The following is a 56,489-nucleotide window of genomic DNA, read 5'->3' as shown; positions in this document are numbered from 1 at the left end:
TGCGGCGTTCATGCGGGCAAAATCGGCGAAGTTTTTCAGGAACACCGACGTTTTTACAATGTCGGCCAAGCCCAGGCCCTGCGCCGAAAGCACCGTGGCCAGGTTGGCCAGCACCTGCCGGGTCTGGTCCTCGATGGTGAGGGCCTCGATGCGCATGGTGGCGGGCACGAGCGGCGTTTGGCCGGAACAAAACACGAAGCCGCCGGCCACGATGGCCTGCGCGTAGGGCCCCACGGCGGCGGGCGCGTTGGGGTGGTGAAGGGCTTGCATGGGGCAAAGGTAACGGCGGGTGGCGCGGCCCGCGCCTTCGAAGCACCACCGCTTGGTGGCCGGCGGGCGGTAGGGGCCCCGCACCGTTCGTGCTTACTTTTGGGTACCCGCCACTCTTCCCGCTTCCTATGCAATTCCCCGCCCCCGCCCTGCCCGCCACTGCTAGCCGCGCCGAGCAGCTCATGGCCCTCGAAGACCGCTACGGGGCCCACAACTACCACCCGCTGCCCGTGGTGCTGGCCCGCGGCGAAGGCGTGCACCTTTGGGACGTGGATGGCCGGCGCTACTACGATTTCCTATCGGCCTACTCAGCCGTGAACCAGGGGCACTGCCACCCACGCATCATTGGGGCCCTGGCGGCGCAGGCGCAGCAGCTGACGCTGACCTCGCGGGCGTTTTTCAACGACCAGCTCGGGCCGGCCGAGCAGCAGCTATGCGAGCTGTTTAAGTACGACAAGGCGCTGCTGATGAACTCCGGAGCGGAGGCCGTGGAAACGGCTCTCAAGCTGGCCCGCAAGTGGGGCTACCAGGAAAAGGGCATCGCGCCCAACCAGGCGCGCATCGTGGTGGCCGAGCACAACTTCCACGGGCGCACCACGGGCATCATCTCCTTCAGCACCGACGGCGAGAGCACGGGCGGCTTTGGGCCCTTCGCGCCGGGCTACCAAGTGGTGCCTTACAACGACATCGAAGCCCTGGCCGCGGCCCTGCAAGACCCGCACGTGTGCGGCTTTCTGATTGAGCCCATCCAGGGCGAGGCGGGCGTGGTGCTGCCCGCCGTGGGCTACCTGGCGCAGGCCGCCGCGCTCTGCCAGCAGCACAACGTGCTGTTGATTACCGACGAAATCCAGACCGGCCTGGGGCGCACGGGCAAGCTGCTGGCTTCCGACCACGAGGCGGTGCGCGGCGACATCCTCATCCTCGGCAAGGCCCTGAGCGGCGGCGTATTGCCGGTGTCGGCGGTACTGGCTGATGATGAAATCATGCTTACGATTCAGCCCGGGCAGCACGGCTCCACGTTTGGCGGCAACCCGCTGGCCTGCGCCGTGATGCGGGCGGCGCTGGACGTACTCATCGACGAAAGGCTGGCCGAGAATGCCGCCCGGCTGGGCGAGGTTTTCCGGCAGCGCATGCGCCAGGTACAGGCCGAATGCCCCGGCACGGTGGAGGTGGTGCGCGGCCGTGGCCTGCTCAACGCGGTGGTCATCCGGCCTGCCGCTGACGGCCGCACGGCCTGGGACGTGTGCGTGAGCCTGATGGAGCGCGGTGTGCTGGCCAAACCCACGCACGGCGACATCATCCGCTTCGCGCCGCCGCTCGTCATCACCGAAGCACAACTACACGAAGCCTGCGACGTAATTGCGGACGTAATCCGGGAATTTTAGCCCGGGGCCTCCTCCCTATGATTTCTTTACGCTCGCGCCCGGTTTACTTGTTATTCACGCTGAGCCTGTTGGTCAGTTGCCGGAGCGAGCAGGTCGCCTTTCAGTTTACTACGCCGGTTGGCCAGGGCCCCGGGGACCTGGCGCGTACCCCGCGCCCGGCCCCGCCCGTGGCCACCGAAACACCCGCCGCCGTCCCAGCAGCAGCGGTAACCGCTACCCCAGCGGCCGTAGCTGCTGTGGGGGCCCCGGCCCGCAAAAGCTTTGGCCGGTCGGTACGAAGCCAAGCGCAGCACCTGCTGGCGCTGAGCCCTTTGGCCCATCCGGTGGCCGCGCCGGAAGCCCCGGCGCAGCTGCGGCCCCACCGCCGGGCCGCCGGGGCCCTGGCCCGCACCCAGCACACGGCCGAAGCTGGCTTGGGCCGCACGGTGCTCTTCATCTTGGGCGTGGTGCTGGCCGTGCTGGCGGGCTTGGCAGCGCTGGTGAACCTGATTTTTGGGGTCGGTTTTTTCACCGCGCTGGGCTACACGGCGGCTGGCCTGGTGGTGCTATACTTGCTTTACACGCTGTTCAGCCCGAAGAAGCCGGCGAAGAAAAAGGCTTAACTCTGCGGCGCCCGCAACGCTTTGGGCCCCCGGCGGCGCAACCTCCAGGGCCCCGGCGCGGTTGTACTCCTTTGCCATTTTCCGAAGTTCTATGCCGATTCTTCCCGTTGACCGTCCCCGCCGCAACCGTAAATCGCAGGTAATCCGCGACATGGTGCAGGAAACCCGCCTTACGGCCCACGATTTTATTTTCCCGCTTTTTCTCATCGAAGGCCACAGCCAACGGCTGGAAGTGAAGTCCATGCCCGGCATCTACCGCTACTCGGCTGATACGGTGATTGACGAGGTGGGGCGCTGCGTGGAGTTGGGCATCAAGTCGTTCGCGCCGTTTCCGAGCATCAGCGACAGCCTGAAGGACCGGCTGGCGCGCGAGTCGGCCAACCTCGACGGGCTGTACTTGAAGACGGTAGCCGACATCAAGCGGCAGTTTCCGGACGTGGTGATCATGACCGACGTGGCCATGGACCCCTACAGCAGCGACGGCCACGACGGCGTAGTGGACGTGGACACCGGCGAAATCCTCAACGACGCCTCGCTGGAGGTGCTGGGCCAGATGGCCCTGGCCCAGGCCCGCGCCGGCGCCGACATCATCGGGCCCTCCGACATGATGGACGGCCGCGTGGCCTGGATCCGGGACGTGCTGGACAGCAACGCGTTCCAGCACGTGAGCATCATGAGCTACACAGCCAAGTACGCGTCAGCTTTCTACGGCCCCTTCCGCGACGCGCTGGACTCGGCCCCCAAAAAAGGCGACAAGAAAAGCTACCAGATGAACCCCGCCAACCGCCGCGAGGCCCTGCGCGAGCTGGCCCTCGACGAGGCGGAAGGCGCCGACATGGTGATGATTAAGCCCGCTCTGAGCTACCTCGACATCATCCGCGAGGTGAAGGACCGCACCAACCTGCCCGTGACGGCTTACAACGTGTCGGGTGAGTACGCCATGATCAAGGCCGCCGCCCTGAACGGCTGGATGGACGGCGAGCGTACGATGATGGAAGTGCTGCTGAGCATCAAGCGCGCCGGAGCCGACGCCATCCTCACTTATTTCGCCAAGGAAGCGGCCGAGGCGCTGCGCAAGGGCTAGCATGACCACCGACTTGACTATTCGCCGCGCCACGATGGCCGATTTGCCGGCCGTTGTGGCGCTAGTGCGCGCCGTAGTGCCGCTGATGAACGCCGCCGGCAACATGCAGTGGACCAGCGAGTACCCAAACGAAGCCGTGTTCCGGCGCGACATTGAGCGCCAGCACCTGTGGGTAGCCGAACGCCTGGGGGCCCTGGACGGCGTTGCTGCCCTCACCCAAGACCAGGACCCCGAATACGCCGACGCTGACTGGGACGCCGCCGAGCCCGCCCTCGTCACGCACCGCCTCGCCGTGGCCCCCGACGCCCAGGGCCGCGGCGTGGCCGGGACCCTGCTGGCACAAGCCGAGCACGAAGCCCGGACCCTGGGCCTGCGCACGTTGCGCGTGGACACGAACTCGGAAAACGCGGCCACGCAGCGGCTGTTCCCCAAGCTGGGCTACCGGTTTGCGGGCGAAATCCAGCTGGCGTTTCGGCCGGGGCTGCGCTTTTTTTGCTACGAGAAGTGGATGGGCTGAACGGCTACCGGCGGTTTTGTGTAGATTGAGTTATGAAAACGTTCGTACTGGATGTCCTCACGCCGGAAGACGAGGAAATGGTCGTCACCATTCTGGAAGGCTTGCGTAAGGGCCACGCCATTTCGTTTCATCCGGTGGCCCCCGAATTGCCTTTGCCCGAGCTACACGACCAGATTCAAGCCGCGCTTGATTCTCCGCGCCTTACCTGGGAGCAAGGCTTGAAGGAGCTGGGCTTGTGATTGTTGCGGGTCGTGAATTGGTTATGCAGCAAGGCTTTATCCAAGCTTTGCTGGAATTGGAACAATGGTCGGGGCCCCAGAACGTCCGCAAAGGCCGGGCCTTGGTGAAGCGCCTCGTCGATTTTGCTTACGACATCATCGCCCCGTTTCCGCTGGCTTTCCCGGCTTACGCCCTCCCGACTGCGCCCGACCGCCCGCTACGCCGGGCCGTGCTGGACCGCCGGTACGCCGTGCCCTACGAAGTGCGCAACACGGAACTGGTTTTCGTGTACGCCTACTCACCTTACCAGCAGCCAGAATCGCTGGAGCTACCGGGCCCCGAGCCAGCGCGTTGAATAACCTTTGCGTGGACACGAACTCGGAAAACGCGGCCACGCAGCGGCTGCTCCCCAAGCTGGGTTAATCTGGTATAGCGAAGGCTGACAATTCTAGTAACTCGTTCTCGATTTGTTTTTTCCAGGCTTTCTGTTTGTCAAGAAACAAGCCGTATTTGGTTTCGTCGGCGTACTGAATTTGCCGCTGGTTAGCAGATTCATAGGTAGCCCTGAACAAGTCGTTGACATCTGGTTTTCCCATGAGGATGATGCGTTTGGCATTGGCCCGCAACTGTTGCCGAAGCCGCCGAGCCGCCACTTCGTTGATGTCCCACAGCATTTGCATGTAGCGAATCTGACACGCTGTGCCCAGACGGTCTGTCGAGTCGAGGTAAGAGCCAGTGCGTTGAAACAGGTTTTGTACCGTGCGGTTGGCGCTTTTGCCAAACAGGTCCGCAATGCCCCTGTTGATTTCAATCCCTAGGTTGCCCACACCTTGGTTTAAATTATTCTGCGGGCGTACCCTTAACTGGAAGTCGCTGGCCTGCAAGCGCCGGGTGGCGCTCCATTGCAAATAACCGGGCGGCAGGGGCTTTTGCGATTGGGCAGAACCGCGAATCCCTAGGAACATAAATAGGAAAAGCAATGAATAGCGAACCATCGTATAAATAGTTAATTATCAGACCTGGCAACGTTAATCATTTATTTTCATACGGCCACTTGCCCTGTTGCTTGCTCCACAGCAGGAAGGCCCCCGTGCCCAAGGCCATCATGCCCACGGCGGCCAACTGGAAGTAGAGCTTGAACGCCACGCCGCCCAGGCTAACCTTAACCGGGGCGATGCCGGCGAATACGGCCAGCCACACGATGACGGCCAGGACGACAGGCAGCGGGTAAAGCGGCATTTTGAACGGCAGGGCCCCGGTGCCGCGCCGGCGGCGCAGCAGCACCAGCCCCACGGCCTGCCCCACAAATTGCACCAGAATACGCATGGCCAGGATGGCCGAAATGACCTCGCCCAGCCGAAACAGCAGGCTGAACACGAAGCCCACGCCGCCCAGCAGCAGCAGCGACACGTAGGGGAAGTGCTTGGTGGGGTGCAGCTTGGCGAAGACGGGCAGGAACTCGCCGTCGGCCGCCGCCGCGTAGGGGATGCGCGAGTAGCCCAGCAGCACCGCAAACAGCGAGGCAAACGCCACCAGCAGCACCATGCCCGTGGCCACGGTGGCGGCCGCGGGCCCGTACAGCCGCTCCATGAACACGCTGATGATGAACTGCGACTTGTCGCTGGTGCCCGCCTGCCAGCCCTGCACTTCCTCCCAGCCGATGACCGTGCCCACGCTCCAGTTCAGCAAGAGGTACAGGGCCGCGATGCCCAGGATGCTCAGGAAAATGCTGCGCGGAATGACCTTCTCGGGGCCCTTGATTTCGGCGCCGAGGTGGCACACGTTGTAGTAGCCCAGGTAGGAATAGATGGTTTTGACGGCCGCCTGGCCCATGGCCGCCGAAATGAGCAGGCCCGGCAGGGCCCCCACGCCGCCCGCGGGCAGGATGGCCACCGGGTGGTTGGCGTGCGTGAGGCCCCCGAAAATCAGCCAGCCCATCAGGCTCAGCACGCCCACCCACAGGGCCACGCCCAGCTTGCCGATGTCCTCGATGCGGCGGTAGAGCAGCGCGATGAGCAGCAGCACCACCGTGCCGGCCACCAGCTTAGGCTGCCACCATTCGGTCATCGGCACGAGGTAGCCGAAGTATTGGGCAAAGCCGATGGCCCCCGAGGCCAGCACCAGCGGCGACTGAATGAGTGTTTGCCACACGTAGAGGAACGACATGTAGCGGCCCCACTTCTGCTCGCCGTAGGCCAGCTTGAGGAAGCGGTAGCTGCCGCCCGCCGCGGGGTAGGCCGCGCCCAGCTCGCTCCAAATCAGGCCATCGACCGAGGCCAGGGCCGCGCCCACCAGCCAGGCCAGCAAGAAGTTGGGCCCCATGAAGCCCATCACCAGCGGCAGCGTCACGAAGGGCCCGATGCCCACCATGTCAATCATGTTGAGGGCAGTGGCTTGCACAAGGCCCAGGCGGCGCTGCAGAGTTGGTTGCGACATATGCCGCGAAAGTAGCGCCTCGGCCCTTGGCGGGGCGGTTGGCGGGCGGGGGCGGAACGCGCGGCCCGCCCCGGGCGCAAAAGATTTTTGGGCCCCGGGCCGGCAGCATTGAGGCCCCGCAACCCGCCAAGCTTGGTGCGCAGCCCAGCTCAGCACCCTCCCTTTCTGAACAATAATTACTTGGTAATTAATACACTATCTTTAGGGGACCCGCGCCGCTTTGGCTGCCTGTGGGCCGGCTTTCCTGGTTAAGGAAGCGGGCTTCCACTCTTTCCCATACCCTGGTTTTATGGATTGCGCCCCGTTGCGCCGGCCCCGTGGGCCGGGCGGTGGAGACGCACTGCCTGGCCCACGGGGGTGCAGTTCGTTCCATTCCGTTCGCACCGACGCCATGCCTACTGCTGCGGCCGCCCCGGCCACTCCCCCCGCCCTGTTTCCCGCCGAGGCGCTGCCGGCCCTGCTGGCCGTCTCGCTCACCGGCATCGTCGTATTCCGGCCCGTGGGGGGCCCCAGCGACCCGGCCGCCCTCGCCGACCTGGCCTACGTGTACCTCAACCCGGCCGCCCAGCGGCTGCTGCAACTGCCCGAGTGCCCTGCCGAGTCGTTCCTTACCCTGTACCCGCACACCCGCGAAACCGGCATCCTGGCCTTCTACCTCGACACGTTCCGGGCGGGCACTCCCGGCCGCTACGACGTGAACTACCAGCACGACGGCCTCGACAACTTCTTCCACCTGGCCGCCCAGCGCAGCGGCGAGCTGCTGGTGGTGAGCTTCGCCGACAACGCCGACCACCGGCCCGATGCCGTGGCCGCAACTTTGCGGGCCAGCCAAGCCCGCGAACAGGCCGCCCGCGCCGAGGCCGAAACCCGGCGGGCCCACCTGCACGAGGTACTGCTGCAGCTGCCCACCCAGGTGACCATTCACCGCGGGCCGGCCCACGTGTTCGAGTTAGTAAGCCCGCGCTACCAGCAGCTGTTTCCCGACCGGCGCATCCAGGGGCGACCCCTGCGGGAGGCCCTGCCCGAGCTGGCCGGGCAGCAGTACTTCGAGCTGTTCGATGAGGTGTAACAGACCGGCCGCCCGTTTTACGCCGCCGGGATGGAGGCCCGGCTCGATGTTGACGGCACGGGCGCGCTGGAGCTGCGTTACTTCGACGTGTTTTATCAGGCCCTGCGCGACGGGCAGGGCCGCATCGACGGGGTGCTAAACTTCGCCTACGACGTGACCCCGCAGGTGACGGCCCGGCAACTGGCTGAGCGCGACCACGCCCAGGTGCTGCGGCTCAACGAAGAGCTGCGCCGACTGAACGAGGAACTGGAAAGCCGCGTGGCCGACCGCACCAGCGCCCTGGCCGTGCACGTACAGGATGCCCGCCGGGCCCGGGCGGCGGCCGAGCAGCAGCAGCGCCTGTACGAGCTGTTCGAGCAGGCCCCCGTTTCCATTGCCATCTTGCGGGGGCCGCGCTACGTGTTCGAGCTGGCCAACCCGCTAACCGGCCTGCTGCTGGGCCGCCCCGTGGGGGAGTTGCTGGGCAAGGGCCTGTTCGAGGCCGCGCCCGAAACGGCGGGCCTGGGCTTCGAGCCGCTGCTCGCTGAGGTGATGCGAACCGGCGTTCCCTATGTGGCCTACGAAAGCCCTTCCCAGATTCAGCGCGAAGGCCGGTTGGAAACCATGTACTGGAGTTTCGTGTACCAGCCGCTGCGCGACCCCGACGGCCGGATTACGGGCCTCATGGCGGTGGCCACCGATGCCACGGCCCAGGTGCTGGCCCGCCAGCGGGCCGAGGTGCTGCAAGCCGAGCTCCTGGCCCTGCGCGAGAAACAGCTGCGGGCGCGGGAAGCCTCCTACCAGGTATTCGAGCACACCCCCCGTGATTGCCTTGCTGCGGGGGCCCCAGCACCGCATTGAATTCTACAACGCCGCCTTCCAGCGGCTGTTTCCCAGCCGGGAGCTGCACGGCCGCCCACTGGGGGAGGTGGCACCGGAGACGGCCAGCCAGGGCTTCGTGGGCCTGCTGGACGGCGTGTACCACACGGGCGTGACGTACTTCGGCACGGAGGCGCCGTTATTGATGGAGCAGCCCAGCGGCCAGCCGCCCAAAATTCATTACTTTAACTTTACCTACCAGCGCTTCGAGGAGGACGGCCAACCCGCTGGCGTCTCCGTGTTTGCCTACGACGTGGCCGAGCAAGTGCTGGCCCGCCGGGAGCGCGAAACCCAGCGGCAGCGGCAGCAGGAGTTGTTTGAGCAGGCCCCCGTGGCGATGGGCGTGTTCACTGGTCCCGATTACGTGGTGGAGGTGTGCAATCCGGGCCTGCAAGCCATCTGGGGGCGCCCGGCGGCCCAGGTGTTGGGCCGGCCTTTGTTCGAGGCACTGTCCGAAGTCCGCGACCAGGGCTTTCGGGAGTTGCTGGACGCAGTGCGGGCCACCGGCAAACCCTACATCGCCCACGAGATGCCCGGCCGGGTGCTGCGCCACGGCGAGCTTGCCACGGTGTACCTCAATTTTGTGTACCACCCGCTGCGCGATGCCCACGGCACCATTACGGCCGTAGCCGCCGTGGCCACCGACGTGAGCGAGCAGGTGGCCGCCCGCCAGTCGCTGGCCGAGGCCAACACCGGCCTCACTGCCGCCAATGTCCAGCTCATCCGCACCAACGTGGACCTCGACACGTTCATTTACACCGCTTCGCACGACCTCAAGCAGCCCATCGCCAACATCGAAGGCCTATTGAACGTGCTCCGCGAGGAGCTACCCAACCTGGGCCCCGGCCTGGTGCCCACCCTGCTCGACATGATGCAGCGGTCCGTGGAGCGCTTCCAGCTTACCATCGGCCAACTCACCCCGGCCGTTGGCGCTACTGTACATGCCCCCGCTTAATGACCATGAAAAAGCTCTCTTCCGTGCTCCTGGTTGACGACAACGACACGACGAATTTCCTCAACGAGCCCCTGCTCACCAAGCTCGGCGTGGCCGAGGCCGTGCTGGTAGCCCGCAACGGCGAGGAGGCCCTGCGCATGCTGGCCACGGCCTGCGATACGCCCGCCACCTGCCCCGAGCTGGTGCTGCTCGACCTTAACATGCCCATGATGTCGGGCATCGATTTTTTAGAAGCGTTTCAGCCGCCGCCGCCCGCCCCGCCGATTTGTGTGATTGTGCTCACCACTACCACGCACAGCCGCGACCTAGCCCGCCTCGCCAGCCTACCCCACGCCGGCCTGCTGCACAAGCCCCTGACCCGCACCAAGGTTGATGCCCTGCTGCGGGAGCATTTCAAGCGGCACCTGCCCGAGCCGGGGGCATGGGGCTGGGAGCATGAGGCCGGGCCGGCCGTACCTTAGGGCCCTATGTCGGCTTCTAATTCTTCCAAACTAGCCCTCTACGGGGGCATTGCCACCAACGTGGCCATCGCGCTGAGCAAGTTCGTGGCGGCGTATTTCACCGGCTCGTCGGCCATGCTTTCCGAGGGCATCCACTCGCTGGTGGACACCGGCAACGGCGGGCTGCTGCTGTATGGCACGGCCCAGAGCCAGTTGCCGCCCAGCCCCGAGTACCCGTTTGGCCGCAGCAAGGAGCTGTACTTCTGGTCGTTGATTGTGGCCATGCTGGTGTTTTCCATCGGCGGTGGCATGTCGTTCTACGAAGGCATCAAGCACATCCTCCACCCCGAGCCGATGGAGGACGCCAAGTGGAACTACATCGTGCTGGGCTTTTCGGTGGTGTTCGAGGGCCTCGCGGCGTACTTGTCCATCAAGGCGTTCATGGAAACCCACACCGACGGCCTGTTCAAGGCCCTGCGCACGAGCAAAGACCCTTCGGCGTTTGCCCAGGTGCTCGAAAACTCGGCCGCGCTGGTGGGCCTGGTGTTTGCCGGGCTGGGCGTGTTTTTCGGGCATTTGCTGAACAACCCCTACCTCGACGGGGCCGCCTCCATCGCCATCGGGCTGCTGCTGATGGGCGTGGCCGTGTTCCTGGTGTACCGCACCAAAGGCCTGCTGGTGGGCCAGGGCGTGGACGCCGACACGCTGGCCAGCCTCGAAGCCATTGCCCGCCGCCAGCCCCACGTCGAAACCATCCGCTCGCCCCTGACCATGTACCTGGGCCCCACCGACGTGGTGCTGGCCTTCGACGTGGACTTTGCGGACGCCCTGACGGCCGACGAGGTGGAGCAGTCAATTGACAATTTGCAGAACGACATCCGGGCCGAGCACCCCGAAATGAAGCGCATTTTCGTGGAAGCCACTTCCCTCAAAGCCCGCGCGTAGCGTGGGGCCCGGGGCCAGCAACCCGGCTTCCTTCTCACTCGTCTGGGTGACTCAGAGGCTATCCGAGTAGGGACTGTTGTGCTGACGCAGGAAGCACCCTGTCAAGGTAGAACAGGTCGTTCAGCGGTGATAAGATGCTTCGCAAGCTCAGCATGACAGGTCCTATTTGGATAGCCTTTTAGGGCTTATTTGGTAAGACTTCAGCTGGGGCCCCGGAGCCCGGTTTTGAACCCCGGCGGCGGTTTCGAGGTACAAGGAGGCCACCCCTGCCCCGTTCTCGGCGGCCGGGGGCGGCCGTTTTATTGCACCTATCCCCTTTCGCGATGGATTTTACTACGCTTGGCGCCAGCCCTTTTCAGTCTTTTTGGTGGGGCGGCTTCGAATGCACCGACCAGCTAAACGCCTTCGGCAACCGCGTCGATTTCCTGCCCCTCACCGGCCACCTGCCCCTGCTTGACGAAGATTACGCCGCTCTGGCGCCGTTCAACATCGGCACCGTGCGCGAGGGCATCCGCTGGGCCCACATCGAAAAAACACCCTACCAGTACGATTTTAGCACGGTGCAAACCATGCTCGACGCCGGGCAGCGCCACGGCATCCAGCAGGTGTGGGACCTGTGCCACTTTGGCTACCCCGACGACCTGACCCCACTGCACCCCATGTTTGCGCGCCGGTTTGCGGCCTTGTGCCGGGCATTTGTGGATTTTTACCGCCGCCAGCGGCCCACGGGCACGCTCATCGTCACGCCCATCAACGAGGTGAGCTTCATTTCGTGGCTCGGCGGCGACGCCCGCGGCACTTCGCCCTACTGCCACGGCAACGGCTGGCAGGTGAAGTACGAGCTGATGCGCGCCTACATTGAGGGGGCCAACGCCCTGCGCGAGGCCGACCCCGGCATCCGCATCCTCACCACCGAGCCGCTCATTGCCATTGCGCCGCGGTTTGGGGCCTCGGCCCGCGAAATCCGGGAGGCCCGCGAGGCACACAACAACCAGTTCCAGGCCACCGACATCCTCTGCGGGCGCCTGTGCCCCGAGCTGGGCGGCCACCCCGCGCTGCTCGACATTGTGGGCTTCAACTACTACTACGACAACCAGTGGCAGCTGAACCCGCACTGGATAATGGGCTGGAACGACGCCGCGCCCGACCCGCGCCTGCGCCCCCTGCGCCAGTTGCTGCGCGAGGCCTACCGCCGCTACGAGCGTCCCTTTGCCATCACCGAAACCAGCCACCCGGGCATCGACCGCCCCGTGTGGCTCCGCATGATTGGCCAGGAGTGCGCCGCCGTGCTTGCCGAGGGCCTGCCGCTGTGGGGTACCTGCCTCTACCCCGTGGTAGACCGCCCCGACTGGGACCACCTCGACCAGTGGCACCGCTCGGGCCTGTGGGACGCCGACCTCGGCCGCCCCGGCCCGGCCCGCGTGCTGCACCAGCCCAGCGCCGAGGCCCTGCTCGACGCCCAGGCCGTGGTGGCTGCCGCGCGGCCCCGCCGGGCCCCGGCGCTGGTTTTGTAGCTCCGCCGGGGCCCCGGGCAATGCGCTCCGTAGAATTTCGTTTCTTGCGGTAAATCTGCCCGTTGCCCATGCCGACCGCGCCCGCCACCGCCCACCTCTACTCGCCCATCGGCCTGCTGGCCCTCACCGGCTCCGATGCGGGCCTGCACGCCGTGCGCTTCCTGGAGGGCCCCGATGCGGCCGTGCCCACCGCCCCGGCCGACGTGGCCGAGTGCCTGCGCCCAGCCCACGCGCAGCTCGCCGCCTACTTCGCGGGCGAGTTGCGCGATTTTGATCTGACCTGCGCGCCCCTCATCGGCACTGATTTCCAGCGGCAGGTGTGGGGGGCCCTGGCCGGCATCGGCCACGGCCGCACCGCCTCGTACCTCGACGTGGCCAAGCTGCTGGGCAACCCCGGGGCCGTGCGCGCCGTGGGCGCGGCCAACGGCCAAAACCCGATTTCCATCATCTGCCCCTGCCACCGCGTCATCGGGGCCAACGGCAGCCTCACCGGCTACGCGGGCGGCCTGGTGCGCAAGCGCTGGCTCTTGGCCTTCGAGCGCCCCGCGCAGGGCGGGCTGTTTGGGTGATTGTAGTGTTGGGTGGCCGAGCTTATAACGTTTATTAAACGTTGGTTTAAGAAACGTGACAAGCTCAACTGCAACAAGAGCGGAGAGAGGCAATTACCCATCTAGCGTACATTCATCCATGAGCCAACGACTAAAGGCGCTGCTGTTGTTTATGCTCCTGCCCACCTGGGCATTTGCTCATGGGGAAGAGGTATTGACGACTGTTTTCCTCTTCGCGGGGTCCCTGCTGCTCTTCCTCGTAGTGGTGCTGGTCATTCCGTTGCCCTATGCCGAAAAAGCGGTGTTGACTGCTGTCTACCTAACAACTATTGGTTTAGCAACTTATCTAACTAGCGGATGGCCTTATTTCATGAACATGACTTTGATAAACATGCTGATAGGGCTAGCACCAATACTTACCACGGTATCTGCTTACCTCTTGATGTGGGTCAGACGAAAGCAGCGGGAGGGTAAACAAACAGGATTTTAGGGGTAATGAGGAAAAGCTTCTTTCCTCTCTTGTTCCTTGGAAAAGCCACTTAACATAACGCATCTTGTAGGACACTTCCCGGAATCAGTGCGGGTTTGGAGCAGGCTTCGTGAATCGGCTGGGATAGTATTTTTCCGATGGCCTCATTCCGATGCAACCAATGGACAGTCGCTTAGGCTCTTCCCGAGTGCGTGCGTAGCACCGGGGTTACGCTTATCCGTTCGGCCATGAAGCACCTGCTTTTGTTTTTACTCCCTGCCGCGTTACTGACCGCCCCGGCGCTCGCCCAGCACACCGAATTCTCGGGCCGGGCGGCCCTGGGCTTGTCTTGCTTCGCAGGAGCTGGGACCACGGCCGACGCCACGGTGCAGGGCGCTTTTCTCGATGCGGGGACCACGGGCTACACCACCAGCCCGTATGGTCGGCTGCTGGGCGCGGGTTTTGGGGCCGGCTTGCGGGCCCAGCACGTGGGCCGACGCGGGCGGCTGGCCGCCCTGGAAATCGGCTATGACCAATCGTACAGCCGCGCCCAGGTGCGCCTCTATGACTTTACCCCGGCGAATTATGTGGGTCCTTTTCCGCTGACTGAAGCCGCCACCGGCACCTCGCGGCTGCGCATGCAGGCCGTGCCGGTATTTGCTGGGCTGGGCCAACGCTTCGGAGGGGAAGGGGCCCTACAGTTCGACGCGATGGTTGGGCCGGAATGGGCCTTTCTGCTGGCGGCGCACGAAGCGGGCCAGGGCACCCACGGCGGTGGCATTAATCCCGTAGGTACCGCATGGCAAAGCGCTGCGTCGCATCCGCTGGCGGAGCGGCACGATTGGCGGCTGCGCGCCGACCTTACGGCCTGGTATCACCGCCTGGGGCTGACGGCCAACTATGCCCTCGGGCTGACCAACCTGCGGGACGCGCTGGCCGACGTTCCTGCCTACTACATTGCCGGTCCCGTCCACTCGCGCACCTTACGTTTAGGGGCGGTTTACCGACTTCCATAGCGCCGACTAAAAGGGCTTAGTCAGGGGTTATCTCACCGTCATTTAGGAACACGCGCTTGGCAATCATCCATGATGCAAGCCTTTCGGCACCTTAGAGTGTTTTAATGTAGTAAATTCATTTTCTTTCTGTATATTAGGTGTTTACAACCGGTAATTGTTGGCAAGACGCTTCGTGGATTGGTGGGCGCTAGCCCTGATTTTACTCTTTTATCATCCTCATTTTATGAAAGCACATCAAGTCCTCACACTTGCTGGCATTAGTATGCTGGCCATGAGCAGCAGTTGCGAAAAAGAAGGGGATGCTTCTCCTGCCGCCGATGGAACTACCGGAATCCTATTGGGAGCGGAAACCACGGTGGATAATCAGTTTCAAAACCCACGTGCTCGTTGGACCGTCAACATTGCCCCGTTGTCGTTTCCTGGATGGGGCGGGCAGTCGTATCAACAGGCTAAGGTGTTCAACCTGCCCGATACCACGACTTATAAAGCCGGTTGTACCATTACGTTTCACTACCGCCTTGTGCCACAAACACAAGAAACGCCTTGGCGAACGCGCGGTGCTTGGATGAGTTTGGCTGCTGCGCGCACGGGGACCGATGCACTACCTGAGATCATTCTATCTGATATCAAGATTATTCAGTCTCGATGACCGAACCGTTTCCATGTTTCCTTCTCTCCACATTCATTTCCTAGTACCATGCGCAACATCTACCATGTGTTTGCTCATTCCCAGCACCTTATTTGGAGCACCGGATTGTTGGCAGGGCTTCTAATATACGCGCCAGCTGCTCAGGCGCAAGGGCCGTATACCAATCACCGGCTGCCCATCGCCAATCCCAATAATAAGCCGCCTTCGTTTGGTCAGCAGCCCTCGGCCCTACCAGCGATAAAGCAGGCCCCAGCCTCGGGAACAGTCACTACCAATTCTTTGACTACGGGGCAAGGTGACGATGTCCAACTGTTTCCGTCGGGCAATCCACAAGCCGAAGTGCATATTTCTATTGACAAAAGCAGCCCCTGCAATCTCATCGCTAGCGCTAATAATAATCCATATATGCAAGGGTATTATTATAGTCACGATGGCGGCCAAACTTGGCAAGGCAACGACAACTTGCCCAATAGTGGCCAAAGCGCTGGCGACCCTTCGACGGCTTACGACGCCGCAGGCAACGCTTACTTGGCCACCATGACGCGTGTCCAAGACGGATTTTTTGTACAGTCCTCCACCGATAAGGGAAACACGTGGACTAACCAAGTACGTGGCAGCAGTTCACCCGCAAGCTATTTCGATAAGGAAATGATTGCAGCGGATAACACCCCGAGCAGTCCCTATGCCAACAGCCTCTACACGGCTTGGAATGAGGATTATTCAGGAACGATTCAATTCAATCGGTCAACCAACCGGGGCCAGTCGTTTTCAACGCCCTTAGTGCTGGCAACTACGAATGGTAACGCATTGGGAGCCAACGTACAAACTGGCCCCAACGGTGAAGTATATGTGTGTTGGGCTAATTATCCTCCTACAACTCCCGGCAATCCCGTCCCAGCCAATAGTATTGGGTTTGTTCGCTCTACCAACGGCGGGGCCAGCTTCACGCCCTCTGCGATAGCGTTTAACATTGCTGGAATGGCGGTACATGAAAATCAACCGGACCCGGTTTTTGGCGGCAGTCGGGTCAATGACCTGCCTGCAATGGCCGTGGACAAAGGTTCGACCCACCGAGGCCGCATTTATATTGTGCATAACGCGAAGGAAAATGGCACAGGTAAATCCGTGGTCTTGGTTCGCTACTCTGATAACCAAGGCGCTTCATGGTCTACTCCAGTGACGGCTAGCATTCCGACCGGACGGCAAAACTGGATGCCGTGGATTGCCGTGGATGATAGCAATGGGGACGTTAGCGTAGTCTACTACAGCTTTGATACTTCTTCAGGCTACGCCACGAATACTTATGTAGCCTACTCACGGGACGGAGGTGCCTCATTTAATAATTTGAAAGTAAGTGATGTGTCGCATACGACGGCTCCCATTGAAAGTAGCCCTAGTAAATTTGCCGCTGGCTATGCAGGCGACTACATCGGCATCACAGCCTACGGCAGCAAAGTCTATCCAACGTGGATGGACAATCGTTCCGGCACTTGGCAATTATACACATCGCCGGTTAGCTACGATTTTATCACGGGCCCCGACCAGTTGTGTTCTTCGTCCTCAAACGTGCCATTCCGGGCCCCAACGGCTAGTGCCAATTGGAACTGGCAAGCCACACCCGCCAACCTCTTTACCACAAGCACAGCCTCGGGCAGCCAAATTGTAACTTCCGCTGCGGCTGGAGCTCAAGGCACGGGCACCATAACGGCCACACTACCAGGTGCCTGCGCACCTATCTTGACTAAAACTGTCCAAGTGGGCGCTTATCCTATCACAGGCACGTATTACGAGAACGGGTATAATACCCTAAGCTCGTTTAACTACGTCACGACGGGCACGGTAACGATGTACGTGCAGGCGGGAACGGGTAACACTTATTCCTTCGCTACTCAATTCCCTACGACGACGGTATACCAGAATACGCCTGGTAGCAACACGGCGTATTTCTACGTTGGCCCAGGCAACGGCAACAATAACCGAGTGCAAATCAACGTAACCGCTTCCGGTTCCGGTGTCTGCGGGACTAGCACGACTTCTTCTTTTCAATTCTACGTGCCACAAACGCAGGCGATTGCTGCCTCGCCCAACCCGGCGACTTCTGAGCTGGCAATACAGACGGTGCAGCCGACGGACGCCCCCCAGTTCAGCACCCCCATTCCTCCACCTCCGGGCCAGAGTAAACCTCTACCAGTTGATGCCAATTTTACAGTTCAACTCTATAACAGCTACGGCCAATTAGTCAAAACGGGCAAAAGTCAACAGGGTAAGTTAAAGCTTAATGTCCTAGACTTGCCCAACGGCTTGTACACTCTTAGAAGTGGCGAAGGCAAAGAAGTTATCTCGGAGCACATCCAGATTGCTCATTGATTAGTAATTGAATGCAATACCTAGAAAATCTTAGTCTAACCTTTAGATTAGGATTTTCTAGGTATTTGCTATTTAAGATACCCGTATACCCGTCAGCAATACTTTCTAACTGATTTTGATTCACTTAGGCACGTAGCGACCGTTCCCAATACATAAAATGTGGCTACCGCTTTGTTTCAGTAGGGGGTGCCGGCACATATGCCGGGAAAAAGTATTGGGTCGTCTTCCGCGCTTCCTTGTTGGTACCCATCTCTTTACGGAACTTCTGAATCTGCCCTTGGTAGTAGTCCCGCTCGGCTCCCACGGCCTGCGCAACGCCTAAAAGATGGTCGTATTTCGCCTGTGGCACCTGCGAAAACAAGCCCATCAGCGCCTGCGTCAGCAACACGAGCACCAAGGGCACCACGGCTACTAAGCCGGCGGCTTTCCAATTGGTAAAGCCGACTACCTCCCCCTCAATGGACACCTGGCGCGGAAAGCCGGTCTGAATCGCTTGTAGCTGCTGCACCTGGGTGGCGGTTTCCTTCGCCCCCTGGGCCAACGTGGCCTGCATGGTGGCCGTGGCCTCGCTCATAATGCGCGCCGTTTCCGTGTTAGTGGGCATATATGGCACAATCAGCTTGGCCGCTGCCTCCCCGTTGAGGGTAATGCGGTAGCCCTTTTGGGCCTGGCTCAGCAGCTGCTCGCCCTGGGCTTTGACTTGCTCCAGTAGCTGGTGTAGCTCGGCGGCGGTGGCCGGTTTGCCGCGCTTGAGGAGGGTATCAATCCCGTCGCGCATTTGGGCTACGGTCACGAATAGGTCGGCAGGGTCAATCGGCTGCATCACAAAAGGGAAAAAATAGAAACTACAGGGATAGGCCCCCGCTCTGCTCGCGGTCGGGGGTTTGCTGCCTGGTGGGGGCTTGCGTCGTCTGACGGGCCGTTTCCTGGGCTTTTTGGGCCGCTTCCTGGGCCTGCTGGGCAAAGAGCTGGCGCAGGGCCTCGGCGGAATAACTCTGCACGGCCTGGCCCACTACCTGGGCTACCTCGGGCAGCTGCGCCTGGTGCTGGTCGAACGTCTTTTGCAGGTTGCCGGCGCTGAACGCCTTGCCCACCTCGCTGCCCTTCATCTGGTACCCGTCCTTCTCGGGGTTGCGTTAGTAGTTGGACAAAGAATTACGCTAAGCAGATAAATTATTGATTAACAGTGCTTTTTAAATAGCATTCAACTGCCTGATTCTGCTGTTTGCCTTGGTCAAGTGGATTGCCCGCCGTTTACATCGCCTCTCGTTGAAGGTCAAGCAGGGAGCCCGAAAAGCAGGGATTTCCGGTACCAACTACTCCCCGCCTCTGTTGAGCGGTGGTCTCGGTAAAACCTGGTACCGAAACCCATAGCGGCAATCCAAGTACCCGCTAGGCCCTTTTTTATAGATTTCTGGTACTCTCAACCACGTTCACTAACCAGTTGAGTAACGGGTAAAGCGACCAGCCATTCAAGGCTACTCTTGGCAGATTGCTTCACGCAAGCTGGGCTTTCCGAGGCTCAAGTCGAAGTCCGTTTTCCTGGTGTGTCGCCTTCCCGTAATTCTTTGTCCAACTACTAACGCAACCCCAACTATGGGTATGCCAAATTGGTAGGTGGGCAATTCGGACTCGCTCCTGCGGAGGCAGCTTTGCCAGCTACTCAGCTTGGGCTATTCAAACTCTCGTGGTATTTGTTTGACCAAGAACCCTTTCGGTCGTTTGTTGGCGTGTCTCAGGTTATTGCCGGCTTGTTACTGCTCTGGAATCGAACGGCTCTGCTAGGGGCATTGCTGTTGTTGCCTATTGCGGCGAATGTGCTTGTCATTGATATTACTTACATCAAAATGACAGGTTTTTATTGGCGGCTATCCTACTATATCGGGCTTATTTTCTTGATTCTCTGGCATTATCGAGACCGGATGCGAACCGTCTGGCGAGCGTTGACACAAGGCGTGACTACCCGGTTCGCCTATCCTTGGTGGGCCTACTTACTCTTACCGTTAGCTGCCATCGGGGCGGAATTGCTGGGAGCTATGCCTTCCGTACTGGTGCAGTTTCTCTCTCATCCTGTACAAACATGGCAGGGCCTCACCCATTTAGTAGCTGAAGTGTATCAACACTTTTCGCACTAGATACGAATGTTATATTATTGATTTTAAATTATTTACATACTGCAAACGACCGTTTACAGAACGTAAAGAAACAAGCCAAGCACCTTCAGCAGAAGTAACTGATAACTGCGGCCTAAAGCTGGGAATACTCAATTCGCCACCGGGGCCCTACGCGCCCACCAGTTTCAGCAGCTCCTGGTAGATGATGTTGTGCTGCCAGTAGAGCTGCAACACCATGGGGATGTGGTGCTTGCCGGGCAACACGGTGTAGCGCGGTGGGGCCCCCACGGCCGTTAGCTGGGCGCGGAAGCGGGCCGAGCTGCTGCTGATGCTGGGGTAGGTTTTGCCGCCGATGAAGAACAGGAACGGCGGCAGGCCCGGCCGGATTTTGTAGATGGCCGACGTTTCGCGCCACACCGCCGGGTCTTTCGTGAAGGGGATGAGGTATTGCTCGTCGCCGGGGTACTGCATCTTTTTCAGGTAGTCGTACATGTCCAGCCCAGCGGGGTCGTCGAGGATAGCGCCGCGCACGGGGTTGGTGGGCAGGCCGTTGCGGGCCAGCAAGGCGTCGTCGGTGGCGAGCAGGGCGGCCAGGCCGCCGCCGGCCGAGTGGCCCATCACGAACACCCGGGCGGGGTCGCCGCCGTAGCTTTTGATGTTATTCACCGTCCAGGCCAGGGCCCGGGCGCAGTCGGCGGCCTGCTCGGGCACGTGTACTTTCGGCGCGAGGCGGTAGCTAACGATGACGCCCACCACGCCCTGCTTGGCCAGCCGCCGCCCGACGAAGGAGTAAAAGTTCTTGTCGCCGCTGGTCCAGCTGCCGCCGTGGATGAACAGCACCACCGGGTAGCCGGCGGCGGGGCCCGCGGCTTTGGGCGCGTACACGTCGAGCAGGTTGTACTTGGCGTCGAAGCCGGGCGTGGTGGCGGGCACGTAGGGCACGTCGGCGGTGCGGCGGCTGGGGCGGGCCATGGCGTATTCGGTGGCGCCCAGCACGGCGGCCAGCACCAGCAGGGCCCCCACGGGCACCAGTAATAAACGGGTAATTCTCATGTTGAAGGGGAAGTGAGCGGCGGCGGGCCCGGAGCCCTTCCGGCCGCGCCTACCTACGCCGTGCGGGGGTGCACAGTTTGCCCCGGGCGGCGGCTACCTTTGCGCTTTCGGGCCCCGGCCGCGTTTTTTATTGGATTGGTTATGACGACAACTCGTGTGTTTATGACGGCTGGCCTCGCGCTGGCCCTGCTGGTGGGCGGCCCCCGCCTGGCCCGCGCCCAGAAGGTGCGCCAACCCACCGACGGCGGCCAGCCCGCTGCGGGCACGGCCCCGCGCCCGGCCCGCTTGCAGCCCCTGTTTGGGGGCCTGAGCCCGGCCCAGGCCACGGCCGCCTACGGGGCCCCCAAGCTGGAAGCCGTGGCCAAAAGCTTCGCCTCGAAAGAAGAAGCCAGCGCATTTTTCGCCACCAAAGGCTTCGAGTATCTATCGGAGAACCAGCCCGATACGGCCACGTCCCGCTTCAACCTGGCCTGGCTGCTGAATCCCCGCAACGCTGACCCCTACCGGGGCCTAGGCGTGGTGGCCAGTAGCCAACCCACCCCCGACGCATCCATTGCCCTGCTCCAGCAAGCCCTGGCCATCGCGCCCACCAACACCCTGGTGCTGAGCGACCTGGGCACGAGCCACCTCATCCGCTACGGCACCGGCAAGAAGAAAAAGGACCTCACTGCCGGCATGGACCTGCTCCAGCGCGCCGTGGCCGCCGACGCCAACAACGCCAACGCCTGGCAGCAGCTGGCCCGCGGCTACTACTACCAGGAGAAATACCCCCAGGCCTGGGAGGCCGTGCACAAAGGCCAGTCCCTGAGCACCGCTAGCCTCGACTTTGGCCTCGTAAGCGACTTGCTCGCCAAGTTGCCCGACCCGCAAGGCACGTTCAAGTAGCGCAAAAAACCGCGCCGGGGCCCAGCCCGGGGTGGTCCGGCGAATTGCCCGAAGGGCTTCGTCGGGCCACTCTTACTATAGCCCGGAGCCGCTGTTCAATCGTAAGAGTGGCCCGACGACAGAAAAAGTCGCCGGACCACCCCGGGCCAGACCACCACTAAAAAAATTGCGCCGTGGCCCCACCGCCCGGCCGTTGCTGCCGTACGTACCGGCCCGTGGCGGCCTTTTCATTTATTTCTTACTTAATTCATGGCCTTTTCGTTGCGCAACTGCTTGGCCGGTGGCCTGTTTGGTTTGGTTTTGCTGGCCGGTGCCCCGGCGGCCCACGCCCAGAGCGTGGCCCGGCGCCGCCACCACGACCACAACGGCCGCGCCTACTACCTGGGGCCCCTGCGGGTGAGCGCCGGCGTGGGCACGGCCTTCTACAACGGCGACCTGGGCAACAGCCTGAGCAACGATTTCCTGGGCCCCGCCCTGAACCTGGGCGTACTCTACGGCCTGGGGCCCCACTGGCGCGTCGGCGGCGAGCTGGGCTACTTCGGCATGGGGGCCCGCGACTACCTGCCGAGCCGCGGCTTGGCGTTTTATAGCCACAACGGGCTGGGCACGGCCTTCGTGCGCTACGATTTGCTGGGCGACCCCTCAGTGTATGCCACGCCAGGTGCAACGCGGCGAGTACAGCCCTTCGTGCAGGCCGGGCTGGGGCTGCTGCTCTACAGCCCGCAGGCTTACCTCGGCACGGTGCGGCCCACCGCCAACACGGCCTACCTGCCCGCCGAGCGCAACGACTACCCCGCCCTGGCTGGCGTGCTGCCCGTGGGCGCGGGCGTGGTGGTGCCCCTCACCGACCAGTTCAACCTAACCCTGGAAGGCAACTACTACTTCACCACCACCGACAACCTCGACGACATCAGCCAGCGCGGCAACCCCAGCGTGAAGGACAGTTTCGGCACGCTGCTACTGAAGCTGGACTACGCCATCGGCCGCTGAGCCGCTCAAACTTGCTGTAAAAAGAGGGCCCCCAGCACTGCTGGGGGCCCTCTTTTTTGCTGCGAATGGCAGGTTAAAGACCTGTCAAATAGTAGTCGCCTTTAATTAAATGACACGCGGATAATTGAACGTCATGCAGCGCGCAGCATCTTTCTCATAGCAGTAATCACGATTGGTCACACAGGAAAGATGCTTCGCTGCGCGCTGCATGACGTTCTGCTTTCTTTCTAATTCAGGAACAATTCCAAGCAGCAGAGATGCTTCGCCGCGTCCCGTATAATGGCCTAAACAACTATCCGCAGAAACTAAAAAAGGGGCCCCCAGCAGTGCTGGGGGCCCCTTTTATTTATTACTCACCAACTACCTAGTGCTTCACGAAACGCTCGTGGAAGACCTTTTGGCCGTCGCTCACGGTGAGGGTGTAGAGGCCGTTGGCCAGGCCCGATACGTCGAGTACGCCCTCGGCGTAGGGCACGGCGCGCTGGGCCCCGCGCACGTCCGTCACGCGCACCGAGGTGGCGGTGGCGCGGCCGGGCAGCACCAGGCGCAGGGCGTCGGTGGCGGGGTTGGGGTAGAGCTGCAGGGCCTGGGCCACTTCGTTGCCGAGGGGCGTGCCGGTGAGGGTGGCCGGCTCGGCGGCGATAGCCGCACCGCCGCTGATGCTGAGCGTGTAGTCTTCGGTTTCGCCGTAGCTGTAGCTGCCGCAGCTGGTGGTGGCGCTGGCGTCGCTCATGATGACGCGCAGGCGGGTGCTGCCGGTGCGGGCCGTGGTGGGCACCGTGAAGGTGCTGGTGAGGGTGCCGGCGCTGCTGCTGCTGCCGCTCACAATGAGCTCACCGGTGTCGGCAAAGTCACCGTCCTGGTTGTAGTCGATGTAGATTTTCCAGTACTCGGTGTAGGCCGAGCTTTTGAAGCCCGCCGAGAAGCTAATGGTTTGGCTGGAACCGGCGGCTACGGTAGTGCTGAGGGCCGTGCCGTTGTAGTAGCCCGCGTCGGCGGCCGAAGTGCGGTTAATCGTGCCCAGCTTCACCAAGTCGATCCACTCGTAGGCCTGGCTGCCGCCCTTGATGGTGCAGTAGGTGCCGGTGGTGGGCGGCGGGGTAGTGGTGGTGCCCACGCCCACGGCCGTCCAGGCGTTGGTCACGGCCAGGGTTTGGGCGGCGGAGGCCCCGAACAAATCGGTGGCCGCCTGGATGGAGTAGGTGCGGGCCTGGGCGTAGGTGGAGGAAGCCGTCATATACACGCTCTCCATGCGGAAGGTGATTTTGGCCGCGTCCGTCAGGCCGATGCCGGCCACGCTGTAGGCCGTGCCGGCCTCATTGGTGCCCGACTTGCCCACGGCAATCAGGTAGTACCAGTAGTTGAGCACGCCCGAGTTGGTGTGCACCCCGCCCTGGTCGTTGGCGTTGGACGGCGATGTGGTGGTGGCGGCCCAGTACCTGCCCTTGTACAGCGCGGGCTGGCTATAGAGGTTGGGGTTGCTCATCGAACGCAGGGCCCCGCCGGCCTTCATAATGTCTTCGCCGATGTCCCAGGTCGATTTCGTGAGGCCGAGCTGGTCGCAGGTAAACTTCTCGATGCTCGCGCCCCAGATGTCAGATAAACCCTCGTTCATGGCCCCCGACTCGTTGGCGTAGGTGAGGTTAGCGGTTTTCTCGCACACGGCGTGGCCGATTTCGTGGCCGCACACGTCCAGCGCCGTCAGCGGCTTGAAGGTGGTGGCCCCGTCGCCATAGGTCATCACCGAGCCGTTCCAGTACGCGTTTTCGTAGCCCGCGCCGCCGGGCACGTCGTCGTAGTGCACGTAGCTCTTGATTTTCGCGCCCGCATTGTCGTAGCTGTTGCGGGCGTGCACGGCCTTCCAGTAGTCGTAGGTAGCCTGGGCACCAAAGTGGGCGTCGCCGGCCACGTTGTCGTAGTTGGCGTTGTTGTATTCGGCCGCCGTCCAGTTGTTGTCGGCGTCAGTAAAGTCGGTGGCGGCGGTGTAGCTGTTGCTTTTCTTGCAGTTATATGTTTCGATGCCCAGGCCGCGGGTGTACTCGCGCAGGTGGTAGCCGCCGGTGGCCGTTTCGTCGGCCAGGGTGCGGGTGCCGCTGTAGGCCGTGGCAAAGCTGGCCGTGCCCCCGGTGGCGTGCTTGATGATGTTGTCTTGCAGCACCACTTTGCCGCTGCGCGCGTCCACGTAAATGTAGGCGCGGCTCACCGGCTGCTGGGCGTACACGTTGAACTTATAAGCCAGCACGGGCTGGTCGGTGGCCGCGTCGCGCACAATCACCAGCTCGCCCTGGGGGCGGTAGGTGGCGGCGGGGTCGCGCAGCTCGGCCTTCAGGCCGGCCTCGGCGGCAGCGTCCTGCCACATGTACTTGGTGGCGCCCACGTGGCCCAGGGCCCGGTCCAGGGCCGCGGCCACGCCCAGCGTGGGCGCGGTGCTCAGGCCGACCAGCTTCTCGTAGTCGCCGCTGATGCTCTCCACCGCCCCGCCCCGGGCGTGCACGGTGTAGGCGGCGTGCTCCACCAGCACGCCCTTGTAGTACTGGGCAAATTTCTGGTGGGTGAAGCCCAGCGCGTCGGTTTCGGCGCGGGTGGGCCGCAGCTGGTCGTCGGGGCCCAGGGCCAGTTGCTGGCGCAGCAGCTGCTCGCCGTCGGCGGGGCTCCGGTAGGCGGCTTTGCCGGCGGTACCGAATTGAATTAATTCGGGCTGGCCGTGGGCGCCCAGCACTTTGTTTTGGACGCGCGGCGCGTCCTGCGCTTGCGCGGCGGTAGCGGCCAGCAAGGTGCCCATCAGCAACAGGGCCTTGGCAGAGTAATGTTTTCTCATGAGTTGAAGACTGGGTGGAAAAATCGGTAGAAACAAATGTTTCAGTGGCGTTTGATTACCCTGCAACTTAGTTTTTTTCCTAACCAAACCCTCGCCTAGCTGCCGAGAATCCTACAAAAGCCAAAATCTTGTTGGCCCTAGTTTCGCATCAATCCGACTAAGCGCTGCGCCGGGGCTCCACCGATTTGCACCAAAACCAATAATTGTACTTATCAAATAATTAATGATGTTTTTGAGCGAGGTAGTCGGCGGCCAGCGTGGCCAGGGTTTTTACGCCTAGCGCTAAGCCGCTCTCGTCAATTTTGAAGCCGGCGGTGTGGTGGTCGGCTACGGTACTGGGGTCGGTACCGGGCGTCATGCCGCCCACGAACAGGAACAGGCCGGGCACCTTTTCCTGGTAAAAAGAAAAGTCCTCGGCTCCGGTCACGGCCTTGATTTCTTGCACGTTGGAGGCCCCGGCCACGGCTTGCAGCGTGGGCAGCATCCGGGCCGTGAGGGCGGGGTCGTTGGTGGTCACGGGCACGTATGGCTCGATGGCCACGTCGGCCGTGGCCCCGGCGCTCTCGGCGATGTTGGTGGCGATGCGGCGCACGGACGCCCAAATTTGCTGCTGCACCGCTGGGCTCAGGGCCCGGATGGTGCCGCTCAGTTCCACGTCGGGCGGAATGACGTTGTAGCGCACGCCGCCGTTGACGGTGCCCACCGTCACCACGGCCGCGTCGTCAATCAGTTTCACCTGCCGGCTCACGATGGTTTGCAGGCCCATAATAATCTGGGCGGCCGTCACCACCGGGTCCACGCTGTTCCAGGGGTAGGCCCCGTGCGCGCCCTTGCCGTGCACCTTGATGGTGAACCGGTCGGAGCTGGCCATTTCACCGCCGGGCCGGTACTTGAGGACCCCCACCTCGGTACGAGCGTTGATGTGGACGCCAAATACGGCGTCCACTTTGGGGTTTTCCATTACGCCTTCCTTCACCATTAGCTTCGCTCCGCCTTCCACGCCGGGCACCGAGCCTTCCTCAGCGGGCTGAAAGATGAACTTGACGGTGCCGGGCAGGTCCTTTTTCACCTGGGCCAGCACCTCGGCCGCCCCCATGAGCATGGCCACGTGGGTATCGTGGCCGCAGGCGTGCATCACGCCCACAGGCTGGCCCAAATAGGTGGTTTTCACGGTCGAGGCAAAGGCCAGGCCGCTGGTTTCGGTGAGGGGCAGGGCGTCCATGTCGGCGCGCAGGGCCACCACGGGGCCCGGCTTGCCGCCGCGCAAAATGCCCACCACGCCGGTGCGGGCCACGCCAGTGGTCACCTCCAGGCCCAGGCTTTTGAGGTGGGCGGCCACCAGGGCGGCGGTGCGGTTTTCCTCATTGCCTAGCTCGGGGTGCTCGTGCAGGTCACGCCGCCAGGCAATAACCTTGGCGTCTTCGGCCGCCGCCAGCTTGGCGATGCGGGCGTCGAGGGCGGCGTTTTGGGCCGAGGCGGCCAGGGGCCCCAGCAGGGCCCCCAGGCCCAGCGCAGCACCGCGCAGCGCGGGCCGGGAAAGCAATGTAAAAGTCATGGCAAATCGTTACGCGTAGGTTACGGCCGGGCGGCCAATGTTGCGGCAATGTAGGGCCGGAGCACGTTTGCGCATTATTTTTGTTGTTGGTCCGGGCCGAGCTTATCGGTCTTATTAGCTGCTATGCGTGTTTCTTCCCCTGCAATAAACAATACCTCTTCCGCAGCGCCCGCCCACACCTGGCTAGGCGCGTGGGCCCGGCCCGGATTTCGGAATTTATTGGTGCTGCCACTAGTCCTCATTTTTGGGGCCCTGGTACCAGCAGCGGCGCCGTTCTACCACTTCATTCAGCAGCGCGCCGGCCACCACCTGGCCGACCTCGTGCTGGCCCACTTGCCGGCCCACGACGTGGCCAGCCCCATCTTCTTCCTGATGTACGGCAGCTGCATCGCCGCCGTGGCGTGGCTGCTGGGACGGCCGCAGCTGCTGGTGCGCGGCGTGTGGGCCTACCTGTTCTTGCAGCTGCTGCGCATGGCCACCATCTGGGTGCTGCCGCTGGAGCCGCCGCTGGGCATCCTGCCCTTTCCCGACCCGTTCACCGAGCACCTGTTCCACGCCAGCACGGCCGTACCCATCACCAAGGACCTGTTCTTTTCGGGCCACACGGCCACCGTGGTGCTGCTGGCACTAGCAGTGCGCGGGCGCTGGTGGCGCGGGGTGCTGGCCGCCGCGGCTGCCACCATCGGCGTGCTGGTGCTGGTGCAGCACGTGCACTACGTGTACGACGTGCTGGGGGCCCCGCTGTTTGCCTGGCTGGCTTACTGGCTGGCGGGCCGCATCTGGCCCACAGCACCGGCGTAGTTTCGGTTTTAATCAAAAGAGGGCCCCGGAAGCTAATTGCTTCCGGGGCCCCTTTTGTTGGCAGCTTGGTTTTACAGGGCAGGCAAAAACATGACCGCCCAAATGCTTTGCCTACCAGCTATTAAAGGTATTTCTCGTAGATGCCGGCGGCGATTTTTTCGGTTAGCTTTTTGGGAGCTACGGCGGTGAGGCCCACGGTTACTTTGTTAAGCACGCCGGGAATGACTTCGGCTCGGCCCGCAAACAAGGCATTGGTGGCCACGCGGGCCACGGCGGCGGGCGTCATCGAGACTTTGGCGGCCGTTTTTTGCAGCTCGGCGCCCATGCCGGCGCGGTCGGCAAAGGCCGTGTCGGTGGCGCCCGGGCTCAGGCACGTCACCGATACTGGCGTGCCTTTCAGCTCGTAGCGCAGGCCCCGGCTGAAGCTCACCACGAACGCCTTGCTGGCCGCGTACAGCGCCAGCGACGGCACGGCCTGGTAGGCGGCGGTGCTGGCCACGTTGAGGACGTAGGCCCGCGGCTGCTGGCGCAGGGCCGGCAGCAGGGCGTGGGTGAGGGCCACGGGCAGCAGCATGTTCAGTTGCAGCATGTTTTGCTGCTCGGCCAGGGGCAGTTGCTCGAAGCGGCCCCACAGGCCGTAGCCGGCGTTGTTCACCAGCACGGCCAGCTCTTTGGTGTGGGCCAGGGCCCAGGCGGCCACGGCCTCGGCGGCGCCGGGCGCGGCCAGGTCGAGGGCCAGCAGGTGGCTTTGGTGCTGGTACTTCGCGCTAATTTCCAGGGACAGGGCCCGGAGCTGGTCTTCGGAGCGGGCCAGCAGCAGCAGGTCGTAGCCGCGCCGGGCCAAGGCCAGCGCCAGGGCCCGGCCAATGCCGCGCGAAGCGCCGGTGACGAGGGCGTACACAGGAAATGTGAGGGGCAATGAATGAATAAAGGTTTGCCCCTGCCAATGCTATTTCACGAGGTGCAAAAACCGCAGGTAGAACGGCGTGGGGCTGTCCTCACTTTTGGGCTGGTACTTGCCCGCGATGATGGGCACGTACATCACGCGGCGGCGCGAGGCCTCGCCAATGAGCGGCGACTGCGCCACGCGGTGCCACATGCGGCCGTCGTGCACGGTGAGGTCGCCGGGCTCGGTTTCGATGGCAATTTCGTTCGGGTCGTAGTGCACGTCCTTGTAGTACTTCTTGCGGAAGAGCATCTTGCCCAGGCCCTGGCGGTGCGTGCCGGGGATGACGCGCAGGCCGCCGTTGGTGGCCTTGGTGCCGTCGAGGTGCAGGCCCACGTTCAGCATGGGTCCGATGCGCTTGCCGTAGAACACGTCGCGCAACGAGTCGGTGTGCCACCCCATCTGGCTGAACTCGGAACCCGGGATGTTCACGTAGTGGTTCACCACGAGGCCGTCCTTCTCGTTTTCGCCCACCCGGCCGCCCTCGGCTTCGAGCAGCGGAAACAGGGCCTTGAAGCGGTCGTCCTGCAACAGGTTATGTAGCAGCGGGTGGTGCTGCGAGGCAAAAGCGAAGCGTTGCACAATACGGGCCCCGTCCACGTCCTGGCCGTACTTGATGGGCACGCCGTTCACTTTTTCCACGCTTTCAGCCAGCCAGCGGCGCTGCACGTCCTGGGTGGCTTGGAGAATCTCCTGCACTTGAGCAGGCGAAGCAAACGGCCGAAAGTGCAAAAAACCGTACTTGGCAAAGAAAGCCCGCTGTTCACTGGTGAGCGTGGCACCAAGGGTAAAGCGAGGGTATTCGAAAGATGAGGACATAGTGAAGATAGCGCAATAGACTGGCAGCCCCAACCCAATAGCCTACAAAGGTAACACAGGCCCCCCGGTGCGCGGGCAGCCCTGGCGCCCCGTAGCCAGCACTGCTTCCAGAAAACCACTCAGCTTTCCAAACGCAGCAAGGGTAAACCAACAAACCGGGCTTTTTGCTTATTCCCTCGCCCCGCGCATTACCAACCCATTGCTGATCAACAGGATGGGTAAAACATAGCGAGTACGGGGCTTTTTGAAAATCGTTGCAGGGGCCCGGCGGCCGGGCCGTGTGCGACCCGGCCGCCGGGCCCCTGCCATAAGTTCGGTTTATGCGGCGTGCACAATAATCAATTGCCTGCGCTGCCCCCCAACCGGAAAATCTGTACCTTTTCGGCTCGCCGCCCCGCCCGCCATGCTGCTCCTGCCCACCTTCCACGCCCGCCTACTGCCGTGCTCCGAAAGCTGGGCCGCCATGACGCCCATGGCCCAAGGACGCCACTGCGCCCGCTGCCAGCGCGTGGTGCTGGACCTCACGCAATCCCAAAACCCCGCCGCCGACCTGGCCGCCGCCCGCGCCGCCGCGTCCGACGGGCGCGTGTGCGGCCGCTTCGCCGGGGCCCAGGTGCAGGGGCCCCCGCCCCTCACGCGGCGGCTGCGCTGGTTTCTGGTGGCGCTGGTGCTGGTGGTGGCCCAGGGGCTGAGCGCGCGGGAGGCGCTGGCCCAGGTGCGGCGGGGGGCCCCGCACCACAAGGCAAAAGTTATAAAGCCTGTAAAGCAAATACATGTATTAGAAGACATCCAAGAACAAACTGTATGTACTTCGGGCATCGTGATGTCCGACGATGAAGGTCCAGTTTCCAACGCACAAGGACCATATACCTACGTTGAGCAAATGCCCACTTACAAAGGCGGCGGCACTGCGGCAATTGTAGCCCATATTCAGCAAAATGTGCATTTTCGCAATGGTTTTGCTGAAGACTTTACCGGAAGACGAGTATTTGTTCAGTTCGTTATTGACACTACTGGACGAGCCATGAACCCAGTTATCGTCAAGGGCTTGGAAAAAGATATTGACGAAGAAGTGCTCCGGGTAGTGCGAGACATGGCGGGATTTACGCCCGGAAGGCAAAGCGGCTGGCCGGTTGACGTCGTCCTCACAGTACCGATTATTTTTCCCGAACCCAAGCCTTCCACCCCATAATCCTGCACCTTCGCTGGGGCCCTAATTGCAGTACAAGCGGGACAGTCCCTTTCTTAATTCCGATTCCCGATGGTTTTTACGCCCAGCCCCATGCTGCTGAAACTGCTGTACACGCGCGGCAGCCTGCACAATTTGCCCGATGGCCAGGGCGTCGCTTTCAGCATCAAGAACCGGCTGGATACGGTGAAAATCACCGGCTTGCGGCAGGTGCAGGTGGGCGACGCGGTGGTGCCGGCCGCGCAGGTAACCCTGGATTTGGGCAACGGCGAAACCCGCCCCGCCGCCGGCCTGGGGCCCGCCGACGGCCAGGCCCTGGAGCTGCCCGTGGGCCGCAGCCTCACGTTTGCGCTGGCCACGGCGGCCTTGCCCGAGGGCATTTACCCGGTGCAGGTCTGGTTTTCGACCGATGTGCTCGGCGACTTGCACGTGGAAGTGGAGGACGCCATTGTGGGCGCGGCCACCAGCCGCCCCCGCATCCCGCGCTCCGACGACGACGATTATTCGGAGGCCGCCATTCAGGCCCGCCAGCGGTTTGCCGAGGAATTTACCCAGCAGCATTTCAAGCAACTGAAGTCGTATTCGTTCGACGCGCACGACTTGCAGGGCAACTGCGAGCACTTCGTGGGCGTGGCGCAGGTGCCGGTGGGCCTGGCGGGGCCCCTGACCGTGAACGGCGAGCATGCGCAGGGCGACTTCCTCATCCCGATGGCCACCACCGAGGGCACGCTCGTGGCCAGCTACAACCGCGGCATGCAGGTGCTGAACCTGTGCGGCGGCGTGAAGTGCACCGTGATTGGCGACGCCATGCAACGGGCCCCGGTGTTCGTGTTCAGCGATGCGCGCGGGGCCCGCGACTTCGGTAAGTGGGTGGCCGACAACCTGGAGCGCATCCGGCCGGAGGCGGAAAGCACGTCGCGGGTGGCCAAGCTGCAGTACATCGACACATACCTGGCCAACAAGTTTGCCTACCTGCGCTTCAACTTCTCGACCGGCGACGCGGCAGGCCAGAACATGGTGGGCCGCGCCACCTTCGCCGCCTGCTCCTGGATTTTGGCCAACTACGGGGGCCCTAAAATCGAGCATTTCTACCTCGAATCGAACTTTGCGACCGACAAAAAAGCCTCGCAAATCAACGTGATGCGCACCCGCGGCAAGCGCGTGGTGGCGGAGGCCGTGATTAAGCGCGACATTTTGCAGCAGCGCATGCGCGTGACGCCCGAGCAGCTGGCCTACCACGGACAGGTGAGCAACGTGGGCGCCTTTCTATCAGGCGCTAACAACAACGGGGCCCACTCGGCCAACGGCATCACGGCGCTGTTCATTGCCACGGGGCAGGACGTGGCCAACGTCAGCGAATCGTCGGCGGGCGTGCTGTACTCGGAAGTGACGAAGGAGGGCGACTTGTACATCAACATCACCATCCCGAGCCTGATTGTGGCCACCCACGGCGGCGGCACCGGCCTGGCCACCCAAAACGAGTGCCTGCGGATGCTGGGCTGCGTGGGCCGCGGCACGGTGTACAAGTTTGCCGAAATTGTGGCCGGCGTGGTGCTGGCCGGCGAGTTGAGCCTGGGCGCCGCCATCAGCAGCTCCGACTGGGTGAGCAGCCACGAACAGTACGGCCGCAACCGCTAGGGCCCCGGGGCGGGGCGGCGGTATATTGGGCGCACTTTCCGCCTTACTTTGCTGCCATGCGCTCGTCCGTTTCGCTTTGCCTGGTGCTGGGGGCCCTGGGGCTGCTAAGCCGGCCGGCCCGGGCCCAATCGGGCTTGAATAGCAAGGACTTGGAGGACATCAGCCACGGCCGGCCCACCTCGACCCAGAACCTGAACCAGGCCAACACCGCCGATGAGCGGGCCCTGGCGGCCGAGGCGGCCCACGTGGCGCACTACTACGACCCCGACTGGGTGCCCGGCGCCCTACTGCCCATCAAGGGTGAGGCGCAGCCCGTGCCCGGCCTGCGCTACAACCTGGTGCACCACTGGGTGGAGGCGCAGGACCCTACCGTGCCCGGCGGCGTGCGCCTCTACCCGGTGGGCAGCCTGCGGGGCTTCGTGCTGAACAACGCGCCCGGCCGGCCCGGCCACCGCTTTGGGGCCTACCGCGTGGGCGGCGCGGGCCGCCTGCTGCTCGAAGAGCTGACCGAGGGCCCCGTGCGCCTGCTGCTGGGCTACGACCTGGAGCTGGTGGGGGCCGTGCGCAACGCCGCCATCGGCGTCGAAACCCAGGCTGCGCAGTTCCGGCGCACCTCTGAGCTATACGTGGCCACCCCGGCTCGCCCGCTGGCCCAACCCCTGGCGCTGGGCCAGCGGGCGGTGCTGCGCCTGTTCGGGGCGGCCGAGGGCGACATGGCCCTTTATGCCCGGCAGCACACCCTGCGCTACGATAACCTGACCGACGTGGTGCAGTTGGTAGACCACTTCAACGCCACTATGCCGCCGGGGCCCTAAACACGAAAGGCCACTCCGCCGGGAGTGGCCTTTCGGAAACCAGGCATTCATCTGGGGCCCTACGGCAGGCTGGCCGCCACGCTGAATTTGCTGTCGACGCGCACGACCACGTCTTGGGCCGGGCGCTGGCTGAGCAGCACTTCGCTGGTGAGGGCGTAGCTGCTGCTTTGCAAGTACGTGTCGAGCTTGGTGTCGGGCGCGGGGTTGAGTTGGATGGAAGTAGCGCCTTTGGGCACGTTGTTGAGCGAGGCCAGCAGCACTTTGTTGGTGCCGGCGGCGTCGGTGCTGATGTAGAGCTTGACGCTCTGCACGATGTCAAAGTTTTGGCCGGCGGGGCTGGTGGCGGTCAGCGTGAGCTGCTCCAGCTTCACCTCCTGCACGTACTGGGCCTTGGTATTATTGTTGGCGTAGGTGGTGGTGGAAGTGGAATTCACCGTCACGGCGGGCAAAGTGACCGGGGCCGTGCCGTACGGGTACGCAGCCGGCACCGTGAAGCTCTGGGTGTCGTTCACGTTGAAGCGTAACAGGCTCAGCACTTTGTTGCAGCCCCCAGCCATTAGCAGCACGCCCACCAGGGCGGGAAACAGCAATAATAATTTGGAGATTTTCAGCATAAAAAGAGCGGTAATAATTGATTGATTAAAACTTAACGCGTAAGTCTGCCGGGAAATCCAGCACACCCAAAAATACGGCATAATCACCGCCCACGCCCGGCCGGTGGGGCCCCAACGACGCCGGGGCCCTACTTATTTACTGGCCAGGGCCAACTGGGCACTGCCGTCGCCCAGGGCGTGCAGGGCCTGCTGCAGCTCGGCGTCGTGCGCGCCCAGCACGGTGTAGTAGGGCACCTCGCCGTAGGCACTTTGGGCGATGTAGGCCTTAATTTGGTTGCGGAGCAAGGCGGCGCAGCGGCGCAGCGCGGCCGGGTCGGCGGGCACACCGTCGCGGGCGGCGGCGGCGGCCAGGGCCCCCAGCTGCGCATCGCTCACGCGGAAGGTGGCGTTGAACTGGGCGAAGCGCAGGCCTTCCAGCTCGGCTTTGTGGGCCTGGTAGAAGGCCAGGGCCAGGGCGCGGGGCGTGTGGTGGGCCTGCAAGCGGGTGTAGTAGGCCGAGTACGCCAGCGTGTCGCGCGGCACAAATACATCGGGCATGATACCGCCGCCGCCGTACACCGGCCGGCCGCGGTCGGTGCGGAAGCGCAGGCCGCCCGCCACGTGGTTGCTGTCGGCCGAGGCCAGGTCGCCGTGGGCGGCGCGCTCGGCCAGCTCGCGGCGGTACTCGGCGCGGCTGCTGCCGTAGGGCTTTTGGATGGAGCGGCCGCTGGGCGTGTAGTAGCGGGCAATGGTGAGGCGCAGCTCGCCGCCGTCGCTGAGGGCAATGGGTTGCTGCACCAAGCCCTTGCCGAAGGTGCGGCGGCCCACCAGCAGGGCGCGGTCGTGGTCTTGCAGGGCCCCGGCCAGCACCTCGGCGGCCGAGGCGCTGCCCTCGTCAACGAGCACCGCCAGGGGCCCTTCCTCAAATTCGCCGGCTACCTTGGCGTACACCTGCGAGTCGTAGGTGTCGCCCTTGCCGTCGATGGCCACGATTTTGCGCGAGCCGCCCACCAGCTCGTCGGCCACGCGGGTGGCGCGGTCGAGGTAGCCGCCGGGGTTGCCGCGCAGGTCGAGCACGAGGCGGCTAAGGCCCTGACGGCGCAAGTCGGCCAGCGCGGCCCGGAAGTCGTCGTAAGTAGTGGCCGCAAACCGGCTGATTTTGATATAGCCCGTCTGCTCGTCAATGAGGTAAGCGGCGTCGATGGACGGGTTGGGCACCCGGCTCCGCACCAGGGCCAGGGCAAAGGTGCGGGCCGAAGCGGGCCGGTGCACCTCCAGGGTTATGGTGCTGCCGCGGGGGCCCCGCAGCAGCTGCGCGATGCGGGCGTTGGTGAGGCGGGCCCCCGACACGGCCTGCCCGCCCACGCGCAGCACCTGGTCGCCGGGCAGCAGGCCGGCCTGGGCGGCCGCACCGCCGCCGAGCGGGGCCACCACCGTCATGGTGTCGCGAAAGAGGTTGAAGTCGAGGCCCACGCCGTCGAAGTCGCCCTGCAAAAAGACGTCGTTCTGCTCGCGCTCCGGGGCCGGAATGTACACCGAGTGCGGGTCGAGGCGCTCCAGCATTTGGGCCGTGGCGTAGTCGGCCAAGCCCTCGGTGTTCACCGAGTCCACGTAGTCGCGGTCCACGTAGCTCAGCACTTCCTTGAAGCGCAGGTAGCCGCGGGCCGTGGCGTCGGGGTTGGTGCTGGAGGGCCGGAACGGGTTGTTGGAAATTAGCAGGCCGCTGCCGAACGCCAGCGCCACCAGCACCGCCCCGCGCAGCCCGGCGCGGCGGGCCCCGGCGGGGCGCGAAGAAGCACGGAAGAGCGGGGAGAAAGCCATTGCGGCAGAACGAAGTAAAGACCATTGCGCCGCTGACAACGCAGGACGAGTATTCAAAATTAATTAAATTTTTCCATGATACGCTTCCAAAAAAATGGGTTTTGATCGAACATAGTTAAATATGTGGAAAATGACGAAAAATACCTTTTTTCAGTCATTTTAAGCTTATTTAAATACTAATTTAACAGCCAAATAATTTCAATTGCACATTGCCGTGAATAAAATTAAATATAATTTTTACAATAAATTGTAGTCCGCAATATTACTCACGCGGGGCGCGCCGCGGGGCGGCCTGGGCCTGGCGGCGGCCGTATCTTTGCGCGGGCGCCAGGGTCGGCGCCAATTTTTGCTTTCGTTTTATTTTCTTTTGCCGTGGGCCGCATCCTCGCCATCGATTACGGCAACAAGCGCGTGGGGCTGGCCGTGACGGACCCCAGCCGCATCATCGCCTCGCCGCTCGACACCATCCACAGCCAAGATTTGCTGGCCTACGTGCTGGCCTACCACCGGCGCGAGCCGCTGGCGGCCATTGTGGTGGGCATGCCGCGCACGCTGCTCAACGAGCCCACCGACGTGACCAGCGCCGTGGTGGGCCTGCTGCGCCGCCTGCGCAAGGAGCTGCCCGACGTGCCCGTCCACGAAATCGACGAGCGATTCACCTCGCGCATGGCCCACGCGGCCATGCTGGCCGGGGGCCTGGGCCAAAAGGCCCGCCGCGACAAGGCCACCGTGGACCGGGTGAGCGCGGCCCTCATCCTCCAGTCGTTTCTGGAGTCGCCGGCGGGCCGGGCCGTGGCCTAGCCGGAACCCCCGGGGCCCCCGCCCCTGTTTGCTTTAATTCTTTATCAACGTTTTACTTAGATGATACACCCCATCGTTGCCATCGGCGACCCCGTGCTGAAGGCCCGCGCCAAAAACCTGCCCGCCGACTTACCCGCTGCCGAACTTCAGTCGCTCATCGCCGACATGTTCGAAACCATGTACTTTGCCCACGGCGTGGGCCTGGCCGCCCCGCAAATCGGCAAGAGCGTGCGGCTGTTTGTGATTGACTCGACCCCCATGGTGGAGCTAGACGAGGAAGACATTGCCGAGGGCGTGGAGGCCGAGCCCGCCATCAAACGCGCCTTCCTCAACCCCGTGATGGTGAGCGAAACGGGCGAGAAGTGGGGCTTCGAGGAAGGTTGCTTGAGCATTCCCGGGGTGCGCGAGCTGGTACAGCGCTGCCCCGACATCGTGCTGCACTACGAGGACGAAAACCGCCAGGTGCACGAGGAAGGCTTTACGGGCATGAACGCCCGCATTATCCAGCACGAGTACGACCACCTGGAAGGCGTGCTTTTCACCGACAAGCTCTCTTCCTTTAAGAAGCAGCTGCTCAAGGGCAAGCTGGCCCGCATCGGCAAAGGCGACGTGGCCCACGACTACCGCATGAAGTTCGCGGGCGCTGGGCGGCGGTAGGGCCCCGGGCAGGTATGGGAAAACATTTGCTATATGAGGCCATGTATGGGAAGTTTTTATTAAATTCGTCCCATACCTAGCCTTTTGCGTTCCGTGGCTTTTGACCCCAGCTGTCCCTTTGATTTGCCGCTGCTGCCCCCGCCGGTGGGCGAAAACGACCCGGCGCTGCTGCGGGTGCTGCTGCGGGCCCGCACGGAGCTGGCCGAGCTGAAGGGGTATTCGGCGGCCATTCCCAACCCAATGCTGTTGCTTTCGCCGGCCATCATCCGGGAATCGGTGGCCAGTTCGGGCATCGAAAACATCCACACCAGCGTAGAATCGGTGTTGCAGCAGGCGCTGTTTCCCGAGGCCGAGCGCCGCGACGCCGACAAGGAAGTGCTGCGCTACGGGGAAGCCATGCGCTGGGGCACCGCGCAGCTGGGGGCCCTGCCGCTGTCGTCGCGCCTCATCGTGGGGGTGCAGCAGCGCCTGATGCCGCAGCTGGAGGCTGGCTGCCGCGCCACGCCCAACCGCATCATTAATTCTGCCACGCGGCAGGCCATCTTCACGCCGCCCAATGCCGGGGACATTCCGCGGCTGCTGGGCAATTGGGAGAGTTTCATCAACGACGACGACAGCGCCTTTGATCCCTTATTGCGTTGTGCCATTGGGCACTACCAGTTCGAGGCCATCCACCCGTTTGGCGACGGCAACGGTCGCACGGGCCGCATTTTGATGGTGTTGCAGCTGGTGCAGCAAGGACTGCTGAACCAACCCACGCTGTTCATCAGCGGCTACATCAACGCCCACCGCCAAGAATACTACCGGCTGCTAGCGGGCGTCACCACCGGCGGCCACTGGCTGGAATTTCTGGTATTTATGCTCGAAGGCTTTTACCAGCAAGCCCGGGAGACGAAGGCCACCCTGCTGGCCGTAATGCAGCAGCTCCAGGCATTTAAGCAGCAGCTGCGCACCGGCGGCCACCGCAAGGTGCCGTTTGAGTTGGCGGAGCACGTGTTTGCGCACCCCGTGACCACGCCTGTACTGGCCGGGCGCGAACTGGGCGTGCACTACAAAACGGCGTCTCGGCACTTGGCCCAACTGGCGGCCAGCGGCTTGCTGGAAACCAAGCAGGTGGGCCGCTATCAATTCTACCTCAACCGGCCGCTGCTCACGGTGCTCAGCCGCCAGTAGCTGCTTTCCAGCCCTCCTATAATTATGTCCAAATACTACGCGCCATTGTCCTTGGTATTAGTGCTCGCGCTGGGGCCCCGGCCGGCGCGGGCCTGGGGCTTTTTTGGGCACCGGCTGCTGAACCGGCTGGCGGTGTACACGTTGCCGCCGAAGATGGTGGGCTTTTACAAGGCGCACATTGATTATATCACGGCCAACGCCACCCGGCCCGACGCGCGCCGCACGGTGGTGCCCGGCGAGGCGGCCAAGCACTTCATGGACGTGGACCGCTACGGCGACAGCTGCCTGAGCACCCACGGCCGGGGCCTGCCCCGCCGCTACGAAGACGCCGTGGCCCGCTACGGCGAGGACTCGCTGCTGCGCCACGGCATTGTGCCCTGGAACATCGCGGCCATGAAAAACCAGCTCACCGCTGCCTTCCAGCGCCAGGATGCCGACGCCATCCTGCGCCTCTCGGCCGACCTGGGGCACTACGTAGCCGATGCCTGCGTGCCGCTGCACGCCACCCAGAACTACAACGGCCAGCTGACGGGCCAACGCGGCATCCACGGCCTGTGGGAGAGCCGCTTGCCCGAGCTGCTGGCCGCCGACTACGACCTGTTCACGGGGCCCGCGCCGTACCTGGAGCACCCCGGCGACGCGGCCTGGGGGGCCCTGGCCCGCTCCCACGCCGCCGTCGATTCGGTGCTGCGGTTCGAGAAAGAGCTGACGGCCAAGTTCCCCGCCGACCGCAAGTACGGCTACGAGGCCCGCGGGGCCACCACGGTGCGCGTGTACTCGCGCGACTTCAGCCGGGCTTACCACGCCCGGCTCGGCGGGCAGGTGGAGCGGCAGCTGCGCTACGCCAGCCGGCTCATCGGCGCGTTTTGGTACACGTGTTGGGTCGACGCCGGGGCCCCTGACTTGGACAAGCTGCCCCGCACCACCTCGGCCGTGGAGGAGCTGCGCCTGGCCCGCGAAGCCGCCGACGCGGCCGCGGCCCCAGCGGCAGGCAGCGTGCCCGGGCACGAGGAATAGGGCCCCCAGCGGGCGAGCTACCGGCCTTCCGCCAGCTGCCCGGTAATCATAGGACGGCAAGCGCTAAAAGGTAATGCCGAGGCCCTGCTTTTCGGCAACGAACAATGGGCAGCAGGCAGCGGGCCGAAAAAGCCGGCCGCCCGCGCCTTCCCGCGCTACAGCTCCTCCGTGGCGTCCAGCGCGTCGAGGTCTACCACAGCGATGCCGGTTTCGTCCACGTCGTAGGCGCGGCGGAAGCGGCGGTACCAGGTTATTTCGCTGGGAACATAGGAGTTGCGGGCGTACACGTCCTGGGCGAAGGTGTCGTCGTAGCCTTTCAGCATGACGATGATTTCCACGTCGCGGGCTGCGTAGTCGGCGGGGCCCAAGCCGTGCAGGGGGCTGCCGGGCCCCAGGTCGTGCACCAGCGTCCAGGTCAGGGGCAGGAAGCTCACGGCGTCGCGCTCCAGGGCCGCGTTGGCGTAGGAAAAGTTCTGGGTTTCGGGGTCCGTGAACTTGACGATGACCCGCGCCGAGAGCTCAATCAGGATGTTGGCCCGGCGGTTGGCCACCCGGAACTGCAGGCACGGCGTGCCGTCGGGCCGCCGGCTGACGATGGCCGCCCGGCTGAACAAGATGCGCGCCGTGGGCCGCGAAAACCGCCCGTAGAGCAAGCCCGTAGCCAGCGCAAACGTGAGCACGCCCACCAGCGCCTCCAGGCTGGAGAGGGCCCCGGTGCCGTTGCTGCCCGGGTACACGTGCCCGTAGCCCACGCTGGTGAAGGTTTGGATGGAAAAAAACAACGCGCTCAGAAAGTCCTGCCCCCAGCCGTGGGGGGCCGCCACGCCGGGCAGGTCTTCGAGGCCCAAGGCCATGTAAGCCAGCGCGAACGCCGCGTTCAGCGCCCCAAACAACACGCCCACTTCCAGAAAAAACCGGCCCCACGGCATCAGAATCAGCCGCTGGTAGGGGTCGCGAATAGGCGGGCCGCCGCGCCGCCGCACGTTGAAGGAGCCGTCGTGGTTGATGGCCCGCTGGGTGGGCTGCGAAAACTTTTCGCCAATGCCGGGGTCGAGCGAGGCCATGCCGTACGGAAAGAGAAGTGAGCCGCGAAGAACGCCACCCCGGGCCGCACCTGCCCGCGCCGGGGCCCTAAACTTCGGCCGCCAAGCCCCGCTTTTCGTAGGAGAAAAGCCGCGGCTTTAGCACGCTTTTCTCTTCATTTTTCCTTTATTCTTATGCGCGGGGTTTACGCCATTGTGCTCCTCACCATCTCCAATTTGTTCATGACGTTTGCCTGGTACGGGCACCTGCACTTGTTCAAAAAGATGGCCTGGTTTGCTAAATTAGGGCTGTTCGGCGTCATCATGGTGAGCTGGGGGCTGGCCCTGTTCGAATACATTTTTCAGGTGCCGGCCAACCGCCTGGGGTTTGAGGAAAACGGCGGGCCGTTCGGGCTGTTCCAGCTCAAGGTGATTCAGGAAGTGGTGACGCTGGCGGTGTTCACGCTCTGCACAGTGTTCGTGTTCAAAACCGACAAGCTGGGCTGGAACCACCTGGCGGGCTTCGTGCTGCTGGTGGCAGCGGTGTACGTCATCTTTAAGAAGTGGTGAGCGAAGGCACCTTGGGGGCCTGAAGAAAAATTAATATCCGGCTCAGCCCGGCTTCAGGGCGCGATAGAAATTTTGTAGCGTCGAAAAGGTAACCGGAGCCGGGTCGACGCCCCCTTATTTCTTCCTTACCCCATCCTACTGCCATGCGCAACCTATTTGCTTCCACTGCCCTCCTAGCCGCCCTGATTTTCGCCGGCACCGCCCAAGCTCAACAAACGGTCGTGAAGACCAAAACTAAATCGGCCAAAAACGGTCCCCGCACCGCCGCTGCGGCCACCCCGCCCCCCGCCCCACTGGCCCCGCCCGTGGGCGGCCCGGCCGGCCCGCAGCGCCCCGGGGGCCCCCATGCCGGCCCGGAAGGCCCGGGCGGCCCAGGCCCTAAGGGCCCGCGCGGCCGCAAGGGTGGTCCCGGTCCCGGTCCCGGCGGCCCGCGCGGCGGCCAAGTGCAGGTGCTGACTGATGTGCGCGGCACCCTGACAACCTACCAGGCCCTGAACGACGAGCGGGTGTACGACGCCTTTGTGCTGCGCGCCGACGGCGGGGCCCCGGCCGACACCGTGCACTTTCCGCGCCACCTGGGCCAGCAGTTGCTAGCCGCCGCCAAGGCCGGTAGCGCCGTGACGGTGAGCGGCTTCCGCCAGGCTGGGCCCGACGGCCGCAACCACTTCCACTTCGTGAGCCTGACCAGCGGCAGCCAAACCGTGGCCGACGCCCGGCCCACGCCGCCCGCCACCCCGCCCACCGAAACCAGCGCCACCGTGCGCGGCACCGTGCGCGAGCTGCGCCGGGGCCCCAACGGCCGCGTGCGCAGCCTGGTGTTGAGCGACCAAACCGTGCTCCAGCTTTCGCCCGTCGCCGTGGAGCAGCTGGCCGATAAGCTCACCGTGGGGGCCAGCCTCGAAGCCACCGGCGCGGTGCGCACTGCCCGCGCCGGCGAGGCGTTGGCCACCACCAACCCCGCCCGCGTAGTACACGCCGAAACCCTGACGCTGGGCGGCACCAAGTACTTGGTGCGCTAGGAATTAATAGTTGAAAAGTCCTCAGACCGTCGTGCTCAGCTGGCGGCCTAAGGTGGACGACTCCCCATTTTCAATTCTTTTCAACGACGCGGGGCCCCAGCTCCGCGCCGTTTTTTGGGTTTGCATAACTCCCACTTTGCCTCGCCATTCGGCTGATTTTATGCGCATTCTCATCGTAGAAGACGAGGCCCGGCTGGCCGGGTTCATCCAGCAGGGCCTCACCCAGGCCGGGCACGTGGCCGACGTGGCCGCTACCGGCCCCGAGGGCCTGGAGCGCGCCGCCGCCACGCCTTACGACTGCATTTTGCTCGACCTGATGCTGCCCGGCCAGAGCGGCCTCGACGTGCTGCGCAACCTGCGCGAGTTCGGCCTGAGCGTGCCCGTCATCATCCTCAGCGCCCTCACCGACGCCCGCCACGTTGTGAGCGGCCTAGAGGCCGGGGCCGTTGACTACTTGCGCAAGCCCTTCGCCTTCGACGAGCTGCTGGCCCGCCTGCTCATCATCGGGCGCAAAACCGCGGGGCCCGCCGGGGCCGAAGCCCTGCACCTGGCCGACCTCGTGCTCGACCCGCTGGGCCGCACCGTGACGCGCGCCGGCCGCCCCTTAAGCCTTACCAACCGCGAGTTTGCGGTGCTCGACTTGCTGCTGCGCAACGCCGGCCGGGTGGTGACGAAAACCCGCCTCGCCGAGAAGGTGTGGGACGTGGAGTACGACATGGGCTCGAACGTGATTGAGGTGCACATCTCGCAGCTGCGCCGCAAGCTCGACCGCGACTTTGCCCCCGCCCCGCCCCTGCTCGAAACCGTGATTGGCCAGGGCTACCGCCTGCGCGAGCCGATGGAGTAAGTGGCAAGCAAGTTTTACGATCAGTAGTACTCAGGCCGTCACGAGCAATAAAGGCGGTCATGCCTCGGCTGCGCTCGGCATGACCGCCTTTATTGCTAATTCAGCCACAAGCCTCTCCTCTATAATGACCACTTCCCCTCCCCTTTCCCCCGCGCCGCCGCGCCGGTTCCGGCTGGGGCTGCGGGGGCAGCTGCTGCTCGTGTTTGGGCTGGTGTTTGGGTTGGCCACGCTGGCGGTCGGCGGCTACCAGTACCGCAGCCTGGCCCGCCTGCTGGCCCGCGCTAACGACGCCCAGTTGCGCACGCGTGCCACCCGCCTGCTCGACCGCGTGACGCTGGACCCGCTGCCTACCCTGCCCCTGCCCGACCAACTCGGCGAAGCCATGCGCGTGGCCTTTGAGGAACCCGGCCAACCGGCGCGTGAGCTGTTTCGGTCGGCACAGTTTCCGGCCGGGGCCCCCGCGCTGCCGCGCCCCGGTGCGCCCGGGGCCGCGCTGGGGCCCCGGCGCGTGGTGGCCGTGGGCCGCGCCGCCGCGCCACCTGGCCCGGGCGCCGACGAAGCCGCGCCTACCGGCCGGCTCACGCTGTGGCTGGCCCACCCCGCCGCCCCCTTGGACCGCGACCTGGCCCGCCTGCGCCGCATCTTGTGGCTGAGCCTATTGGGCAGCGCAGCGCTGGCGGCGCTGCTGGCCCCAGCGGTGGCAGCCGTGGCGCTGCGGCCCGTGCGGCGCATGGCGGCGCAGGCCCGGCGCATCCAGCAGGCCGAGGACATTGCGCCTCTGCCCGTGCCCAACACCGGCGACGAAGTGCAGGAACTCGCCGAAACCCTGAACCAGCTACTAGGCCGCTTGCAGGGACAGGCCACGGCCCAGGCCAACTTCCTGGCCGCGGCGGCGCACGAGCTGCGCACGCCGCTGGCCACCCTGCAAACCGGCCTCGACGTGAGCGGGCGCGACCTGGCCCTGCCCGCCGCCACCCGCGCTGCCCTGGCCGGCCACGACGCCGAGCTGGCCCGCCTGGGCCGGCTCGTGGACGACTTCCTGCTGGTGGGGCGCTTGGGGGCCGGGGCCCTGCCCGCCGTCCGCCGCCCCGTGGCCCTCGACGAGCTCCTGCTGGCCCTGGCCGACCGGGAGCTGCCGCGCTTCCGGGCCGCGGGGCGCACGCTCACTGTCGAGCTGCCCGAGCACGCCGCGGCAGCTACGCTGCTGGTCGACACCGACCCCGACCAGCTCACCACCGTGGTGCTGAACCTGCTCGACAACGCCCGCAAGCACGGCGCGCCGGGAGCCCCGGTGGTGCTGCGACTGGCGGGCCCGGCGGCCGGCGCGGGCCCCACCATCGGCGTGGCCAACGCCCTGGCCGTGCCGCTGGGGCCCCACCTGGCCCACCTCACCGCCGCCTGGTACCGGGCCGACCCGTTGGCCCCCGGCACCGGCCTGGGCCTATGGATTGCCGGGCGCCTGGCCCAGGGCCTGGGCGTGCGCTTGGGCTTCGAGGAAATTGGGCCGCAACTGTGCGCCACCGTGGCGTGGCCCGCGCCAGACCCGGCAGCGTAAACCGGCACCGCCGCGCCCCAATCCCCTCCTTAAGCCATTCTCACAACCGGTTTGGGCAGGGCCCCCAGACCCGGCGGGCCGGCCGCTTTAGTGGGCGCGGCGGCACCGGCCGCGGCAAAGGCCGCCGCCGCAGTTTTGTACTTCTGGCCAGCAGGGCTGAACGCGGGGCCTCGGGCCCCGTTTGGTTCTGGCGGGACGGCGGAGCCGGCGGGAAGCGGCCGCGGAGGCCTACGGGGCCCCTGGGCGCAATCGGGGCAGTGTCGTACTTTCGGCGCATACCGGGCAAACCGGCCGCAGTGCTATTGAATTATTTTATGATTAAAAAAATATTGTGGGCCTGCGCCGCAGCTGGCGCGCTGGGCCTAGCGGCGGGCCCGGCCCAGGCCCAGCGGGTGGGGCTGGTGCTGAGCGGCGGCGGCGCCAAGGGCCTGGCCCACGTGGGCGTGCTCAAAGAGCTGGAGAAGAACCACATCCCCATCGATTACATTGTGGGCACGAGCATGGGGGCCGTAGTAGGGGCCATGTACGCCTCGGGCTACTCGCCGGCCGACATCGAGCAGATCGTGCTGAGCAAGGAATTTCAGAACTGGACGTCGGGCAAAGCCCTGGAGAGCAAGACGTTCAACTTCGTTACGAGCGAGCCCTCGCCCTCGGCCCTGCGCCTGGGCGTGGCCCTGGACTCGACGCTGCACGCGCGGGTGAGCTCGAACCTGGTGAACGACCTGAACCTGAACCTGGCCCTGGCCAAACTACTGGCCCCGGCGGGGGCCGAGGCGAATTACGACTTCAACAAGCTGTTTGTGCCGTTTCGGTGCATGACGTCGGAAGTGTTTACGCGCCAGGAAGTGGTGCAGCGCAAGGGCTCTTTGAGCGACGCGGTGCGCAACTCGATGACGTTTCCGCTGGCGTTCCGGCCCATCCGCAACCTCGACGGAAAGTACTACTACGACGGGGCGGTGTTCGACAACTTTCCCACGGTGGCCATGAAAACGGAGTTTGCGCCCGACGTCATCATTGGGGTGAACGTGGGCGACGTGGCCTTCAAAAAGTACCCCTTTAAGACCGACGACGCCCTGCTGGCCAGCACGGTACTGTTTCTGGGCACGAGCGTAGCCGACACGTCGAGCGTGGGCAAAAACGGCATTTACATCCAGCCCAACCTGCAGGCTCTGGGCGTGGGCGACTTCGACCAAGTGAAGCAGTTTATTGGCAAGGGCGACACGGCCACGCTGCTGAAAATGGACCTCATCAAGCAGCGCATCGGCCGCCGCCAGGACTCAACGGCGCTAGTGGCGCGGCGGCGGGCGTTTCAGGAGGGGGCCCCCACGCCGCGCTTTTTGGAAGTGCAGGTGAACGGCCTGCGGCCGGACCAGAACGCGTACGCGGCCAAGTTTTTCCAGCGCAAGGGCCGCGAGTTTGGCCTCGACGAGATTGAGGAGGGCTACTACCGGCTGGCGTCGGACGATTACTTCAAGAACATTTATCCGCGCATTCGCTACGACGCGGCGCGCAAAGGCTACATTTTCAGCCTCGACGCGCAACGCAACAACAACGTGACGGCCGAGGTGGGCTTCGTGCTGAGCACCCGGCCCATCGACAACTTTTACCTGGGCCTGGAGTACCGGGTGCTGCGCCGGCTGCTCTACACCACGGCGGCCGACGTGAGCCTGGGGCGCTTCTACAACGGGGCCCACGGCTCGTTCCGCATCAGCGTGCCGGGCACGGTGCCGTTCTACGTGGAGCCGGGCATTACCTACAACCAGTGGGACTACCAGAGCACGGGCGGCCTGCTGGGGCGCAACGCGCTGGGCACCCAAATCCGGCAGCAGGACACGAAGGTGGGCTTCCAGGTGGGCGTAACGCCGACCTACCGCAGCCGGCTGCTGCTCGACGCGGGCCTGTTTACGACGCGCGACGATTATACAAACCGCACGGAAATTAACAGCAGCGACGTGCTCGACAAAACCATTTTCCACGGCTTCACGGGGGCCCTGCGCCTGGACCGCAACACCCTGAACGAAAAACAGTACGCCACCGGTGGCCACCGCTACTCGTACACGCTGCGCGGCGTCACGGGGTCGGCGGCCTACACGCCGGGCTCCACGTCGCTGGTGGCGGCCAACGAGCACCACCACCAGTGGCTGCAATTCCGGGCCACCGTGGAGCGCTACTTTGCCCTGCCCGGCAACCGCCGCGCCTGGGGCTACTTCGGCGAGGCCATGGCCACGGGCCAGGGCACGTTCAGCAACTTCCGGGCGTCGCAGGCCATCGCGCCGGTGTTCTCGCCGCTGCCCGACGCCCGCACGCTGTTCCTCGACAAGTACCGCAGCGGGCGCTACGCGGCCGTGGGCGTGCGCTACAGCCAAGCCGTGCTGGGCAGCCTGCAGTGGCGCACTGAGCTGTACATGCACCTCAACTTCCAGCCTTTGGAGCAAGCCGATGACCAGACGGCTCTGCGCACCAGCGGCTTCGACCGGCCGCGGCTGACGGCCAGCACGGGCTTCATTTTGATGACGCCCGTGGGGCCCCTGGCCCTGCACGCCCGCTACTACGACGACCCCAACGAGCACTTTGGCGTGTACGCCCACCTAGGCTACCTGCTCTTCCGCGGCCGGGCTCTGGAGTAGGGGAGGCGGGCTTCGACGACGCGGCGTGGCGAGCCGTGGACCTGCCCCACGACTGGAGCATCGAGGACCTGCCGGGTACCGCGTCGCCGTTTCAGGCCGATGCCATCAGCCAAGTCAGCAGCGGCTTCACCACCGGCGGCACCGGCTGGTACCGGAAAACCTTTGCGGTGCCCGCGGCGCTGAAGGGCCAGCGGGTGCAGGTGCAGTTCGACGGCGTGTACATGAACGCCGCGGTGTGGCTGAACGGCCAGTCTCTGGGCACGCACCCCTACGGCTACACCAGTTTTTGGTACGACGCGACGGACAAGGTGGCGTTTGGGGGCCCGAACGTGCTGGCGGTGCAAGCCAAGAACGAGGGCCAGAACAGCCGCTGGTACTCGGGCCCGGGCATTTACCGGCACGTGTGGCTGCGCACGCTGGCGCCGGCGCACGTAGTGCCGTGGGGCACTTACCTCACCACGCCCACCGCCACGGCCGCGGCGGCCCAGGTGCGCGCCCAGACCGCCGTGGTGAACGAGGGGCCCCAGGTCGCCGCGCTGACGCTGGTGACGCGCCTGCGCAACGCCCATGGCCAGGACGTGGCCCGCGCCGAGACCCAGCAAACCGTGGCCGCCGGCGCCACGGCCACCTTCGACCAAACCCTCACCCTGAAAGCGCCCGCGCGGTGGTCGGTGGACCAGCCCACCCTGTTCAACCAAGCCTCCCAGCGCAACGCCTGGCAAGGCCGCTGCCTAGTCATTGTTAAATCCAGCCCGCAAGCCGGCACCGTCACCCTCCGCGCCACCGCCGCAGCCCTGCCGCCCACCGAAACGGTAGTGGCCACACAGTAGCGCGGCAGCCGCCTGCGCAGCACCAACGCGTTAATTATCAGCCGCCAGGGCCCTAGCCACGCTGCGCGCTACCCTGCAATGGCCGCGGCCACGGCAGCCGGGGCCTCGTAGGGCAGCAGGTGGCCGGTGCCAGGCACCTCCGTAAGCGGGGTGCCTGCCGGCAGCAGCGGCAGGGTTTGCTGGCGCTGGGCGGCGGCGGGAATGGCGCGGTCGGCGGCGCCCACCAGCAGGTGGCAGGGCACGGTAATTTCGCCCATCAGCGCCGTCAGGTCCTCCAGCGAGCCGGCCAGCAGCCAGGCGTCCCAGGCGGCCTGGCGGCTGCGGAGGTTGTCGGCCACTATTTGCTGGTGCACGGCGGTGGGCAGGGCAGCCTCGGTGATGTTGTGGAAAGTCTTTTCGGCCTCGGCCGGCTTGCCGTAGGCGGCGAGCGAGGCGGCGCGGTCGTCGTCCGAAATCGGCTCGGGGCTGGGCGGCGAGGGCGAGAGCAGCACGAGCCGGCGCAGGCCAGCGGGCCGGGTGGCGGCCAGGGCCAGGGCCACCTTGCCGCCCAGGCTGTGGCCGACGAGCACGTAATCGGTCAGCTTGTTCTCCCGAATAAATTCCGCCACCCAATCGGCGTAGGCCCCCACCGAATAGTCGAAGCCCGCGGGGGGGGCCTGCGCGCCGAAGCCGGGCAGGTCGGGGGCAAATAGGGCCGTGCCCAGGGGCAGCAGCGGGCGCAAGGCATCGAATTCGTGGCCGGCCCCGGCCCAATAGTGCAGGGCCAGCACGGCAGCGGGAGTAGTGGTGAAATCAGGCATGGCCTCGCATACGGCAAACGCCCCCGCCGGGATAAGCTCAGCCCAGACGCACAAAGGCCCTTCTCTCAAGCGGAGGGAAGGGCCTTTGTGCAACTAGGGCCCCGGCCAGTGCGGCCGGCGGCAAAGCTTACTCCTTCACGAAGCGCGTGGCCAAGTTGACCACCGCCCCGTTGGTAGCGGTGCCGCTCACCCGCACCACGTAGCTGCCGCTGGCCAGCGAGGCCAGGTTGAGGGCGTGGGCCAGGCCAGCGGGCAGGCGCAGCCCCAGCACGGCGCGGCCGGTCAGGTCGAGCAGGCTCACCTGGTAGGTGCCGGCCGGCAGATGGCTCAGGTCGAGCTGAGTGGTAGCAGCGGCCGGGTTGGGGTGCAGGGCGATGGCCAGCGCGGCCGCTTTGCCGAAGGCGACCGTGCGCACGGGCGAGAAGGCGGCCGTGCCGTCGGCGTCGACTTGCCGGAGGCGGTAGTACACGGGGCGGGCGCCCATGGCCTTGGCACCTGCCCCGGCGTCGGTCAGGGCGTAGTCGGTGCTACTGGATTTGCTGCCCTGCCCAGCCACGGCGGCAATTTTCGCGAAGCCAGTGCCGTCGAAGCTGCGCTCTACGTCGAAGTGGTCGTTGTTTTTCTCCGAAGCCGTGGTCCAGGTCAGCTGCGCGTCGGCATTCACGGCCCACACCTCAAAGGCGGCCAACTCCACCGGCAGTGGCATGTTGTTCGACACCGTGATGTTGCCCGAGAACTCCGACGTGTTGCCCACGGCCAAGCCGCTCACCGTAACAGGCAGGGTAGCGGAGGCGGTGAGCTTATTGCTCACCAGACTATTGGCCATAGCCGTCGACACCGGAATTTTGAACCGAAACGCCTGTGCGCCGGTTTCTGCGCCCTGGTCTAGGCCCGTGTTGCCCACTACACCGCTATAATTCGAGCTCCCGCCGTCGGTGTCAGTCGCTGAGCCTTCGGTGGCGGAGGCGACGTAGGTGGCCCCCTCGCCGTAGCCGCTGAAATCGCCGCTGGCTACGAAGAATTCAATGAGGGCCCCGGCGGGGGCATAGCCCGTCACCAGCAGGTTGCCGTTGAAGATGGTGGCCTGGGTAAAGACGGGGAAGTTGAGCATACTATTGCCGCCGCTGGCCGCAGTTTTGCCGTCCGCGTTCTTGGTCACCCCGTCGCCGGTGGCCACGTTGTCGGCCGAAAGGTCAATGCCCAGGTCACCACCGGCTCCAGCGCCGCCGTTGCCACTGATATTATTCTGCGTCAGGCGGTTGCCCGAAGTACCCTTCTCCGCTACAATCCCGTCGCCGGAGTTGGCAGTGATGGTATTACCAGTAATCAGGTTGTTGGTACCTAACCGAATGCTCAGGCCCGCGTCGTTGTTTGTGGTTCCTGCGCCATTGTTGCTGATGATGTTGTTGCTGAGGGTATTCAGGGTGTTGGCAGCTACAAACAGCACGATGCCAAAACCCGAGTTATTGTACACGGTATTGCTGGTAACCGTGTTGGTCGAAGTGCCGCCCAGGACGAGGCCGGCACCGTTGGTGAGCGTCACGCCCGCACTAGCGAGCGTGGCAAGCCCATCACGCAGCACGTTGCCAGTTATTGATACGCCCGTAGCATTGTTCGTGAGGTACACGCCGGCTGTCGCGTTACCGCGCGTTGTCACGTCCTGGATGACGGTGCCCGTGGCCGCGGCCCCTCGCACGTAAACGGCGGCCCCATCGGTAAGCACGGGGCCCACCGAGCTGACGCTGGTGCCTTTGGCGTTGTCGAGTTCCAGCGATTTAATCTGCGTGGCGGCACCCGTCACCAACAAGCCCGCAAACGAATTGAACTTGACGGTCACTTCCGCGCCGGTCGTTACCGAGGCTCCTACAGTGGTAACGGCGGCTACCTTATCACCCGTCAGCGCCGCCTGCAAGCTACCGTCGAGGGTCGTATTGGCGTCGCTGATGGCTGGCAAAGCAGCCGCCAGCGTGATGGTGAAGCCCGTGGTGGCGCTGTAGCCGGCGGGGGCCGTCATGCCAGCGCGCAGGCCCGCCAGGGCCGTCGCGCGGCCATCGTTCAGCATGAACACGGCGTATTCTTTGCCCGCCGTCAAGGTGATGCCCGCCAGGGAGCTGGCCTGGGCCAGCTTCGTATTCAGCAGCGCATTGCTGTTGGCAATGAACTGGCGCAGCGAGCCTTGCCCAGCATCGTTGGTGTTCACCACGGCATCGAAGCTGAAGCCGAAATCAACACCGGCCACTGGTGTTGCGGTGGAGGGCCCCCCGGCCACCGTCACGCTGGCGATGGACTGGGCCGTAGTTGTGGGCGTGGTCAGGTCGGCCAGCGCCTGGTTGGTGCCGTGCGCCGCGGCGTCGGCCAGGGTCGGTACTTCGCCGCCCACACGGTTGGCATCGTTGTACACGTAGGTCTGCACCCCGACGAGGCCGGCCACGTTGCCGGTGTTGCGGGCCGAAGTCACCGTGGCATCCACCGTCCGCACGGTGTACGTGGCCGCCACAACCCCAGCAAAGCTGTAGGAGCCGTCGGCGGCGCTGGTCGTGGTGGCCAGGAAATCGCCGGTGCTGGTGTAGAGCTCTACGGTAGCGCCGCCGCGCCCGATGGCGTTGTTGGCCAGGCCGGCGTTGACGGCGGAAGTATTAGCTGCCGCCAGGGTCCGGCCCGCGCCCCCGCCGTAGTTAACGTCGTCGAAGACGGTGCCGCCAACCGTCGTGGTTGTTCCCACCTGGATAACGTAGGTGGCGTCCGGCGCGGAGGTTTGCCCGCCCGTGGCGGCCGACTCGGTTACGTGGTACCTGAAGACGGCATCCCCGGCGAAGGTGGCGGCCGGGTCGAATTGCAGGGAGTTGATGTTGGCCAGCGGCACAAGGGCCCCGGCCACGGCCGTTGTCCGGGTACCGGCGCCGGCTGTGGTTCCGTTGAGGTAAGAAAGGATGCCTTGGGCATTGGTGGGAACCGTGACAATGGTATAAGTCAGGTTGCTGCTGCCCGGCAGGCCGTCGGAGTCCACGCCCACCAGGGCCGGAATGGGGGTGGGCGGGTTAGGACTGGGCATGGCCGGGGCCACGGTGTTGTTGGCCACTGGCCGCGTGTTCTGCCGCCAGTCCCGGTCGCCGCCCGGCGTGTTCAGGTCGGGAAACGACTGGGGCGTCTGGCCATTGGTGGGGTTGGCGCGCGTCACGTCGTTGTCAAAAGCATCGTCGAGGCCGTCGGCGTCGGCGTCGGCGCCCGAGGCTGTTTTTTCAGCCACGCCGTCGTTGTTGATGTCCCAGCCTTCCACGGCGTCCAGACGGCCGTCGTTGTCGGAGTTCAGGTCGCGGTAGTCGGGCAGCGCATCGCCGTCCGTGTCCGTTAGGGGCACGGCCGTGCCGGCTGGCGGGCCGGTGCCCGGCGTGAGGTCATACTGGTTATCGAGGCCGTCGGCGTCGGTATCCACGCCCAGCGGGGCCCGGTAAGCGGCCGTAGTTTGGGCTTCGATGTTGTCCACGATGCCGTCGTTGTCGGCATCAATGTCTAGGTAATCGGGCTGGCCAGCGGTATCGGTGTTGGTCACCGGGAGCTTGGTCACGCCGCTTTCCGGCGCTGTCTCAGCCACGTCGGGCATCCCGTTGGCGCCCACGCCCGTGCTGGGGAAGCGCCCGAGCGTGGCGTCGTAGCCCGTGGGGGCCACGCCGCCGTTGGCTTCAATAGTGTCGGGGATGCCGTCACCGTCGGCGTCGATGTCGAGGAAGTTGGGTCGGCCGTCGAGGTCCAGGTCGTACACGTCGTTGATGCCGTCTTGATTGACATCGACAAAATTCGATTCGAAGGCGTCCAAGTAGCGGGGCACGCCGTTGGCTGTGATAAAGGCCGGATCAACCCCACCGCTTTCCGCGGTATTGGTGATGCCGTCGTTATCTTGGTCGATGTCTACGTTGTCGTTGACACCGTCGCCGTCCGGATCGCACACGTAGAGTAAGGTGAAGCTGATGCTCTGCTGCCCGGTGTTGCCGTAGGTGTAGGTATTTATCAGCGTCAAGTCGCCCGCCAGGGCCGTGGCCCCCGAAGCGGCGCCCCACGTATGCGCGCCGGTGGCGGAAGACACCCCAGTGGCCTGCACCCGCGGGTTGTTCGCCGTGTCCGGAAACTTGGTGGCGCTCAGGTTAGAGTCGTCCCAATACAGCACGTCGTAGAATTTGGTGCCGGGGCGCACGTTTTGGATGCGGAAGCCGCTCACGTTGTCCTCGGCGTCCCACACCGGGAAGTTAACTGCCCCAATTGGCGAAGTACTATTTTGAAACGTCAGCGCCAGCGCTGTGCCCGAGCTCACCACCGCGTTTAGGCCGTCGCGGCCGTTCCACTCCACACGGGAGTTGCCCACCGGAATGGTTTGGGTGATGAGTACGTCGCGGGTGCCCGCCTGGTATCCCGGCGTGCCGTTGAGGTCAATCAGGATGTTGATATTGCCGCCTAGGGCCGAGCGCAGAAAAAACTCTAGCACACCGCCGGTACTGTTGCAGTACGCTGCCGTCGAAATCACCTTCAGATCGGGGTCGTCGGCGCTGGGCCAGACGGCCGGGTCCGGGTCATTGACGAAGTTGAGGTATTCGGGATAGTCGAGTTCCGAGGTTTGGCTCTTGCGCGAGACGGTGAAGTCGGTGGTGCTGGCTGTGGAGCCCATGCTGTTCGACACGAAGCGGAAGAAGTTCTGGGGCGCGATGCCGGCCAGCTCGAACTTCTTCACATAATAACGGCCAACGTTTATTGGGCTCGGAATCAGCGGATAAATGTTGAAAGCCGCCGAAAACACCCCGTCGGTCTGGCCTGCTGAGAACGCCCACTGCTTGCTGAACAAACGGCCGGGCTTGGTAACGCCGCTGGCGTTGTCCTTCACTGTAAAGTCCCAGAAATCGTACACCGAAAAGCGTTGGCCATCCGTGAAACTAGTGTTTTCGACGTAGGGCAGCACCCCGGGGGCCGAAGTGGATTCGCCCTGCTGCACAAACTCAAACCACACGTACTGCACAGCGGTGGTGTTATTCGTATAGGCTAGGGGCGCGTAGCCATTGGCGGGCAGCCCTCCCACCTTGGGCCCCACCCGGTTCTGCACGGTGTCGGCAATCACCCCTGCCTGGGGCCCCGAGCTCAGCGCAGCCAGCAGCGTGGACTGGCGGACGCTGGCTGAGTCGCGGTAGAGCTTCGTCAGCTTGCCCAGGGTTCCCGCGCCCGTACCATCGGCACTCCAGCGCGCCGAAATGATGAGGTTATTTTGGTTAGTAGTGCCGCCCTGGGTGTGCTGTGTGCGGTGTACCCCGTAGTACACGGTTTCGCCCGGCTTCAAGTACACGTACAAGCGCTGGTTATCGCTGTAAGTACTGCTGTTGTGGGAAAAGTTAAAGGGCTTAAGAAAGCCACGGGAAGCATTGCTAACGCCGGTGCCCAAGAAATTGGCGTCGTGCTCCAAGAAGCCGGAGCGGGTGTTGGCTGGGTTCGTCAGAGGCACCGATGGGTTGCTATTAGGCGTGAGCTGTTTGGACCCTTCGGCCCAAGCGGGCAAGTGCCCATTCAGTAACCCTGTCAACAGCAGAAGCGCTAATCGTAAGGATTTTTTCATTATATGCGGGTAATAGTAAAATTTCGAGAAAAGAGCCAAACCAGGAAAAGTGCAGTCGTATCTACTTCACTTATCAGATTTTGGATTTATATTTTTTATAAATAATCTAATAAAATGTATTGTTCAAACCGTAGTTAGAGACTAAATTTGCTTTAGTACTAATATGATGAGTGCAAAAATATTTGTTGGGTTGCAATATAATGCATCGTTCCGGCCAAAGTAGTGATTTACCCCACCAACGGGAGTTTTTAACCAGCCAGTGACATATTTTAGAACTATATCCCGATGAAGCTGATAGAAAAAAGGCAGATAAATTTTTTTAATTCTACATCTACTAAGTTAGAATAATTCAAAATGTATTAATCAGATTCGATTTAATATGTTTTGTATTTCTTCCATAATAATAAAAAGATTATATGCGGCAGCAGGGCAGTTTATACCTGATTCAGACAAAGCCGAACAGCCTTGACTACATCGCTGAGGTGGTCTATGCAACGTTTTTAGATGGCCAAAATGCGGGGCGCTTTGCACTTATTCTTGAGGACTTAGCTAACGATTGTACCGCCGCTACCCAATACCACCAGCTATCCAGGCGTTTTTACTGGTGGCCGCGCGCACAAAAAAGCCCCTCCTCCAGTGCGGAGGAAGGGCTTTTTCGTGCGCGCGGTGGGCAGAGGCGCTATGGGTTTCCCCGGCCGCTGCCCACCACCAGGGTCCGGAGCGGCTCGTTGAAGCCGACGGCGTCCACCAGCTCTTCGAGGGGCAGGTGGAGGCGGTACTTCCAGAAGTGGGCGGGGTTGCTAGGCACGTTAATTTGCTCGGCGGCGGGGTCGGCGCGGCGCAGGTGGCCGTCCATGCCCAGGTAATCTTGCAGGGGCAGGATGGCCCACATGGCCGGCGAATGCAGGTGCTGCACCACGATTTCGCGCACCACCCAGGGCTCGCAGTAGAGCGGGGCCACCTCGCGCCAGTGGCCCAGCAGGGTTTCGAAGTAGCGCTGGGTGGCCACGCGGTTTTCCTGCCACCAGCCGCGCAAGGTGCTCATGTCGTGGCTACTGGTCGTGACGACGCTCAGATAGGGCGCGTCGTTGGGGTGGCTGAATTCGAGGCCGGGCGTGGCGGGCATGCGCTGAATGTGCAGGCCCAGGATGCCGAGCTGCTTCATCACGCCGGGCACCGAGGCGGGCACCATGCCCAGGTCTTCGCCGCAGATGAGCAGGTCGGTGGCGTAGCGCACGGCTGGCAGCTTGGAGAGGCCCTGCTGGCGCCAGAACTCCTCGTGGCGGTGGAAGAAAAAGTCCACGTAGATGCCGTCGTAGAGCCGGCGGCGGGCCTCGTCGCCGTCCAGCTCGCGGAACGACCAGGTTTTGTGAAGCGTGATGCGCGGGTGGTAGAAGTCGGCCGTGGCGGCAGGCACGAACAGCACCTCGTTCACCAGCTGGTACAGGTTGGGCAGCAGCCAGTTGAAATAATCGGCGTGCTGGGGTTCGGCGGCGACTTTGCCTTGCACGTAGGCCTCTAGCTCACGCTGGGTGCCCAGGCCGGCCTTGAAGCGGTAGGTGCCGTAGCCGGCGTCGTCGAGGTATTCCTCGAACACGCCTTGCGCCTCTTTGCCGAAGATGGCCTCCAGCACGTGCCAGCGAATGTAGGGCTCGCAAAGGCGGCCGTGGTCGAACCACCCGAGGCGCTGCTCAATCTCGTGGCGGTGCAGCGGCAGCGCGGGCGAGAAATGGCCCAGCAGGCCCTCGACCGAGTGCGCGGGCATTTCCCAGATGCGGAAGAAGCCCAGGATGTGGTCGATGCGCAGGGCGTCGAAGTAGCGGCCGAGGTGGCCCAGGCGCTGCTGCCACCACGCGTAGCCGTCTTCGGCCATGCGCTGCCAGTTGTAGGTAGGGAAGCGCCAGTTCTGGCCGGTGGTCGAGAAATCGTCGGGTGGGGCCCCGGCCTGCTGGTCCATGTGGAACAGCTCGGGCTGCGTCCAAGCCTCCACCGAGTGGCGGTAAATGCCGATGGGCAGGTCGCCCTTCAGCACCACGCCCTTGGTGCGGGCGTAGGCCACGGCCTCGCGCAGCTGCTTGTCGAGGTGAAATTGCAGGAAGAAGAACAGGCCGAAGTCGTCGTAGTCGGCCGCAGTTTCGGCGGTTAGGGCCCCCAGGTCGGGCGGGGTGCGGAACCCGGCCGGCCACTGGGTGAAGTCGGCGGTGCCAAACCGGTCGCGCAGGGCCGAGAAGGCGGCGTAGGGCGTCAACCAGGGGCCCTGCTCGGCCAGGAACTGCCGGTAGCCGGCGTCGGCCAGGAAGGCCTTTTTCTCCTGCTTGTACAGCAAGCGCAGGAATTTCCACTTGGCGGCCATCACCGGCTCGTAGTCCACGAAGTCCTTGGCGTTCAGCTCCTGCTTCAGGCGGGCCAGCTCAGCGGCGTCCTTCTTGCTTTTCAGCGGCGCAATGCCTTCGAGGTGAAGAAATTGTGGGTGCAGCGCGTACACCGAAATGGCGGCGTACGGGTACGAGTCAACCCAAGTGTGGGTGGCCACGGTGTCGTTGATGGGCAGCACCTGCACCAGCTGCAAGCCGGTTTGCACGGCCCAATCGGTCAGCAGCT

50 protein-coding genes (2 of these 50 cut by a window edge) are annotated in these 56,489 nt (G+C 63.9%); 34 read left to right on the top strand and 16 right to left on the bottom strand.

The window, feature by feature from the left end; genetic code table 11:
• On the bottom strand, positions 1-270 hold the 5' portion of the coding sequence (locus AXW84_RS00850) for a RidA family protein (RefSeq protein WP_068227394.1). 120 nt of this gene lie to the left of the window's left edge; only the first 270 of its 390 coding nucleotides appear in the window; it begins with the start codon at positions 268-270; the stop codon falls past the left edge of the window.
• A gap of 128 nt (positions 271-398) precedes the next feature.
• On the opposite strand from AXW84_RS00850, the gene rocD reads away from it, so the two are divergent.
• From rocD to AXW84_RS00820, 6 genes are all read left to right on the top strand, one after another.
• Positions 399-1,655 (top strand): ornithine--oxo-acid transaminase, encoded by a 1,257-nt coding sequence (gene rocD / locus AXW84_RS00845; protein ID WP_068227391.1) that lies wholly within the window; start codon positions 399-401, stop codon positions 1,653-1,655.
• A 17-nt stretch (positions 1,656-1,672) separates the two neighbouring features.
• Entirely contained in the window at positions 1,673-2,257 is a 585-nt protein-coding gene (locus AXW84_RS00840; protein ID WP_157886734.1) for a hypothetical protein, read from the top strand.
• Positions 2,258-2,348: 91 nt separating this feature from the next.
• Entirely contained in the window at positions 2,349-3,341 is a 993-nt protein-coding gene (gene hemB / locus AXW84_RS00835; RefSeq protein WP_068227388.1) for a porphobilinogen synthase, read from the top strand.
• Between the two features lies 1 nt (position 3,342).
• Complete coding sequence (locus tag AXW84_RS00830; RefSeq protein ID WP_236943212.1) at positions 3,343-3,858, top strand: GNAT family N-acetyltransferase; 516 nt, start codon at positions 3,343-3,345, stop codon at positions 3,856-3,858.
• Between the two features lie 32 nt (positions 3,859-3,890).
• Complete coding sequence (locus AXW84_RS00825; protein WP_068227386.1) at positions 3,891-4,097, top strand: hypothetical protein; 207 nt, start codon at positions 3,891-3,893, stop codon at positions 4,095-4,097.
• 23 nt (positions 4,098-4,120) lie between these two features.
• A complete protein-coding gene (locus AXW84_RS00820; protein ID WP_068227385.1) occupies positions 4,121-4,432 on the top strand; it encodes a hypothetical protein in 312 nt (103 codons plus the stop codon).
• 64 nt (positions 4,433-4,496) lie between these two features.
• On the opposite strand, the gene AXW84_RS00815 is transcribed toward AXW84_RS00820, so the two are convergent.
• Positions 4,497-5,042, bottom strand: coding sequence for a hypothetical protein (locus AXW84_RS00815; protein ID WP_157886733.1), 546 nt, complete (start codon positions 5,040-5,042; stop codon positions 4,497-4,499).
• 67 nt (positions 5,043-5,109) lie between these two features.
• Positions 5,110-6,513 (bottom strand): APC family permease, encoded by a 1,404-nt coding sequence (locus AXW84_RS00810; protein ID WP_068227380.1) that lies wholly within the window; start codon positions 6,511-6,513, stop codon positions 5,110-5,112.
• Positions 6,514-6,904: 391 nt separating this feature from the next.
• Between AXW84_RS00810 and AXW84_RS00805 the strand changes: the two genes are divergently transcribed.
• From AXW84_RS00805 to AXW84_RS24285, 11 genes are all read left to right on the top strand, one after another.
• Positions 6,905-7,582 (top strand): hypothetical protein, encoded by a 678-nt coding sequence (locus AXW84_RS00805; protein ID WP_068227378.1) that lies wholly within the window; start codon positions 6,905-6,907, stop codon positions 7,580-7,582.
• 30 nt (positions 7,583-7,612) lie between these two features.
• Positions 7,613-8,422 (top strand): PAS domain-containing protein, encoded by an 810-nt coding sequence (locus AXW84_RS00800; RefSeq protein WP_068227375.1) that lies wholly within the window; start codon positions 7,613-7,615, stop codon positions 8,420-8,422.
• On the top strand, positions 8,385-9,395 hold the full coding sequence (locus AXW84_RS00795; protein ID WP_068227373.1) for a PAS domain-containing protein: 1,011 nt from the start codon (positions 8,385-8,387) through the stop codon (positions 9,393-9,395). Before AXW84_RS00800 ends, AXW84_RS00795 begins: the two co-directional genes overlap by 38 nt.
• Before the next feature lie 5 nt (positions 9,396-9,400).
• Positions 9,401-9,856 carry a response regulator gene (locus tag AXW84_RS00790; protein ID WP_082774077.1) on the top strand — a complete coding sequence of 152 codons (456 nt, stop codon included), beginning with the start codon at positions 9,401-9,403 and terminating at the stop codon, positions 9,854-9,856.
• 6 nt (positions 9,857-9,862) lie between these two features.
• The gene (locus tag AXW84_RS00785; RefSeq protein ID WP_068227369.1) at positions 9,863-10,780 is read left to right on the top strand and encodes a cation diffusion facilitator family transporter; all 918 of its coding nucleotides are present in this window, start codon (positions 9,863-9,865) and stop codon (positions 10,778-10,780) included.
• Between the two features lie 323 nt (positions 10,781-11,103).
• Complete coding sequence (locus AXW84_RS00780) at positions 11,104-12,294, top strand: amine oxidase (RefSeq protein ID WP_068227367.1); 1,191 nt, start codon at positions 11,104-11,106, stop codon at positions 12,292-12,294.
• Positions 12,295-12,362: 68 nt separating this feature from the next.
• On the top strand, positions 12,363-12,863 hold the full coding sequence (locus AXW84_RS00775) for a methylated-DNA--[protein]-cysteine S-methyltransferase (protein ID WP_068227365.1): 501 nt from the start codon (positions 12,363-12,365) through the stop codon (positions 12,861-12,863).
• Between the two features lie 118 nt (positions 12,864-12,981).
• A complete protein-coding gene (locus AXW84_RS00770) occupies positions 12,982-13,332 on the top strand; it encodes a hypothetical protein (RefSeq protein ID WP_068227362.1) in 351 nt (116 codons plus the stop codon).
• A gap of 227 nt (positions 13,333-13,559) precedes the next feature.
• The gene (locus AXW84_RS00765) at positions 13,560-14,327 is read left to right on the top strand and encodes a hypothetical protein (protein WP_068227361.1); all 768 of its coding nucleotides are present in this window, start codon (positions 13,560-13,562) and stop codon (positions 14,325-14,327) included.
• A gap of 223 nt (positions 14,328-14,550) precedes the next feature.
• Positions 14,551-14,976, top strand: a complete 426-nt coding sequence (locus AXW84_RS24290; protein ID WP_157886732.1) for a hypothetical protein — start codon at positions 14,551-14,553, stop codon at positions 14,974-14,976.
• A 48-nt stretch (positions 14,977-15,024) separates the two neighbouring features.
• The gene (locus tag AXW84_RS24285) at positions 15,025-17,343 is read left to right on the top strand and encodes a T9SS type A sorting domain-containing protein (protein ID WP_157886731.1); all 2,319 of its coding nucleotides are present in this window, start codon (positions 15,025-15,027) and stop codon (positions 17,341-17,343) included.
• Between the two features lie 163 nt (positions 17,344-17,506).
• Here the strand turns inward: AXW84_RS24285 and AXW84_RS00760 are convergent, their stop codons facing one another.
• Together AXW84_RS00760 and AXW84_RS00755 are read right to left on the bottom strand one after the other, a co-directional pair.
• Positions 17,507-18,166, bottom strand: a complete 660-nt coding sequence (locus AXW84_RS00760; RefSeq protein WP_068227359.1) for a hypothetical protein — start codon at positions 18,164-18,166, stop codon at positions 17,507-17,509.
• 22 nt (positions 18,167-18,188) lie between these two features.
• A complete protein-coding gene (locus AXW84_RS00755; protein WP_068227358.1) occupies positions 18,189-18,452 on the bottom strand; it encodes a hypothetical protein in 264 nt (87 codons plus the stop codon).
• Between the two features lie 585 nt (positions 18,453-19,037).
• Here AXW84_RS00755 and AXW84_RS00750 point away from each other — a divergent pair.
• Positions 19,038-19,478, top strand: coding sequence for a hypothetical protein (locus tag AXW84_RS00750; protein ID WP_068227356.1), 441 nt, complete (start codon positions 19,038-19,040; stop codon positions 19,476-19,478).
• A gap of 147 nt (positions 19,479-19,625) precedes the next feature.
• On the opposite strand, the gene AXW84_RS00745 is transcribed toward AXW84_RS00750, so the two are convergent.
• Positions 19,626-20,510 carry an alpha/beta hydrolase gene (locus AXW84_RS00745; protein WP_068227354.1) on the bottom strand — a complete coding sequence of 295 codons (885 nt, stop codon included), beginning with the start codon at positions 20,508-20,510 and terminating at the stop codon, positions 19,626-19,628.
• 141 nt (positions 20,511-20,651) lie between these two features.
• Here AXW84_RS00745 and AXW84_RS00740 point away from each other — a divergent pair, with 141 nt between their 5' ends.
• Positions 20,652-21,395, top strand: a complete 744-nt coding sequence (locus AXW84_RS00740; RefSeq protein ID WP_157886730.1) for a tetratricopeptide repeat protein — start codon at positions 20,652-20,654, stop codon at positions 21,393-21,395.
• 249 nt (positions 21,396-21,644) lie between these two features.
• Positions 21,645-22,385, top strand: a complete 741-nt coding sequence (locus AXW84_RS00735) for an outer membrane beta-barrel protein (RefSeq protein ID WP_068227350.1) — start codon at positions 21,645-21,647, stop codon at positions 22,383-22,385.
• A gap of 364 nt (positions 22,386-22,749) precedes the next feature.
• Here AXW84_RS00735 and AXW84_RS00730 read toward each other — a convergent pair whose 3' ends face one another.
• Together AXW84_RS00730 and AXW84_RS00725 are read right to left on the bottom strand one after the other, a co-directional pair.
• Complete coding sequence (locus AXW84_RS00730) at positions 22,750-25,203, bottom strand: M4 family metallopeptidase (protein ID WP_068227348.1); 2,454 nt, start codon at positions 25,201-25,203, stop codon at positions 22,750-22,752.
• Between the two features lie 220 nt (positions 25,204-25,423).
• On the bottom strand, positions 25,424-26,758 hold the full coding sequence (locus AXW84_RS00725) for an amidohydrolase (RefSeq protein WP_068227346.1): 1,335 nt from the start codon (positions 26,756-26,758) through the stop codon (positions 25,424-25,426).
• A 222-nt stretch (positions 26,759-26,980) separates the two neighbouring features.
• On the opposite strand from AXW84_RS00725, the gene AXW84_RS00720 reads away from it, so the two are divergent.
• The gene (locus AXW84_RS00720; RefSeq protein ID WP_157886729.1) at positions 26,981-27,559 is read left to right on the top strand and encodes a phosphatase PAP2-related protein; all 579 of its coding nucleotides are present in this window, start codon (positions 26,981-26,983) and stop codon (positions 27,557-27,559) included.
• A gap of 121 nt (positions 27,560-27,680) precedes the next feature.
• Here the strand turns inward: AXW84_RS00720 and AXW84_RS00715 are convergent, their stop codons facing one another.
• Together AXW84_RS00715 and AXW84_RS00710 are read right to left on the bottom strand one after the other, a co-directional pair.
• A complete protein-coding gene (locus AXW84_RS00715; protein WP_068227342.1) occupies positions 27,681-28,460 on the bottom strand; it encodes an SDR family NAD(P)-dependent oxidoreductase in 780 nt (259 codons plus the stop codon).
• Positions 28,461-28,508: 48 nt separating this feature from the next.
• Positions 28,509-29,324 (bottom strand): phytanoyl-CoA dioxygenase family protein, encoded by an 816-nt coding sequence (locus AXW84_RS00710; RefSeq protein WP_068227340.1) that lies wholly within the window; start codon positions 29,322-29,324, stop codon positions 28,509-28,511.
• A gap of 403 nt (positions 29,325-29,727) precedes the next feature.
• Here AXW84_RS00710 and AXW84_RS00705 point away from each other — a divergent pair, with 403 nt between their 5' ends.
• From AXW84_RS00705 to AXW84_RS00695, 3 genes are all read left to right on the top strand, one after another.
• Positions 29,728-30,516: an energy transducer TonB gene (locus AXW84_RS00705; RefSeq protein WP_068227338.1), complete on the top strand. Its 789-nt coding sequence runs from the start codon at positions 29,728-29,730 to the stop codon at positions 30,514-30,516.
• A 90-nt stretch (positions 30,517-30,606) separates the two neighbouring features.
• The gene (locus tag AXW84_RS00700) at positions 30,607-32,151 is read left to right on the top strand and encodes a hydroxymethylglutaryl-CoA reductase (RefSeq protein ID WP_236943211.1); all 1,545 of its coding nucleotides are present in this window, start codon (positions 30,607-30,609) and stop codon (positions 32,149-32,151) included.
• A 56-nt stretch (positions 32,152-32,207) separates the two neighbouring features.
• Complete coding sequence (locus AXW84_RS00695) at positions 32,208-32,966, top strand: hypothetical protein (RefSeq protein ID WP_068227334.1); 759 nt, start codon at positions 32,208-32,210, stop codon at positions 32,964-32,966.
• 59 nt (positions 32,967-33,025) lie between these two features.
• On the opposite strand, the gene AXW84_RS00690 is transcribed toward AXW84_RS00695, so the two are convergent.
• Together AXW84_RS00690 and AXW84_RS26285 are read right to left on the bottom strand one after the other, a co-directional pair.
• Positions 33,026-33,580: a hypothetical protein gene (locus AXW84_RS00690; RefSeq protein ID WP_068227332.1), complete on the bottom strand. Its 555-nt coding sequence runs from the start codon at positions 33,578-33,580 to the stop codon at positions 33,026-33,028.
• 132 nt (positions 33,581-33,712) lie between these two features.
• Positions 33,713-35,380 carry a S41 family peptidase gene (locus tag AXW84_RS26285; RefSeq protein WP_068227330.1) on the bottom strand — a complete coding sequence of 556 codons (1,668 nt, stop codon included), beginning with the start codon at positions 35,378-35,380 and terminating at the stop codon, positions 33,713-33,715.
• 372 nt (positions 35,381-35,752) lie between these two features.
• On the opposite strand from AXW84_RS26285, the gene ruvX reads away from it, so the two are divergent.
• The 4 genes from ruvX (at position 35,753) to AXW84_RS00665 (ending at position 39,028) form a co-directional block, all read left to right on the top strand.
• Positions 35,753-36,181 carry a Holliday junction resolvase RuvX gene (gene ruvX / locus AXW84_RS00680; protein ID WP_068227329.1) on the top strand — a complete coding sequence of 143 codons (429 nt, stop codon included), beginning with the start codon at positions 35,753-35,755 and terminating at the stop codon, positions 36,179-36,181.
• 60 nt (positions 36,182-36,241) lie between these two features.
• Positions 36,242-36,838, top strand: coding sequence for a peptide deformylase (gene def, locus AXW84_RS00675; protein WP_068227327.1), 597 nt, complete (start codon positions 36,242-36,244; stop codon positions 36,836-36,838).
• Between the two features lie 93 nt (positions 36,839-36,931).
• Positions 36,932-38,011, top strand: coding sequence for a Fic family protein (locus tag AXW84_RS00670; protein ID WP_068227325.1), 1,080 nt, complete (start codon positions 36,932-36,934; stop codon positions 38,009-38,011).
• Positions 38,012-38,035: 24 nt separating this feature from the next.
• Positions 38,036-39,028, top strand: coding sequence for a zinc dependent phospholipase C family protein (locus AXW84_RS00665; protein WP_068227323.1), 993 nt, complete (start codon positions 38,036-38,038; stop codon positions 39,026-39,028).
• A gap of 155 nt (positions 39,029-39,183) precedes the next feature.
• Here the strand turns inward: AXW84_RS00665 and AXW84_RS00660 are convergent, their stop codons facing one another.
• Positions 39,184-40,092 carry an ion channel gene (locus tag AXW84_RS00660; RefSeq protein ID WP_068227320.1) on the bottom strand — a complete coding sequence of 303 codons (909 nt, stop codon included), beginning with the start codon at positions 40,090-40,092 and terminating at the stop codon, positions 39,184-39,186.
• A 153-nt stretch (positions 40,093-40,245) separates the two neighbouring features.
• On the opposite strand from AXW84_RS00660, the gene AXW84_RS00655 reads away from it, so the two are divergent.
• The 6 genes from AXW84_RS00655 (at position 40,246) to AXW84_RS00630 (ending at position 47,498) form a co-directional block, all read left to right on the top strand.
• On the top strand, positions 40,246-40,620 hold the full coding sequence (locus AXW84_RS00655) for a DMT family protein (protein ID WP_068227318.1): 375 nt from the start codon (positions 40,246-40,248) through the stop codon (positions 40,618-40,620).
• A gap of 143 nt (positions 40,621-40,763) precedes the next feature.
• A complete protein-coding gene (locus AXW84_RS25340) occupies positions 40,764-41,639 on the top strand; it encodes a hypothetical protein (RefSeq protein WP_068227316.1) in 876 nt (291 codons plus the stop codon).
• A 160-nt stretch (positions 41,640-41,799) separates the two neighbouring features.
• Entirely contained in the window at positions 41,800-42,486 is a 687-nt protein-coding gene (locus AXW84_RS00645) for a response regulator transcription factor (RefSeq protein WP_068227315.1), read from the top strand.
• Positions 42,487-42,610: 124 nt separating this feature from the next.
• The gene (locus AXW84_RS00640; protein ID WP_068227313.1) at positions 42,611-44,041 is read left to right on the top strand and encodes a sensor histidine kinase; all 1,431 of its coding nucleotides are present in this window, start codon (positions 42,611-42,613) and stop codon (positions 44,039-44,041) included.
• Positions 44,042-44,355: 314 nt separating this feature from the next.
• Positions 44,356-46,668, top strand: a complete 2,313-nt coding sequence (locus AXW84_RS00635; protein ID WP_068227311.1) for a patatin-like phospholipase family protein — start codon at positions 44,356-44,358, stop codon at positions 46,666-46,668.
• 35 nt (positions 46,669-46,703) lie between these two features.
• Positions 46,704-47,498: a sugar-binding domain-containing protein gene (locus tag AXW84_RS00630; RefSeq protein WP_068227309.1), complete on the top strand. Its 795-nt coding sequence runs from the start codon at positions 46,704-46,706 to the stop codon at positions 47,496-47,498.
• A gap of 68 nt (positions 47,499-47,566) precedes the next feature.
• On the opposite strand, the gene AXW84_RS00625 is transcribed toward AXW84_RS00630, so the two are convergent.
• The 3 genes from AXW84_RS00625 to AXW84_RS00615 form a co-directional block, all read right to left on the bottom strand.
• Positions 47,567-48,298 (bottom strand): alpha/beta fold hydrolase, encoded by a 732-nt coding sequence (locus AXW84_RS00625; protein WP_071889704.1) that lies wholly within the window; start codon positions 48,296-48,298, stop codon positions 47,567-47,569.
• 127 nt (positions 48,299-48,425) lie between these two features.
• Positions 48,426-53,777, bottom strand: a complete 5,352-nt coding sequence (locus AXW84_RS00620) for a beta strand repeat-containing protein (RefSeq protein WP_162268236.1) — start codon at positions 53,775-53,777, stop codon at positions 48,426-48,428.
• A gap of 790 nt (positions 53,778-54,567) precedes the next feature.
• Positions 54,568-56,489, bottom strand: the 3' portion of a protein-coding gene (locus tag AXW84_RS00615; protein WP_068227305.1) for a 4-alpha-glucanotransferase. Its footprint extends 847 nt past the window's final position; the window shows 1,922 of its 2,769 coding nt (coding positions 848-2,769); its start codon lies off the right edge, out of view; its stop codon occupies positions 54,568-54,570.

Origin of the sequence: Hymenobacter sp. PAMC 26628, assembly GCF_001562275.1 — a bacterium.
GTDB lineage: Bacteria > Bacteroidota > Bacteroidia > Cytophagales > Hymenobacteraceae > Hymenobacter.
The sequence above is the reverse complement of the archived record's forward strand: the minus strand, read 5'-3'. Positions and strand labels throughout refer to the sequence as shown.

Bases quoted from the DNA above. Each gene is read 5' to 3' on its own strand.
- AXW84_RS26285 (WP_068227330.1), bottom strand. From the start codon at position 35,380: ATGGCTTTCTCCCCGCTCTTCCGTGCTTCTTCGCGCCCCGCCGGGGCC.
- AXW84_RS00770 (WP_068227362.1), top strand. From the start codon at position 12,982: ATGAGCCAACGACTAAAGGCGCTGCTGTTGTTTATGCTCCTGCCCACC.
- AXW84_RS24290 (WP_157886732.1), top strand. From the start codon at position 14,551: ATGAAAGCACATCAAGTCCTCACACTTGCTGGCATTAGTATGCTGGCC.
- AXW84_RS00635 (WP_068227311.1), top strand. From the start codon at position 44,356: ATGATTAAAAAAATATTGTGGGCCTGCGCCGCAGCTGGCGCGCTGGGC.
- AXW84_RS00755 (WP_068227358.1), bottom strand. From the start codon at position 18,452: ATGAAGGGCAGCGAGGTGGGCAAGGCGTTCAGCGCCGGCAACCTGCAA.
- AXW84_RS00710 (WP_068227340.1), bottom strand. From the start codon at position 29,324: ATGTCCTCATCTTTCGAATACCCTCGCTTTACCCTTGGTGCCACGCTC.
- AXW84_RS00840 (WP_157886734.1), top strand. From the start codon at position 1,673: ATGATTTCTTTACGCTCGCGCCCGGTTTACTTGTTATTCACGCTGAGC.
- AXW84_RS00695 (WP_068227334.1), top strand. From the start codon at position 32,208: ATGCGCTCGTCCGTTTCGCTTTGCCTGGTGCTGGGGGCCCTGGGGCTG.
- AXW84_RS24285 (WP_157886731.1), top strand. From the start codon at position 15,025: ATGCGCAACATCTACCATGTGTTTGCTCATTCCCAGCACCTTATTTGG.
- AXW84_RS00665 (WP_068227323.1), top strand. From the start codon at position 38,036: ATGTCCAAATACTACGCGCCATTGTCCTTGGTATTAGTGCTCGCGCTG.
- AXW84_RS00700 (WP_236943211.1), top strand. From the start codon at position 30,607: ATGCTGCTGAAACTGCTGTACACGCGCGGCAGCCTGCACAATTTGCCC.
- AXW84_RS00775 (WP_068227365.1), top strand. From the start codon at position 12,363: ATGCCGACCGCGCCCGCCACCGCCCACCTCTACTCGCCCATCGGCCTG.
- AXW84_RS00820 (WP_068227385.1), top strand. From the start codon at position 4,121: ATGCAGCAAGGCTTTATCCAAGCTTTGCTGGAATTGGAACAATGGTCG.
- AXW84_RS00825 (WP_068227386.1), top strand. From the start codon at position 3,891: ATGAAAACGTTCGTACTGGATGTCCTCACGCCGGAAGACGAGGAAATG.
- AXW84_RS00760 (WP_068227359.1), bottom strand. From the start codon at position 18,166: ATGCAGCCGATTGACCCTGCCGACCTATTCGTGACCGTAGCCCAAATG.
- AXW84_RS00765 (WP_068227361.1), top strand. From the start codon at position 13,560: ATGAAGCACCTGCTTTTGTTTTTACTCCCTGCCGCGTTACTGACCGCC.
- AXW84_RS00625 (WP_071889704.1), bottom strand. From the start codon at position 48,298: ATGCCTGATTTCACCACTACTCCCGCTGCCGTGCTGGCCCTGCACTAT.
- AXW84_RS00640 (WP_068227313.1), top strand. From the start codon at position 42,611: ATGACCACTTCCCCTCCCCTTTCCCCCGCGCCGCCGCGCCGGTTCCGG.
- AXW84_RS00645 (WP_068227315.1), top strand. From the start codon at position 41,800: ATGCGCATTCTCATCGTAGAAGACGAGGCCCGGCTGGCCGGGTTCATC.
- def (WP_068227327.1), top strand. From the start codon at position 36,242: ATGATACACCCCATCGTTGCCATCGGCGACCCCGTGCTGAAGGCCCGC.
- AXW84_RS00810 (WP_068227380.1), bottom strand. From the start codon at position 6,513: ATGTCGCAACCAACTCTGCAGCGCCGCCTGGGCCTTGTGCAAGCCACT.
- AXW84_RS00735 (WP_068227350.1), top strand. From the start codon at position 21,645: ATGGCCTTTTCGTTGCGCAACTGCTTGGCCGGTGGCCTGTTTGGTTTG.
- AXW84_RS00690 (WP_068227332.1), bottom strand. From the start codon at position 33,580: ATGCTGAAAATCTCCAAATTATTATTGCTGTTTCCCGCCCTGGTGGGC.
- AXW84_RS00740 (WP_157886730.1), top strand. From the start codon at position 20,652: ATGACGACAACTCGTGTGTTTATGACGGCTGGCCTCGCGCTGGCCCTG.
- AXW84_RS00830 (WP_236943212.1), top strand. From the start codon at position 3,343: ATGACCACCGACTTGACTATTCGCCGCGCCACGATGGCCGATTTGCCG.
- AXW84_RS00660 (WP_068227320.1), bottom strand. From the start codon at position 40,092: ATGGCCTCGCTCGACCCCGGCATTGGCGAAAAGTTTTCGCAGCCCACC.
- AXW84_RS00655 (WP_068227318.1), top strand. From the start codon at position 40,246: ATGCGCGGGGTTTACGCCATTGTGCTCCTCACCATCTCCAATTTGTTC.
- AXW84_RS00745 (WP_068227354.1), bottom strand. From the start codon at position 20,510: ATGAGAATTACCCGTTTATTACTGGTGCCCGTGGGGGCCCTGCTGGTG.
- AXW84_RS00785 (WP_068227369.1), top strand. From the start codon at position 9,863: ATGTCGGCTTCTAATTCTTCCAAACTAGCCCTCTACGGGGGCATTGCC.
- AXW84_RS00800 (WP_068227375.1), top strand. From the start codon at position 7,613: ATGGAGGCCCGGCTCGATGTTGACGGCACGGGCGCGCTGGAGCTGCGT.
- AXW84_RS00805 (WP_068227378.1), top strand. From the start codon at position 6,905: ATGCCTACTGCTGCGGCCGCCCCGGCCACTCCCCCCGCCCTGTTTCCC.
- AXW84_RS00705 (WP_068227338.1), top strand. From the start codon at position 29,728: ATGCTGCTCCTGCCCACCTTCCACGCCCGCCTACTGCCGTGCTCCGAA.
- hemB (WP_068227388.1), top strand. From the start codon at position 2,349: ATGCCGATTCTTCCCGTTGACCGTCCCCGCCGCAACCGTAAATCGCAG.
- AXW84_RS00725 (WP_068227346.1), bottom strand. From the start codon at position 26,758: ATGACTTTTACATTGCTTTCCCGGCCCGCGCTGCGCGGTGCTGCGCTG.
- AXW84_RS00780 (WP_068227367.1), top strand. From the start codon at position 11,104: ATGGATTTTACTACGCTTGGCGCCAGCCCTTTTCAGTCTTTTTGGTGG.
- AXW84_RS00790 (WP_082774077.1), top strand. From the start codon at position 9,401: ATGAAAAAGCTCTCTTCCGTGCTCCTGGTTGACGACAACGACACGACG.
- AXW84_RS00815 (WP_157886733.1), bottom strand. From the start codon at position 5,042: ATGTTCCTAGGGATTCGCGGTTCTGCCCAATCGCAAAAGCCCCTGCCG.
- AXW84_RS25340 (WP_068227316.1), top strand. From the start codon at position 40,764: ATGCGCAACCTATTTGCTTCCACTGCCCTCCTAGCCGCCCTGATTTTC.
- AXW84_RS00730 (WP_068227348.1), bottom strand. From the start codon at position 25,203: ATGAGAAAACATTACTCTGCCAAGGCCCTGTTGCTGATGGGCACCTTG.
- rocD (WP_068227391.1), top strand. From the start codon at position 399: ATGCAATTCCCCGCCCCCGCCCTGCCCGCCACTGCTAGCCGCGCCGAG.